This is a genomic window from Rhizobium sp. P1_C7 (assembly GCF_056406295.1).
Genome location: NZ_JBFUAL010000010.1, coordinates 114,669 through 169,937 on the forward strand (window position 1 = coordinate 114,669; position 55,269 = coordinate 169,937).

The following is a 55,269-nucleotide window of genomic DNA, read 5'->3' on the forward strand; positions in this document are numbered from 1 at the left end:
AGATTGTTGGAAGCCCTGCAAATCCAGCGCTTCCAGGTACACCGATTTGAAACGAAGACAAGACACTTGAGGGGACAGAAAATGAGCTTGCGCATCAACGATATTGCACCGGACTTCAGCGCCGATACCAGCAAGGGACCGATCCAGTTCCACGAGTGGATCGCAGACAGCTGGGCGGTTCTCTTCTCGCATCCGAAGAATTTCACGCCGGTCTGCACGACTGAACTTGGGGCGATGGCCGGCCTCGAAGCCGAGTTTACCAAACGCGGCGCCAAGGTGATCGGCATCTCGGTCGACCCCGTGGAAAGCCACGATAAATGGAAAAGCGACATCAAAATTGCGACGGGATTTGATGTCGAATACCCGCTGATTGGCGACAAGGAGCTCAAGGTCGCCAAGCTTTATGACATGCTGCCCGCTGGCGTAGGCGACAGCTCGGAAGGGCGTACGCCCGCCGACAACGCCACTGTGCGTTCGGTCTTTGTCATCGGACCGGACAAGAAGATCAAGCTGATTCTAACCTATCCAATGACGACAGGCCGCAATTTCAGCGAAATCCTGCGTGCCATCGACTCGATCCAGCTGACGGCCAAGCATCAGGTTGCAACGCCTGCAAACTGGCAGCAGGGCGATGACGTCATCATCACTGCCGCCGTGTCCAACGAGGATGCCCTTGAGCGCTTCGGGTCCTTCGATACGGTGTTGCCTTACTTGAGGAAGACAAAACAGCCCGCGGCATGAATTTGGCCAAGCACAGCCTTTTCGTGCTGCTGCGGCGCCTCAACTCAGTTGATCTTGCTTTTTACCCAAGTCTCAATGTGATCGGCCGCAACCGCTTATTGAGGCCTGGGGTCCGGCAAGCATGAATATGCTGGTCCGTTCTCGCGCCCGCCAGATAGTCGAGCCCCGAGACACATGGAGAAGGCTCTTCATATCTGGCGCCGCAAGGGGGCGGTTGGAGGCTACATCGTCCGAATACGAGCGATCACTGGCACATTCGCGATTTCCGTCGTGAACCTGGCGGGCAGTTGCAAAAAGACCCTCCGTCTTTGCGCCGACTAGTCCCGCAAAAACATATCCTGAAGCGCCAGTCGTGTTGGTCGCTCGATGGAGGCTTTGCGGATACGTGGGCCATCGGCGAAGAATTCCGCTGTCGGAAGCTGGATGGGCGTGGGCTCTCCGAGAGCGAGCACCGACTGGGCATTGCGCTCAACGAAATCCATGTCGTGGCAGATGAGGACGATGGACTTTCCCCCAGCACGTTCGGCAGCGATGATCGCTTCGAGGCGCTCGGTCCATATTCGATCCAGTCCGCGCTGCGGTTCGTCGAGAAGCAGGATGCAAGGGCGCATCGCCAGGACGGAGGCCAATGCTGCGAACCGCCGTTCCGCGGCTGAAAGGTCCAGCGGGTGATCTGCCATTCGGTGCGTCAAGAAGGTACGCGCCAAGGCTTCGGCGACACGGTTCTCGGTCGCTGGAGCCGAAAGCTTCAGTTGTTGCGGCCCAAAGGCCACCTCGTCTCTCACCCGTGCCGCAAACAGCTGCTGCTCCGGTGCCTGAAACAGCGTTCTCACCAGCGCGGCGATCTCGTGGACCTTCAGTCCATCGGTCGGTTTTCCCTGTACGAGAATGTGCCCACTCTGCGGCTTCAGCAGGCCGTTGAGAAGCCCGACCAGAGTGCTTTTGCCGGCGCCATTTCGCCCGACGACGGCGAGCACATGTCCGCCAGGAACATCGGCGACGATGCTGGAGAACAATGGCGTTTGCGACGAGTAGGCAAAAGAAAGACCGTCCAGCTTCAGCATGCGTTTGTCCTCGTCAGCAAGTCTGCTGCTTCGGCAAGGGACAGCGGCAGATCGCCGACAAGCAGCTCCGCGCATGGGAGAGGGCTGCGGCGTTGCTGTTCGCTGACATACCGAGCGACGGCGGGAAGACCGAGGGTTTCGATCGCCCTGGCGTGTAGGAGGACCGCGCGTGCGCCGCCGTCTGCAACGATGCTGCCCTCGTGCAGCAACAGAAACCGGTCTGCCAGCTCAAGGGCCGTATCCGGACTGGTATCAAGCACCACCACCGTGACGGCCACCGGCAGGTTCCGCAGAACAGCGATTGTCTGCATGCGGGATTCCGGATCGAGGTTCGTGAAGGGCTCATCGAGGATAAGAAGTGCGGGATCGAGGGCAAGTGCTGCCGCAATCACCAGCCGCTGTTGCTCTCCACCCGACAGCGTAAAGGGATCTCGGTCGGCAAGATGGGTCAGCCGGCAGGTTTCCATGGCAAGGTCGCGGCGTTTGACGATGTCCGACACCGGCAGGCCCAGGTTTTCCGGGCCGAAGGCAATCTCATCCGAGACGGAGAACGCGCGGCCAGAGAGATGCTGGGTAGGGAACTGCCCCACGAGCTGGACGATCGCAGCCCGCTCAGACAGGGCGTAGTCGCGCCAGGGACGCCCGCGCCAACGAACCGTGCCGGTCGACGCCTGTTCCCCTTCTGTCATCCAGGCCGCGAGCCATCGGGCGAGGGTGGATTTCCCCGAGCCGTTCCCGCCGAGGATGGCCACGCGTTCGCCGGCCTCGATGCGAAGCCCCACGCCATTCAAGACCCGGGTTGCCCCATAAGCAAAATGAAGGTCGCAAATCTCGATCATCGCCAGAACAGGTATCCGACTTCAGCCACCCAGACCGCCGCAAGGCCAAGACGCAGCGCCCTTTGGAAAACCGTATCGGTCGGCGCATTGACGACCGTACGATAGGGCAGGGCACGGAAACCCCGCGCCGTCAGGAGATGTGAGCGCTCCTGTGCATCGGAAAGAGCGGAGGTCAGCAGCGGCACCAGGAGAATACGCAGCGTCCCAATCCGTGCCCTCATGGAGCCCCCGATCGCCAGGCCCCGTGTCTGCTGGGCATCACGGATGGTGCTTGCTCGCGCGGCGAACTGGTCGATAAGGAGCAATGGGCTTGCAAGCAGAAAGGAGAGTGCGGGTGGCCAGCGGGCTGCGTCGAACGCATTCAGAAGCCTGGCGGGGGGCGTCGTGGTCACGAACAGTAGCGATGCCGCCAGCATCAGCGATATGCGGCCCCCGATGACGGCGGCGTGATTGAAACCGATCAGGCTATAGGACAGCCAATCCGTGAGCTTGTGAACGTCGGGGCGAGCCAGGATGAGCCCATGGAATACGAACACGGCAAATGTGAAAGGCAAAGACAGGGTGAGATAGCGACCAAGCACGGTCCCTCCGATCCCGAATGCAAAGGCCGCAATCAGCAGCACTGCGCTGGAAAGCCAGAGCGCTGGCCAAGGCAGCAGGAAGGCGGTCGTGACGACAGCAAGAACACCGCTCAGCTTTGTGAAGGGATTTGCCCGGTGAAGAAGGCTCTTCCCCGGGCTGTGAAGCGATGCGGCCTGCATCAGGCCGCCGCCCTGCTGAATCTCAGGTAATCATAGCCAGCCGTGAGGCGTGCAGGCAGCTGGCGAACCAGTCCCCAGATGAGGAGGGCGGAAAGCACCTTGTCGGCAACGTTCGACCCGAAGATCGTCAGGGCAACCGAACTGAACAAGGTCTGGCCGACGCTGGAAAGGTAGGCGATGAAGAAATCGGAGCCGGCGCCTGTGACGCCGCCGAAGATATAGATCTGAATCGGCACGGCAATCAGCGTCAATGCGGCGGCGATGACCACGCCGGAAATCACTGCCTGCCACGCGGTCCTGAACCATCCTGCCCGTGCAAGCAGTCCGGCGACAAGGCCGATGACCAGAGCGACCGGGGCGAAGGCAGCCGCGACCGGGGCGAAGATCAGTCCGATGATCAGGTTTGTCAGGACGCCCGTGACTGCGGCGGCGATCGGCCCGGCAAGAACGGCAACCAGGATGGTGCCGATTGAATCCAGGAAAATCGGCAGGCGCAACAGGTCGTTGATCTGGCCGCCGACGATATTGATGACGATCGCCACGGCGATCAATGCCAGGATCCTGGTGTCGAAATAGGTTTTTACGGCTGTGGTCATGTTTTCGTCCCCCAATGTGAAAACGCGCCCGGCATGAACATTCCGGCCGGTCTAGCGTTCGATGCTCAAAAAATCAGCTCGCCCGACGTTCTTCGACGATCAGTTCTTCCCATCCCGATTGCGGGCAGAGTTCGCGCCGGAACTGAAGATCCGGGAATTCCGCAAGGATGATTTCGGCCGTGGTGTAGACCGCCGATCCGACGCCGAAATGCGCGCCGATGGTCTTTCCCGTGCGGTCGGAGAGAGAGATGTGCAGATGCTCTCCCTTCTCGTCGATCGTGCCGACGAGTGAAACAATCTCGAAGTGGTCGCTCACTTCCGCCCACACGCCAGTGTTGGCATATCGCAACAGTGCCGTATTCAGGCTTCCGACCACCGAAACGATGGAGACCGCCTTTAATCTGTTGGCGTTGACGAACGCCCGAAGTTCCTTGACTACGTCCTGTCCGGGCTTCAGCCGGATGGCATAAAAGCGTGCGCCGCTGGCCGGCGCCTTGTCATAGTCACTCATGTCCCACCTTCGATTGGCAAAACCGATGTGGCTTTGCCTCACGAGCGAGAATTAAGAAAAATCTATTAAATTGATAGAAAAAATATACTATGATAGGACGACGGCGGAGAAAATCTGAGCGATGCTTTGTGCATGACGTCGGCCATCGCGCCTGATGGAACCATGTCGACAACGGCCCCGTGTCGAATACGACGCGCCTGGCCTATGGCGCGAGGTTCCGGATCGTCTCTGCCAGAAGAATTGGATCCGACGGACACTTCCCCGCCAGATCCGCTTTCCCTCCTGTCCCGATCGAGATCGCAGTAGCTTTCAACGAAACGTCCCGCCGACATATTGGTCCACGGTCGCGCCTCCAATCGGTGTTTGGTCCCGTGCCAATCGTGAGCCCGTTCCATCCTGTTGGGGGCAACCCACACGTTTCAGCCATCATCTTGGACAATGGCCGGGGGAGATCGCGCCGCGATTACCTCATGTTTGGCGATCTGCGGCACCCGGCTGCCAAGGCAGCCGTTGTTAACGCGGGCGCCAGCCCTATTTCTCAAACTTTACTCGCACATAGTCTGGAACGTTACATGCTAGCTGAAGCGACCATCGAGATCCCGCCGGATGACCGCTACCGGATCCTCGTCGACGGGATCACGGATTATGCGATCTACATGCTGGACCCACAAGGCCATGTCAGCAGCTGGAACGCCGGCGCAGAGCGGTTCAAGGGCTATAACGAGCACGAGATTTTAGGTTCGCATTTGTCAACCTTCTATGTCGAGGAAGACCGCGAACGAGGATTGCCCCGCCGGGCCCTTGATATCGCACAGACGGAAGGCCGTTTCGAGAACGAGGGCTGGCGCGTCCGCAAGGATGGTAGCCGCTTCTGGGCGCACGTTGTCATCGATGCGATCAAGGACCGCGAGGGCAGGCTATTGGGCTTTGCGAAGATCACCCGCGACCTGACAGAACGCAAAAAGGCGCAAGACGAGCTCCGGCGCAGCGAGGAGCAGTTCCGATTGCTGGTGCAGGGGGTGACGGATTATGCGATCTACATGCTCGACCTGGAAGGCAATGTCTCGAGCTGGAATCTCGGCGCACAGCGCATCAAGGGATACGCTCCGGAAGAGATCATCGGACAGCACTTCTCGAGGTTCTATACGGAGGAGGATCGGGCGGAAGGACTTCCGGCGACCGCGCTCAACATCGCTGCGGAAGAGGGTCGCTTCGAGCGCGAGGGATGGCGTCTCAGAAAGGACGGCACGCGCTTCTGGGCAAGCGTCATCATCGATCCGATCCGCGCGGACGACGGCACGCTCATCGGATTCGCCAAGGTCACACGCGACGTCAGCGAGAAGCGAGCCGCGCAGGAGGCGCTCCTCCAGGCGCAGAAAATGGAGGCCCTCGGTCAACTCACCGGCGGCATGGCCCACGACTTCAACAATCTTCTCATGGTCGTGCTCGCAAGCCTGGACGTGGCGCGCAAGCGCGCGCTCAAGGGGATGGACGTCATCGACTTGATTGACAATGCCATCCAGGGCGCCCAGCGCGGTGCTGCGCTCACCCAACGCCTCCTTGCCTTCGCCCGCCGTCAGGAGTTGTCGTTCGAGACGGTCGACGTCACCGACCTCGTCCGTGGAATGGCGGACCTGTTGCAGCGGGCGATTGGTCCTGAAATTCCGATTCAGACGCAGTTTCCAATTTCGCTGTCGAAGGTGAAGTCGGATCCGAACCAGCTCGAGAGCGCTCTGCTCAATCTTTGTGTCAACGCGCGTGATGCAATGCCCGAAGGCGGGGCCATCACGATCGCCGCCGCCCACCGATCCGTACCGAAGTCGTCATCGCGGGACGACCTCCTTGCGGGCGAGTACGTATGCCTCTCCGTGATGGACGAGGGCGAAGGTATGGACGAGAAGACACTTGCGAGCGCTGTGGAGCCGTTTTTCACCACGAAGGGCATCGGTAAAGGAACCGGCCTTGGTCTTCCCATGGTCCAGGGGCTGATGGCGCAGTCCGGGGGAAAGCTTGTTCTGAAGTCCCGAAAGGGTGAGGGAACGACCGCCGAACTCTGGTTGCCGGTGGTTGATGCAGAAACCCAGACCGCAACGGAAACGAAAAAAGAGGAGCCGGCCCCCTCTTCGGACCGGCCCCTGACAGTTCTCGCGGTTGATGATGACGCGCTCGTGCTGATGAATACGGTACTCATGCTGGAGGATCTCGGTCACCAAACCGCGCAGGCCCAGACCGGGAAGGAAGCTCTGGCACTCCTCGAGAGCGGGTTCGTACCCGACATCGTGGTAACCGATCACGCCATGCCTGGCATGACCGGATCGGAGCTTGCAACGACAATCAAGGAGGCATTCCCTGACATCCCGGTGATCCTCGCGACCGGCTATGCGGAACTACCCGCAGGAGCTGATCCCGGCACCCTGCGCTTGCCGAAGCCTTTTACACAGGCTCAACTGACGGCTGCGCTGAAACAGGCGGGCCCGAAGCTATGACCACGGCACGAAGGGACGCGTGTCGCCAACGTTCGAGAAAGCGGTCTTGCGGCCCCACTTGGGAAATCAACATGCTGAGCTTGGTTCCGGCAGAATCTACGTCAGAATGTCACTGGTATGATGATGGGATCGTCATTGACGTGCAAGCATGGAACGAATGCTGGCGATGACGACTGTTGCGGATGCGGCGCCGGGATCGATATGGCCGATCGATCTTACGCCCAGTCGCGAGGAACGACCTTTTGTTGCGACCATATCTTTCGTGGCATCTCGTCCAGCTTCGGCAGCGTTAAGCGCGGCTGAGAGGCATTGCTCAAGCGATGCTCCCTCGGCCCTGGCGTTCTGGCACGCATTGGCAGCCGGTACCCAGGCGTCGACCATCGTCTTTTCGCCGATCTCTGCCTTGCCGCGGTCTTGTATGCCTTTGGCAAGCGCCACGAAGGCGCCGACCATGTCCTCGTCGTTTAGCGTGGCCTTTCCCTTCACCACGGCGCCCGCTCGCATCAAAGCGGTTGCATAGAGAGGTCCCGAGGATGCGCCCACTGCGTTCAGGAAAGCCTTTGCCGCTGTGTTGAATATCGCCGTAGGATCGGCTGTGGACAGATCCAGCTCCCCGGCGGCCCTGGCCGCAGCGACAAAACCAAGCTCCATCGCAATCCCATGGTCAGCGTCACCGATGATGCCGTCAAGGCGACAGAAGTACTCTTTCTCGGCCGTCATTGCCGTTGCAATATTCGTCAGCAGCCGCTGCAGATCGCTCACCGTAATCTGGCTCATTTGTGTGCCTCGCCAGCCCGGAACATTGCGCAATCGCAGGGATGGTCGATCAGATCCTGCAATTCGTCATCGAGATGCATCAGCGTGATCGATGCTCCCGCCATCTCGAGCGATGTGCAATAGTGTCCAACCAGCGACGAATGGATAACGATGCCCGCTTCGTCGAGCCTCGTCTTCAATCGACGCATGAGGATGTACAGCTCCATCAACGGCGTCGATCCGAGCGAATTTACGAGGACCGAAACGCGCTCGCCTCGCCCAGGTTTCGCATCGGTGAGGATGGTGTCCAGCAATTCGTCCGCCACCTGATCGGCAGGTTTGAGAAGACTGCGCGCAACGCCAGGTTCGCCATGGATGCCCATACCGACTTCCATCTCGTTGTCGGCCATTTCAAAATTCTGCCGCAGCGTCTGTGGCAGTGAGCAGGGCGACAGCGCGACGCCCATGGTGAACGTCCGATCGTTCGCCTTGCGGGCGACGCGCTCAACCTCATCGAGGGAGTACATCCTGTCGCACGCAGCGCCCGCAGCCTTGAAAATAAAGACGTTCCCGGCCACCCCACGCCGCTTCTGTCGCTCGCTTGGCGGTGCGGAGGCAACGTCATCTGTCGTCAACACAGTCCGGACCTCAATGTCGTCCATTGCCAGCATTTCGGCAGCCATGTCAAAATTCATGACGTCGCCGGCGTAGTTGCCATACATGAAGAGAACGCCCGCCCCGCCGTCGACCGCCTTTGCGCAGGCGATGATCGGATCGGGCGGGGGGGATGCAAAGACATTGCCGACAGCAGCGGCATCGGCCAATCCCTTGCCGACGAAACCGAGGAAGCTCGGCTCGTGACCTGAGCCGCCTCCGATTACCAGTCCAACCTTGCCTTTGCGTGGCCCTTCCTTGGCTATGATCGACCGGGATGAACCGTCGACAGCATAGAGATGGTCTGGATGCGCGGCGAGAATGCCTTCGAGCATCTCGTCCACTGCCGCGTCGCCGTGATTGATGAGCTTTTTGGTTTTCACGCTAGTCCTCCCAGTTTTCGCGCTCCAGAAGGCTACAGCTACGCCGGCGTGATGCAATATCAATCCGCGAGTGCAACCGACCTGACCTCGTAGGGTGACAGAGCAAGCACGCTTCCCGTCGGCCCGTCAGCGCGTCGCAACGATCCAAGATCAACCTGTTGATCGCTCTTCGTCACGTTGACAATCCACAAAATCGCACCGGGTGGCGCGTTCGTCGTGAACGCCAGTACCCGTGAAGGACTTGATGACGAGCATTCCACCCATTCGCAGCCCGCAAGGCCGGCCAGTGTTTTCACGGCCCTGAAAAGCGGGCGTCGGCCACCCTCGGCGATGGGCTCGGACCTGCCTGCCAGAAGGCCGAACTTGCCCGTCAACGCTGACAGGATCAGGCATTCCAACTGCGCATCCAGCACCTTCGCGACATAGGCGAATGCGAAGGCCTCGGCGAAGAGACCATTATGGCGCGGATCGCTATTGGCCATTGGCATGCGCACGCCATTCGGATTGTCCATGGTGCGGCTGCCATAGGGGTTCTGACGCATTGCAATCGTCGACGGTCCGATCCGGTACGGCTTGTCCCCATAGATTGCGCGAACGGAACGGGTGATGAACGGCAGTGCTTCAAGTGTCTGCATCACGCTAAGGTCATCAGCGGCGTGCACGATCGGGTTGGTGCAATGGCTGACGAAGCTGAGCGGCTCCGATGGTACGCGCTTGCGATTGAGTTCGGTGAAATAGCTGAGCATACCTCCACCGAGCCGGATGTCCGGAAAGGCGGCTTGGGCAGCGGCGTAGACTTCGCTGAGTGGAGGACATTCAGGCCATTTGCTTCCGGGCGGCGTTGATTGCCGGTCGATGGAAGGCGAGATGATGATCGCATCGGGCTTGAATCCGGCGTCACGCATTTCGCCTGCAATCTCGCCGATCTCGATGTTCACGGGTCGTTTGCATGGTAGGGCAATTTCAAGGGATGATGTGCCCGAATGAAGTTTTGCGACGGCTGCAAATCGCGTGAACGCGTCTGCATCGTGCCCCGCTGCGGGGTCGAAATGGAAGAGCAATTCCTGCGGTCCGATTTCGGCAAGCGTCCTGGCCTCGCGGAGTGCAGCCTTGGATTCTTCGGCGGTCACGATAACCCCGATCGATGGCATTCGGCCGCGCCGTTCGCCCCTTGCGAGCACGACGGTGCGCCGTTCCACCTCTACCGAGGCGGGCGTCAAGATCGCCCGCTCGTCGGCGATGTCGAGGACGATACGCTGGAGAACCGGCTCGCCCGCAGGTATCCGATAAGGCCATGGCAGTGCGAGAGGGCGGACATAGGTCTTGTAGGACGCGTCCGACCAGTTCCGCTGATCCTCCATCTCAAAGACATCACCTTCCATCCCACACCTGGCGGTTACACCCGGCATCACGGTATGGGTGATGGCGCGCATGTCCTTGAACGGCTGCCACGGATCGATCAGAGCAGGAAACCGCGTCTCCTCTTGCCGCCCGTCGGAATGCTCGACCGAGACGGGCATTCCAGCGACGCCAACGATCGGATGGAGAATGCAAAAGCCGCAGCGGTTGGTCTCAAACCCGCTGGTGGATATGGCTTTCGCGTCGAAGATCAGGGGCGCATTGGCCTGCGCGCAGATATGCACGCTGACCGCAAGGTTCGTGCCATCATGCCCTTGGCAATGCGCGACATAGCGGACGGAAAAAGCGTTCTCCCATTGATCGATTGTCATGTCGGCAATGCGTGGGGCGTAGGTTCCCCAGTCGCGGTCGCGGACCAGATAGGAGACAGCCCGAAGCACCTCGACCCCGTCATAGGCAATCGAACGCAGATTGCCGTTGCTCAGATCGGCGGTCAGTCTGCCGGCTGTGAGGCGTACCGGCTGCGGCTCGACCTCTTCTGTCCCATAGATCAGGAACGTGTCGGCCCCGCTCATCGCAGCATCGTTCCAATGTCAACCGTCTGGCCGCTGGCGGCGCTGTCATAGGCCGCTTCGACAAGAGCAAAGGTCTTGAGGTTGTCCGCACCTGACGTCGATGTCTCACCGCCGGCGACGAGACGGTCTGCCCAATGCTGCTGGATGACAAATACGCTCTCCTGAATGTTGTGCCAGGGACGCGATGCCCAGGAGAGGAGCTTCGGCGAAACATCCGACACATCGGTGCCAGTCTGGCTGCTGACTTCGAGGCGGTAACCCTGCAAGAGCCGTATGCTGCCTGCGGTTCCATCCAGCTCGATCAGCGTTTCAGGGAAGGGTTCCGTCGAGAGCTTCGATGCGTAGCTGACGTCCACGATCGAGGTCGCACCGTCTTCATGATCGAGGAGCATGGTCGCGACATCCTCACCCTTGATCGACGGGTTGACGCGCCTTGTGCGTGCGCTCAGCCGGGTGACATCGCCCAGTATGTATCGTGCGATATCGAGCGTGTGGATGCCGAGATCTTCGATGATGAAGCGTTCGCCCTCGGCGAGATAGGGCTGGCCGGAGAAGACATCGTAGCCGGACCGGAATGAGAAGCGACCCCAGAATGGCTCGCCGATCACACCGTCTTCCAGCACTTTCTTCACCGCCTGTATCGGGGTCTGCCAGCGGAAGTTTTCGTGCACCATCAACGGGACACCGGCCTCGGCGCAAATCTTGACCATTGCCTTGGCATCATCAAGCGACTTTGCGAACGGCTTCTGGCAGATGGCGGGTACCTTGTGGCCCGCGGCCATCTCCACCAGTACGCGATGGCTCTGTACAGTGGTGGCGATATCCACAAAATCGAAGCCGCCATCGGCAAACATTCGGGCCGCATCGCTATAGCGACGCTCGATGCCGAACTGGTCGCCGACGATCTTCAGCCGCTGCGGGTCGCGGTCGCAGATTGCAATGATTCCGGCACCGGCCACATCCCGCCACGCATGCATCTGGTTGACTGCAAAGAAGCCGCAGCCGATGAGTGCGCCATTCAGTTCGGTCATTCCTAACCTGCCTTTGCCATTTGCATGAGGGTCACGCGCTGCTGAAGCCGGCGCTGTGCCTGATCGACGACCACCGCGATGATGATCACCAGCCCCTTGATGACCATCTGCCAGAAGGATGAAACGCCCATCATGACCAAGCCATCCGAAAGAATGCCGATGACGAAGGCACCGATGATCGTGCCGCCGATCGTTCCGCGTCCGCCGGACATCGATGTCCCGCCAAGCACGGCTGCGGCAATTGCGTTCAACTCGAAGCTCTCGCCGGTAGCCGGATGAGAGGCCATGAGTTCGGACGATATCACCAACCCTACGATCGCCGCACAAAGCCCTGAGAACATGTAGACGAAGATCTTGACGACATCCACGCGGATGCCGGACATGCGTGCCGCACGCTCGTTGCCGCCAACGGCAAAGATATGCCGTCCGATCGGCGTCGAACGTGCAACATAAGCGGCGATCAACGCAAGCACGATCAGGATCCAGATCGAAACGGGCAGGCCCAACATCCGTCCCGCGCCGAAGACGTCGAAGCCGGTCGTCGCATATTCGGGCCGTCCGACGAGATTGGGGAAGGTCTGGCCATCGGACGACAGGAGGGCGAGACCTCTTGCGATGTAGAGCGTGCCGAGCGTTGCGATGAATGGCGCGACGTTGAGCTTGGTGATCAAAAGCCCGTTGATCAGGCCGATCGCCAGACCAACGGCCAGAGTGATCAGCACGATCTCGTAGATGTTGAAGAAGATCGTGTAGCCGATCGGCAATTCAACGCCGTTCAAAATGAGAGCGCCGGCGACCATGCCGCACAGCCCGACGATCGAGCCAACCGAGAGGTCGATGCCCCCGGTGATAATGACGAATGTCATGCCCATCGCCAGGAAGGCGTTGAGAGCCACATGCTTCGACATCAGGATCATGTTTGCCGTCGACGTGAAGTTCGGTGCAAAGATCGCAAAGAAAATGATCACGGCAAAGAGCGCGATGAACGTTCTAAGCTTCATCAGCGTCAGCAGGATCGAGCCATTCGAACGCCTGGCCCCGAAAGTGGAAGAAGTGTCCGCAGTCATGAAGCGAGCTTTCCTGTTTGTCCGTGGCCCTTGGCTGATGCTGCGATGATGGCTTCTTCCGTCGCTTCGTTCTTGTCGAAGATTGCGACCAGCTTGCCGTTGCTGAGGACGGCGATGCGGTCGGAAAGTGCCATGACCTCTTCAAGGTCGGAGGTTGAAAATAGTATCGCAAGGCCGTTGCCGGCCAGTCTGCGCATGGTGCGAAACACGTCCGCCTTGGCACCGACGTCGATGCCGCGGCTTGGTTCGTCCATCAGGAGAACCTTGGGGTTCGTCATCAAGGCCTTGCCGATGACAACCTTCTGCTGGTTGCCGCCAGACATCGACGTGACTTCGAAATCGGGATTGGGAGCCTTGATCGAGAGGTCGCGGATCATGTCGCCAATGGCCAGTTTCTCGGCGCTGGCCTTGATGTGGAATATCCGGGTGAAGCGCTGCAGGCTTGCAAGCGTCAGATTGCTCGCGATCGACAACACCTGCACCAGGCCCTCGCGCTGGCGATCCTCCGGTATCAGGGCGAGCCCACGCCGGATCCGCCGGGTGGTGTCGCGTTCGCGAACCTCCGAGCCGTCGATGAAGACTTTCCCTGTCGAATGCGGGTGCCTGCCAATGACGCACTCGAAGAACTCGCTTCGGCCGGCACCCATCAATCCGTAGATGCCAAGAATCTCGCCGGATCGAACCGAGAGCGAGACATGGTCAACGGCTAGTCCGCCGGTTCGCCTCGGCAGGCTTATCGCTTCGGCGCGAAAGGCCTCGGCACCGAGTGAGTGATCAACGGCTCTGGCGAAATCCTTGGCGTCGGAGCCGATCATCGAGCGCACGATCCATTTGGTATCGATGTCGCGAACCATCGCCTGGCCGGTGATCTGGCCGTCGCGCAATACCGTGATGTAATCGCCGATCCGCATCAGCTCTTCCAGGCGATGCGAGATATAAACGATTGCGACGCCCTGTGCCTTCAATTCGGCAATGACTTTGAAGAGGATTTCGACCTCGGAGGCCGACAATGCGGACGTCGGCTCGTCCATGATCAGGATGCGTGCATTCAGCGACATCGCCTTGGCGATCTCAACCAGCTGCTGCTGGCCGATCGGCAGATCCTCGACCATGGTCTCGGCATTGATGCCTGCATCGAGCCGTTGGAGAAACGCGTTTGCCTTTTCAATCTGTGCCTTGTGGTCAATGCCGCGGATGCCGCGGGTAATCTCGCGCGTGGTAAAGATGTTCTCGGCCACGGTCATGTTGGCAAACAGGTTCAGCTCCTGAAAGATCATCCCTATGCCATGGGCCTGGGCATCGGCCGGACTGTCGAAAAAGACCGGTTCACCATCAAGGACGATGCGGCCGATCGTTGGCCGTTCAACGCCTGCGATGATCTTCATCAGCGTCGACTTGCCGGCACCGTTCTCGCCGACCAGCACGTTGACCGCGCCGCGCCGCAACTCAAGGTTTGCGCGCTTGACGGCGACAATGCCCGAATAGACCTTCGACACGTCGTCGAGGCGTAGGATGACGTCCTGTTGGATCGGCTCGCTCATTGCCCCACCGCCAGTTCGGATGGCGTGATCACGGGCAACTGTCCAGAGGCGGGCAGCGGAAACGCACCCGTTACCGTAACGGTCTTGCCAGTCAGCGCATCCCGCGGCAAGGGTGCCAGAAGGACGGCGTTGACCTTGTCGTTGAATGCCTTGCCGAACTTCGCCCATTCGATCTGGTTTTTGAACTCGTTGAAATTGACAAATTCGAGCGTGTCCCGCAGGGCCGTGCCGCGGATCGCCGGACCGATCTGTACCTTGGCATCGGCTTTCCCGTCGCCATCTGCATCAACATCGATCACTGCTGCGCGCGATGCGGTGTCGGCCGCGACAACCTTCCCGTTCAGCTTGACCGCATAGGTCCATGGCGCGCTACTTTGCTTGCGGGGGTTGCCATATTTCGCGCCCGCCTGGTCGGGGCTTGAAGCCGCCAGTGCCACGACGTCCTGGAGGTCTCCGGCACGCTTGTCCAAATAGGGAATGGCCTGCGACTGCCAGATGACATCGACTTTTGCTGCAGGATCGAACGCGCTCTTGGCCGTTTCCGCTGCCTTTTCCTCCGCCGTCGGCGTCTTTATGATTTTGCAGCCCGGCAATGCAACCGCAAGCAATGCGATCACGACCGCGCTTCTGACCCTCGCCATCCAAGAAACTCCGTGGGGTAGGACAAAAAAAGCGAAGAGCGCCATTGGCGCCCTTCGCCATAGGTTTGAGCCGTCCTTAGTTCGTGACAGCGAAGGTTTCGAGCCCGCCCGCGTTGTCTGCGTTGATGAGAACGCAATCCATCAGCTGCTTTTCTTCCTTCGGCGCTGTCTTGGTCTTGATGTAGGCGTCGGCCTGTTCGACAGCCATCTGAGCCTGCGCGTAGGCGGGCTGCAGCACGGTTGCCTTGATGCCGCCTGACTTGATGGAGTCTCGGACGTCGTTGGAGCCGTCGAAGCCCACGACGATCACATCCTTGCGGCCGGCGGCCTGCAGTGCCGCGATTGCGCCCATGGCCATCGTATCATTGCCCGAAATTACGCCTTTGATGTCAGGATTGGCCTGCAGGATGGTTTCCATCTTTGCGTAGGCTTCCGTCTGGCTCCAGTTGGCGGACTGTTTGGCGACGCTCTTCAGGTCCGGATAGTCGTCGATGACGTCGTGGTAGCCCTGCGAGCGGATGCCGGCATTGGTGTCGGATTCCTTGCCGACGAGTTCGACATAGTTGCCCTTTTCGCCCATCAGCTTGACGAATTCCTGCGCGCCGAGCTGGGCACCCTGGTAGTTGTTGGAAACGATCTGCGCAACCGCGACGCCGGTCGCATTGATCTCACGATCGATGAGGAATGACGGAATGCCGGCGTCCTTGGCCTTCTTCACCGCAGCCACCGTCGCGTCGGCGCCGGCGTTGTCGAGGATGATGGCCTTGGCACCGCGACCGATGGCGGTATCGATCATCTGAGACTGCTTGTTGGCATCATCGTCGTGGGTCATGACGAGCGCTTCGTAACCCAGTTCCTTCGCCTTGGCTTCGGCGCCGACGGCTTCAGCCTTGAAGAAGGGGTTGTCGTGTGCTGGCGTGATAATGGCGATCAGATCCGCCGAAAAGGCGGGCATTGCAGTCCCCAGTGCAAGTGCGCTGACGAAGGCAGCGACAGTCAGTCTACGTGTCAGTCTCATGGTTTCCTCCCAATATGAAACAGGCCCTGTTCCCAGCAGGGCAGCGAAAGGGAGGGGTTGCGCCCTCCCGGGATCGGTATCAGGTGATGCGCCGGATGCTGTCGGCAATCTCCTGTGGTTCGAAGACCTTCTTCCAGTCATCCTTCATCAATGCGGGGATGCCGAACTCGATGGCCTTGTTGCAGGCATCGGAAAACACGCCGTCGACTTCCTTGAAGATGACCGCGCCGAGAACGTTCATGTGACCCAGCAGGAAGTCGCGAGCAGCTTCCGCCGGCACGCCGCGTGCAACGCATTCGTCCATGGCCTGGCGCATGACGACGAGCAGCGATGCGCAGACCGTCTCGGACAGGCCTGGCTCGAGCATAGCCATCTGCTCAACGGTAACCCGATGCGAGCGCATGACGGGTGCCCAGATGACCTTTGCGATTTCCTCGCCGAGCGCATAAGCGTCTTCCGGTCCCTGCATCAATGCCGAAACGATGTGTTGCTTGGCAAAGAGCCCGCCAAAATGGTCCTTCTTTGCCGACATTTCCGTCTCGTCGTTGAAGATCGGCGGGTGGCATGGATGTGTGACGAAGTAGGTGAGGTCGGCACGCTTGGGCAGGTGATTGGCAAAGGGAGCGGCAGCATCGAGGGCCACGACGATCGTGCCGGGCTTCAGCTGGTCAACGATGCTGGAAGCAACCTTGCCGATCGCCGTATCTGGCACGGCCAGTATGACCACCTCAGCGCCATCAAGGGCGTCGGCTGTCGGCACACAGTCCAGTCCAAGATCGTTCTTTAGTCGCGCCTTGCCGGCGTCGCTGACCTCCACATGGCGCACGTCGAACCGGGAACCCATGAGGTTTTTTGCCAGCCGGTAGCCCATTTTGCCGCCGGCGCCAAAGAGAGCAATTGAAGTCATGTTTCCTCACCTCGAAAGTTTTATGAATTCCTAGCGGAACTGGTATGATGAGTCAATCACCATATCACTTTGATCTACTTGTGCGCGTCCAGCCGGTCGATTGCATCGACGTTGCCGACAGAGGGGCCGTTCGGGTCGAAGTTCGACGTCAGCCAGACATCCACGATAGCCTTGGCAAGTTCGGGTCCGATGACGCGCGCACCCATGGTGATGATCTGGGCGTTGTTGGATTTTGCTGCCCGCTCGGCGGAGTAGGTGTCGTGCGTGAGGGCTGCTCTTATACCCGGAACCTTGTTGGCCGAGATGCAGACCCCGATGCCGGTACCACAAAACAGGATGCCGCGGTCATTTTCGCCATCAAGGATCGTCTGTGCGAGTTTCTGTGACAGATCGGCGTAGAATCCGGACTGACTGAGGTCATGAACCTCGAGTTCTGCCTTGCCTGCGAGGTGGATGGCGATGACATCCAGCAACGGCTTGCCAGCGCTGTCCGCTCCAATTGCGATTTTCATGTCATGGGTCCTTTCAGTCCGTCAATTTGCGGGAAGGGATGAGGTTGATGTTCGAGTTCCAATCGCCGAGGCAACGCGTCTCAGGATGTCGAGGTAGCCGTCCACGGCCCATGCCGAGCGACCAATAAACAGCCCGTCAATGTGCGGTTGAGCGATCAATTCTTCGCAATTCTGCGGATTGACGCTGCCGCCATAGACAACAGGAACTGGGCGTCCGAGCGCATTCGTGGCGACCTCGGCGATTCTCGCATGCCTGGCGTCGGCATAATCGGCGGAGGCCGGGATCCCGTTCACGCCGATCGCCCAGACGGGTTCGTAGGCGAGCAGGATGGTTGCGTCTTTTCCGGCGTCGGAAACACGAGCCAATGCGCCCTCGACCTGCCGCTCTAGCACGGCGTCCGCATCGCCGGCATTGCGCTCGGCCAGCGTCTCTCCAATGCAGACTAGCGGGATCAATCCGTGCCTGACGGCGGCCTCGACCTTGAGGCCAACCGTCTCGTCGGTTTCGCCAAAATGCTGACGCCGTTCGGAATGGCCAAGCTCGACAATGTCCAGGTTGCAATCATTCAGCATCGCGGGTGAGACCTCACCCGTCCAGGCGCCGGAGACATCCCAATGCATGTTCTGTGCCCCGACCTTCACCGACGTTCCGGCAAGCGTCTTCTTCACTTCACGGACGGTGGTGAAGGACGGAATGACGAAGCGCTGAATTGCCGGATGGCGGTCATCATCTGCGGCGGCCAGACGTTCTGCGAAGTGAAGAGCCTCGCTCAAAACCTTGTTCATCTTGAAGCTGGTACCGACCCAGTAAGTCATGTCTATGCTCTTCTTCCATCGCGGATCTGCGAAAAATAGTCGTCGCTACCGACCTGGCCGCCCTTCAGTGCCACCTGCAATCCATTGGTTGGGGCGTGGCTTCCATGAGCAGTGCAGAGCGGAGAACCTGGTGTTTGGGGCAGGGGAAGCAGGGTTGTCAGCGCGTCGATGTGCAACTCCTTCAGCGCGTGGCTGGACGTGTCCCCACCGGCGACGATCGCACGGCTGAGGTTTTCGTTCTCCACGAGACGCCTGAGAATGATCCCAAGAGCGGATCCCAACCTATGGCGTGCTCCCGGTATCCGATCGATGTCGATCCCGCGGTCTTCTCCCGGCCCGAGCGCGGTGTGCAGAACGACGCTACGGCCCGCCTTTAGCCGTTTGACACCTTCGGTGACCGCGGCATCGATCGACCGATCGCGGTTCTCACCGACCAGTTCCAGGGGATCGATGCCGATGCCGTCGAAACCCTTGGCCGTTGCGTCGCGGATCTGGCGTTCGGTCGTCGGGGAGACGCTTCCCGAGACGACCGCAAGCCGCTCGACTTTGCCCGGCGAGTGAAATTCCGGCTGCTCGCCCAGTAGGCCCTCGGTCTTCCACGCTTGAAGCAGCGCGTATTCGACACCAGAAGAGCCAGCTGTAAACAGCCCGTTCGTGCGCTTGGCCCGCCAAAGCTGCCGGCCAGCAGCCGCTTGGGACTGAGCGCTGTCGACGTCGATCAGCATGATGCCGGACGTGTCGGCTGCGATCTTGTCGACGCGCTGATCCGCATCGACTGCGGTGATGGTGGCGAGGTCTGCAAGTGCAACGGGCAGCACTGTCTGTTTCGCCAGATGCACGGCAAGATCGGCTTCGCCCATCGGCGTCACCGGGTGGCGGCTCATCACAGGATGACGATCAATGCGATAGACACGACCCTGATAGGCTGCGAAAAGATGCCCGAAGGCTGTGTAGCGCTTCAATTGCGGCGCACCGACGATGACTGGAACGCTCGGTTGATCAAATATGGTCCTCCCGATCTCGATCGCCCTGCCGATATTGCCGATTGCAGGGCTGGAATCGAAGGTCGAGCAGACCTTGTAGTGGCAAATGTCGGCACCGCGCGTCTTCAGCCATTCGAAGATTGCGGGCAGATGCTCGTCCATCCAGTCAGGCGTTTCACTCCGGCTGGTCCCGGCAATGCCGAACGCACGGTAATCTTTGAAACGCTCGGCCGTAGCGACCGTGGGCATTCCAAGAAACAGGACGGTGGCTACACCGCTGGAGGCGAGGGCCTCCATGACGTCGGCCGAGCCGGTAAAGTCATCGCCGAAGTAGCTGAGCAGAGGCTTTGTCATGGCGTCAGGCAGCCTTGCCATCGCCAAACTTCGCAATTGAAGCGGCAAGCTCAGGATGATCCTTGGCGTATTCGTCGAGCGGTATGTCGGCTACGGCCGCCTGCCAGGCCTGCTGCACGGCGCGCACGCCGGCAGCAGGGCCGTCTGGATGGCTGACGATGCCGCCGCCACAGAGATAGAGTAGGTCGGTCGTGCGGCCGGTGCGCTGATATGTTTCGGCTGCCTGGCCACCCCATTGCCCGGAGCCGGCAACGGGCAGGCAATCGACCTCGTCAAACAACCGCGTGCTGACTGCCTTGAATGACTCGACGAAGCTTTCGTCAGGCTCCCAGTACTTCACGCGAATGCCGTTGATCTGGAACTGGTCGACGCCCAGGAGGCGCCAGAACTGCTGGTAAACCTTGAAATCCAGGCCTGCCCCTGGATCACGGGTCAGGACGTCCCATCCGTTCCGGTGGGCATGCAACACCAGGCCGGACCGTTTCCTGAGGAAACTCATGCCACCAAAGCCGATCGAGTTGATATTGATGACGGCGCAATTCCCCCCCGCTTTGAGGACGAGATCATGGTTGCGCATCATCTCATCGGGGTCGGCATGGGAGATGCCGAACGCATACATCACCTTTTTCCCGGTTCTCTGCTCATGATCGAGGATCAGAGGCATGATTGCCTCGACGCGCTCCTTGAGCGGCGAATAGGCGGGGCTCATCAGCTTCTCGTCGTCCTTGATGAAGTCCACACCGGACTGAATGAGTTCGCCGACCAGGGCCGCGGTCTCCTTCGGGCGCAGGCCAAGGGCGGGCTTGACGATCGTGCCGATGATCGGCCGATCGTCGACACCGGTCAGGCGGCGGGTGCCGGGACGTCCGAATTGCGGGCCAGGGTGCGCTGATCGAAAGGCCTCCGGCAGCTTCATGTCCACGATGCGGATGCCGGTCATGCCCTTGATCGAAAACACGCCGCCGATCGCAATCGTCATCAATGCCGACAGGTCGGTCCCGATCGCATCGAGGGGAAAGGCGATGTCAACGTCAGCGCGGCGAAGTGGACCATGTCCGCGAGCGACCTCTGGCCAGGTCGGGTGATCCGCATCGGGCAGATGTCTAATGTCAAGGACGCGTGCGGCAACGCGGGCCTTCAGCTCTTCGGTTTCGCCGGGAACGGCAACGAAGGTGCCGGTCGATTGGTCGCTGGCGATCTTGGCCGCCATGGCCTCGACGCTGACAGGGGTTTCAATGCGGTAGGTCAGCGTAATCATCATTTCGAACCCGTTGTTCCTCCTGCCAAGCCCCAATCTTTGTCATGGCATCAACTTGTGATCTGGTATAATGAGTATTCCATTTTCTGCAACGGAAAAATTTTGAAGCCGACAGCTATTCGAAATGTCGGACTTTCTTGCAGGCGTCCGAAGATGCATAAGAGGATGGGAACATTTTGAGCCAGCGAGAGACCATGAGCCAGCCCATCGAACAGATCGTCCGTCGAAAGTTGTCCGATGAGGTCTTTGACCGGCTGGAGCGGATGATAACGTCGGGCGAACTTCAGCCGGGAGATGAGATGCCTTCCGAACGCGTTCTCATGGAAAGGTTTGGTGTGGGGCGGCCTGCCATCCGTGAGGCAATGCAATCGCTTGCGAACATGGGATTGGTCAGCATTTCCCATGGTGAACGCGCGAAGGTACTGAGATTGACCGCCAAGTCGATTTTGCGGCAGGTCGATCTGACAGCAAAGATCATGCTGTCACAGTCAGCCGATTCCCTCGAGCACCTCAAAAGCTCGCGTATATTCTTCGAGCGCGGAATGGCGCGTGAAGCTGCCGCCAAAACAACGGCAGCTGACATCCGCGACCTCAGAGAGATCCTGGAGCATCAGCGCAGGGCCCTCGGCAATGCCGAGGAGTTTATCGCTGCCGATATGCAGTTTCATACGCGCATTGCCCAGATATCAGGCAATCCGATTTTCGTCGCGGTAAGCGAAGCCATGCTCGCGTGGCTGAAGGCGTACCATACCGAAATGCTCATTTGGACAGGCAAGGAAAAGTTCACTCTTGTTGAACACGAGGAAATTCTCGAGCGGTTGGCGGCGAACGATGCCAACGGCGCGGAAGCGGCCGTCCTCAAACACCTCGAGCGATCAAGCGCCCTTTACACAAGTCGCGATTAGGCTGCGCGCCGGGCGACAGAGAGACCTGGCCAGCTTTTGCCGGATGCGATCTCGACGAGGGCTCATCCTGCGCACGGGAAGGGTGGATCGACCGGCACGCACTGCGCCGAAAACGGGGCAATGCAATGCTTCATTCCCTGGAACCCCCGTCTCCGGTGCCTCGGATGGCCATAAGCAGGGCAACCGCTGGGTTTTAGGTCAGCGACCGCGCTAACGCCCTGCCAATGCCTGTTTCGCGATCTTCTTGAAACGGTCCTGTAGCGGCTGATGGAGGCCCTGCCGAGCCATCCTTCCGGCGAACGGCCGGATCACAACGTGCTGGCTGTGAGCATTGCGGCAAACAACATCAAGGCTGCCGACCCGCATCTCCTTGCGAGCAGCGGCAACTGTTGTTGGTCTCCGGGAATGAGCCGGCCCAGCACCAGCCATACGGACGACGTGGCAGCGGCCGCGACCAGGAACGCGACGATTGCGTCAGGCGCGAAAGAGCTTCGAGACGGAAGCATGGTAAGCCCGACGATGAGGCCTTTTGGATTGAGGAGGGTTGTCAGAAACAGTTGGCCGAAGCCTGGTCCTGACGATTGTGCGGGGCCAATCAAGCCCCAAAGCCGCAGCGCCAGGTACAGTACCCATGTCGCCGATATCAATTTGACAACCTGGAAGACAACCGGGTGATGGTGAAGGTAGGGCGCTGCAAACGCAGAAACTGGTACAATGACAGACAAGTAGGCTGCGAGAACGGCCGCCAGAGGGGCGCCTATCCCAGCCGGCCCCAAACCTTTCGACGCCATCGCCAACATTGCGTTCGTGGGGCCAGGCAAGATCAGAAGCGCAAAAACGCTGATTGCGAACTCGACAAGGTCCATCGTAAATTCCCTCAAGCCTAGGCCCGCTTTTTGCATTGTTTGAAACGGTCGTGTTTGACCTAGGTCATTTGGCTCAGGAACTTTTTGCCCGGTCGTCCATTTCCATGCATTCGCCCGGAGGTGCAGCAATGCCTCGCTTGATCTGGTTTATCCTCACCCGTTTCATCACAGGTTTCGCACTTGGCTGCGTCACAGGTCTGCTGATCTGGCAGATCCGGATTGGCGCGATGGGCTACCGAATGGTCTTTCCGGATTCGTTCATAGCACAGGGCCTGTTCATTTATCTTTTTGCCAGCACCATCGGCCTTGGCTACATGGCGACCGCTCTGTGGATCGAGAACTCCGAGTGAACTGCACTACTGCGGGCCTAACGTCGCGATACGAGGATCTCATCGTCCTTGTAGTTCGAAACGGCAATACCGTGCCGCCGCCTCCAGCGCCTCACGTCCTCCGCGGTTACTTCCAGCGGCCCGACTGGATCCTTCGTGGAAAGCTTCTCGCGCGCAATCGCACGGAAGACTTCGATGCTTTCAAGAAATCGGCTAGCCGTTGCGCGAGGCGGAGAGGCAACGTTGAGGATACCTCTGCGTGTCACCGTAACGGCGCACGGCGATCGGTCACCCGCGTGCATGAGGAAGGATCCCGTTCGACCACGCGGATCGAACTCGATCATCCCGGTGCCTTCTGTTGCACATTCACTCATCGGCAGAGCGGTGGCCATGCCGCGGCGCCGTCGGTCCGATGGATGGGTTCTTGACAGGCGAGACGGTCCATGGATTTGCGTGGCGGAGAAATGCCTCCAATGTCGCCTGCGGTTCCCCGCCCATTGACCCGCCCGTGCTTATGAATTCGAGGACGTCGAGGCGCCTTTTCTGGTTTCTCTCCTCCGTCACGACTTCGCACCCGTTGCAGGCAATTCGAATTCTCTGGCAGCCTGCCGCACGTTGGATCGATTGAACGAGAAAGCTCTCAAAAGCTGGGAACCAAGCCGCGCCTGCTCGGCCAAGTCGTCGAAGATCATCGCAGCCTCATCGATTTCGCCGCGGTCAGTCGCTGGGCCGAACTGATCGAGCTCCTTCAGAAGTTCCATCAGCGTGGTGACCTTGGTGCGCTGTCGCATTGCGGACAGGAAGAGTTCGCCGACAACCGCCGCGCGCTCCTTCGGGGCGAGATTCAACAACACCTCGCCGACGACGGAAGAGCAGCCGCAGTCGAGGTCCGGTCTCTTGGCGAAGGCCTTGATCTGGCGGAGCGCCGAACGCGCACGCGCGTCGGCGGACGTGCAGACCGTTTCATGTCCTGTATTCATTGACCCAATCCTTCAGCGTTTCTGAGCCTTGCAATCCACTGTGCACCAACCTGACCATGGTGAAAGCCGTTGGAGAGCGGCACGTCCGGGTAGACATCCCTGAGCAGCGATGCCGCTTCAGTGGGACAGATCGATCCATCCAATAATTCGCGATACAATTTAGATACGGCCGTCATGTCGCAGGACTGGGGAGAAAGCCTCAGCGAGCGCACTCCCATCGACCGCGTTTCGTCAGGATCGTCGAGAAGCGCCTGGCAGGTATGAGAGACCGTCTGCACGCCGTTAAGCGCAAGAAATGGCTGCCCCGACAACGTATTTACTGGAAGGCCGTCAGGGTCGTCCTGGCAAATGAACTGGCAGTTGTCCTTGGTCCGTCCCTTCGAACGAGCGTGTGCGCAGCGAGCAGAGATCGCGAGGGGAATTCGGCCGAAAGCAAACAACTCGAATTCCACCTCAGGGCATGACTTTGCGATGTCGGTGACCGACGTCGATGGCAGTTCCGGTGGTAGGCAGATCGCGGTCGCACCGTTTCGTGCCAAGACCCTGGCCGTGGCGCCGTTGTACACATTTACGAACGGCCCTACGGCGTGCGGACGGTTCTTCAGCACTTGCAGCGCGGAAAGGTCGTTTGCTTCCACAAGACGGGCGTCATCGTCGGCGAGCGTTCGCTGGTAGTTCGACTCTCGATCCAGTGTCACAAGGGCCAAGGTAGAAAGCCTGACCTCTTTGCCAGCAGCTTCTAGCCGATCGATGACGACAGCGAGTTCCGGCTCCATGAAATGCAGCCGCTTCGAGCAGACGGTTTCCCCGATAACGACCACGTCGACTGGCGCCTCGTCTGCGATCCGAAAGTAGAAATCGCGCCAACGTTCGGTGGTCCAGAGGTAGAGCAAGGGCCCAAGCGTGAGTTTTAAAGAAGACTTTATCACATCATCTCCAGCGTTTTTCGTAGGCGCCGTGGGTCGTCTGCTGACCTTCGCTCAGCGATTTTAGACGCGCCATAAGGGCGGCGCGCTCGGTGGGCGCTGCGTTCAACGTTGCGCGCAAAGTGGAGACGACTTCGCAGATGTACGCCTTGCCACGCTGACGGCCCTCGACCTTGAGGGCCTTCACGCCCGCGGCACGAAGCTCGTCTAGTTGGTCCATCACGTCCAGCGAGACCGGGTCTTCGAACGCATAGGTCTTGCTGTCGGCGATCTCGAAGCGTCCCTTGCAAAGGGTCGGGTAGCCGGCAGGCTCGTTCGCCGAGAACATGTTGATCCTGAAGCTGCCAAGGTCCGACATCATCTCGCTGCCGACCTCGCGGTACCTGACGTGGCTCGCAGGCGAACACACGCCGTTCATGTTGGGCGATTTTCCCGTCGCGTAGGAGGATAGCGAGCATCGCCCTTCGGCCATCACGCAAAGACCCCCAAAGACGAACACCTCGAGTTCGCAACTTACACGTCGAGAGATTCGCGCGATATCTGCGATCGTCAGCGTACGCGGCAGCACGACGCGTGCTGCGCCGAAATTCTCCACCAGGTACGAGAGGGCGTCTGGATTGGAAGCGGAGGTCTGGACGGAGATGTGGAGCCGCTGCTGCGGGTGATGCTCGGCGATATGCGCCATCAGTCCAAAGTCCGCAACGATCAATGCATCCGCGCCCGCCTCCGTCGCTTCTCGCGCTCTGCGGTACCAGAGGTCCTCGTTCCCAGCCGTCATAAACGTGTTGAGCGCGACGAACGTCTTGACGCTGCGAGCATGCGCATAAGACACGGCTTGCCGAAGCTCAGACGGATCGAAGTTCAATCCTGGAAAATTGCGGGCGTTCGTTTCGTCGCGGAACCCGCAATAGACGGCGTCGGCGCCGGCATCGACAGCTTCACGGAAGGAGGAAGGGGTCCCCGCAGGGCAGATCAATTCCATGCGACACCATGCGATTCCAGCGCGCGACGCCGTATCGACGAGAGCACGCCAACCATTGAGCGGTTCAAGGGGCCGGACAGCTTGCCGATGGTCTTCACCATATCGATCTCACTGTCGTCGAGAGCGTTACGCAAGGCGAGCACGGCCTCCATATCCCCGCTAACGGCGAGCTTGCGCGCGAAGAAGATCGCATCGCCATCGACGCGTCCCTCCGCCAGCGCAAGCATTAGAAGCAAGGGGCCAGCGATAGTCGCATCGGCCGCCATAGCATTCCCTTTTCGAAAGGTACGAATGGTCCGTTCGCTGGGTCGAATGCAGAATGCAAAAGGGAGATCGGACGGAATGAAGCCGAAGCAGGCTTGTTGGTATTCCCCGAGGCGGTCGAACAGCTTGGGATGGCACTTGAGAACTTGCTGGAAAAGCAAGGATGCGATGCCCGCAGCGACCGGCAACGGTACGATGCGCGCTGTGGCCATCAGACGATGTGGGGCAAGCATTGAGGCCTCTCAGATTGAATAAGGCATCCTAGGTTTTATTGCGCCGCCTCTGTTTGATCTGCAACAAAGACAGCGACTGTTTCCTCATCGATTGCATCGTCAATGCGAAACGATGATCTTCGAACCCAACGACACAGCAATCTTCAGGCTTTCTTGCGGGAGCTCGAACAGCGCCGCCTGCTGGTGACTGTTGACGAGCCGGTCTCCCTCGTTCACGAAATGACGGCCTTGCATCAGAAAGTTCTTAACGAGAACGGCCCGGCACTTGTCTTCAAGTCGCCAATCGACGCGACTGGCCGGCTCTCGCCTGTCCCTGTCGTGGTCAATCTCTTCGGCACAAAGGAACGCATCGAACTCGGCCTCGGTCTCGGGGAGGGTGGGCTACAACGTCTAGCCGACGAACTTGCCGAGATGCAGCACCCGGTTCCGCCGAAGTCGCTCGCGGACGCCTGGAGCAAACTGCCGCTGCTGAAGGCTGCGATCAGTATGCGGCCACGACATCGTCGGACGGCGCCCTGCCAGGAGGTCGTCTACAGGGGAACGGAAATCGATCTCGGACGTCTGCCCGTCCAATGGTGCTGGCCGGGCGAGCCTGCTCCCCTGATCACGTGGCCGCTGGTGATCACACGCAGTCCTGATGATCCGGCCGACGTGAATGTCGGGATCTACCGGATGCAAGTGAGAGATTCGACGTCGCTGATTGTCAGGTGGCTCGCCCACAGAGGCGGTGCCAAGCATTTTCGGGAGTGGCAACGAAAGGGATTGGACATGCCGATCGCCATCGCGATCGGAGCGGATCCGGCGACTTTGCTTGCTGGCGTCATTCCGCTTCCAGAGGGCATGAGCGAGCTGAATTTCGCCGGCCTCCTGCGGGGATCACGCACGGACGTCAGCACGGCATTGACGGTGCCGCTTCATGTGCCGTCGAATGCCGAGATCGTCCTGGAGGGCGTCGTGTCGGCCGAAGATACGGCGCCGGAGGGCCCCTACGGTGATCACACCGGCTACTACAACTCGGTCGAATCCTTTCCCGTCGTGCGGGTGTCAGCGATCACCACCAGGCGATCACCGGTTTATCTCTCGACCTATACCGGCCGCCCGCCTGACGAACCCTCGCGTCTTGGCGAAGCCATGACGGAGTTGTTCGTTCCAATTGCCAGGCGGCAATTCCCGGAGATACGCGATCTTTGGCTTCCGCCTGAGGCCTGTTCCTACCGCGCGGCGGTCGTTTCGATCGACAAACGGTATCCCGGGCAGGCTCGTCGCATCATGATGGGTCTCTGGGCGATGCTTCCTCAGTTCAACTACACGAAACTGATAATCGTCGTCGACGCGGACATTTCCGTGAGGAACTGGGAAGACGTCATCTGGGCCGTTTCCACGCGGTTCGATGCGTCGAGAGATCTGGTCGTCATGGAAAACACCCCGATCGACTATTTGGACTTCGCATCGCCCAAGGCGGGCCTTGGAACGAAGATGGGCATTGACGCCACCAACAAGATGGGAACCGAGACCGACAGGGAATGGGGTCGCGAGCTCCAAATGCCGAGTGAACTGACTGCACGAGCCGAACAACTTTGGGAAAGGATTCGAGATGACGCCGCCAGGTGAACAACTGAACGTGGTACTGGCCGTAACCGGCGCGTCGGGTGCAGCGCTTGGCGTGGCCGTGCTGGACCAACTTGCCGCGCATGACGTGCAGGTGCACCTCGTCGTTTCAGACAGTGGAAAGCGAACTCTCGCACACGAGGTTGGAACTGAAGCTCACGGCAGAATGCTGATCAAGGCTCATCGTCACTACGACAACAGGAACATAGGCGCGGCAATTGCCAGCGGTTCCTTTCCCGTCGCTGGAATGATCGTTGCACCATGCTCGATGAAGAGTCTCGCAGCTATATCGACAGGCTTGTCAGACAGCTTGGTGTCACGCGCTGCCGACGTTCATCTCAAGGAGCGGCGTCGTCTTGTTCTCATGACCCGTGAGACGCCGCTGCATCTGGGACACCTACGAAACATGACGGCCGTGACGGAAATGGGAGCGATCGTAATGCCGCCCGTCCCGGCCTTCTATAACCGACCCCAGTGCGTCGGCGATATTGTTGATCACCTTGCACGTCGGGCGATCGATCTCTTGGGGCTTCCACTTCCCCATCTGTCGCGTGCATGGCAGGGCGAGACCGACTGGAATCAGCCGAAGATCGCAATCGGGTCCGCTCCAAAGAGCAGGGCATGACCCCCGCCAAAGAGCAACCAGACGCTCAATCCGGCCGTGACTGCGGCGGAAATCACCATCGGCATGTCCATCGCTAGAGGCTGACCTTTGAGGAGTGCACCGAGGGGCAGCATGGAGGTCTTGGCAGACAAGGTTTGCCAGCGATCTCCCAGACGCCGCTTCGCGCGCCTCTCGATCATGGGAATGGCCGAGAGAGAGAAAATGGCAAGCCCGCCGAAAAGAAGGGCCGAACGAAGGTCTCCGTTCGCCGCGATATGCCCTAACGCCCAGGACGCGAAGCCCCAAAGGACCGGATGTCTGCAAATTCGGACGACGGCGCCGGGTTGGTCGGACGACTTGATGGCGACCGAAAGGGGGTTCGAGCTCGCGAGACCCGCCAATACCAGAAATCCCCCGAATGGTGCGAGGACGAACGTGACGACGGCGTGCCAGGGCTTTAGATCCCACAACGGTACATAGTCGAGGGAAAGTGCGGAGGAAAAGAGCCACGCGAGGGCGAGGACCGAGGCTGCGGAATAGGCTAGGAAATATGTCGGCCTGCCGACGCGCGCAATGATCCCCGTTCGAACTGACGGGACCGCTGGAATCGAGTGGAGGACCAGGAACACTGCAAAAGCGGAAAAGAATGGGATCATGACGACCTCCTTTGGGAGGCGTCGATAACAGATCTGTGACAATTCTTTCTTGATCAAAATCAAACAGCTCCGAAGTGCTCGCGCGTGGGCGCAAGCTTAGCCGGACATCGCCATTCTTGCTGAGACAGCGATTGCCGGCATCGCTTGCGCCGCCCCATTACCCTCTTTGCGCCAGCGCAAAGATCTAACCCTTTTCCCTGGTTAAAGATGACGGCGTTTGTCATCTTTGAGGGACTTCCGTCATGTTTCGTGCCACCCGTCTTTGCTTGTTCCCAGTCGTTTTTGCGGCGATGCCGCTCGACCTCCATGCCGGCGAATTTCCGATCGGAGCGCCGCAGGTCGCCGGAGGGATGGAGGTTGCCGCGGTCTATCTTCAGCCGATCGAAATGGACCCGCCCGGCATGATGCTTTCGGCGGCTCAATCCGATGTCCATCTGGAGGCGGATATCCATGCGACCGGGGACAATGCCAACGGCTTCGCCGAAGGTGACTGGATGCCGAACCTACATGTCGAATACAAGGTGAAGAACCTTGGCAACGGCGTTGAGCAAAGCGGCGCCCTCGAGGCAATGGTGGCGAGCGACGGTCCGCACTATGGCGACAACGTGAAGCTAGCGGGCGCCGGCCGGTATGCGCTCGAACTCACTGTTCATCCAGGCGGACACGGCATGATGTCGTTCGGCCGCCATGTCGACAAAGAGACCGGCGTTGCCGCATGGCCAGAGGCCTTCACACTGAACTACGAGTTCGTGTTCGCGGGCGTCGGAAAAAAGGGCGGCTACTGATGCACGGCTGCCGATGGTCCATCTGCTTGTCGTTCTTTGCGGCCGCATCGATTGCGGCAGCGCCTGTATTTGCGGAGGAGGAGGATCCCGTTTTCCAGGTGCACTTCAGCAACGGGGTGGTCTCCCCCTCGGTTATCGAGGTGCCAGCGAACAAGCGCTTCAAGCTCGAACTGCACAACGACGGGACGACTCCAATAGAGTTCGAGAGCATTCCACTACGCAAGGAGAAGGTTTTGGCCTCAGGCGCGTCGAGCTTCCTCGTGTTCCGCTCCCTCGACGCGGGCAGCTACGCGTTCTTCGACGACTTCCACCTCGACATGCCGCCGGCGAAGCTGGTGGCACAATGAACGCCAACCTCTTTCTCCAGTCTTTCGAGATTGTCGCGGTGGTCTGGCGCGAGTCCCTGGAGGCGCTGCTGATCGTCGGGACGCTTCTCGTATGGTCGATGCGGGAGGGAGCGGCCTCTCGGCGTACGGCAATCCGCTGGATCGCCGGAGGTATGGTGGCAGGGCTGGGGCTTGCCGTCGCGCTGGCGGTGCTGATGACGAGTGCCGGGGACTATCTGGACGGTGACGGCGCTGACATTCTCCAGCTGGTTTTGGCGGGCATGGCAGCAATCCTCATGCTCCGCATGGTCTTTTGGATGCGCGAAATCGACCGACGGCCCTCTGGTGAGTTTGGCGGCAGGGCGGCAATGCACGCAAGAGCGGGCAACTGGATGAGATTTGCGATGCTTTCGGCGCTCGCAGTTGCCAGGGAAGGCGCAGAGACCGTGGTCTTCCTCTTCGGGCTGCTATCCTCCTCGACAGGTTCGCACGCCGGCATGGTGGCTGCCTCGGGCGCGTTGGGACTTGGACTTGCCGTCATGTGCTTCTGGGCGTTCAAGACCGGCACCGCCGTGGCGTCCAAGAAGGTTCTGTCGCGCGTCAGTCAGATCCTGTTGCTGATCCTCGGAAGCGGTCTGACGATGATGGTCGTCGACAAGTCGATATCGCTCGGGATTCTTTCGCCCATGACAGGGCCGATGTGGGATACGAGCTGGCTGCTCGACGACGCCAGCGGCATTGGTGCGTTTATCGCTGGACTGGCTGGCTACCGATCGCACCCTGAGCTTCTTCCGCTGATAGGTCTTAGCGCATATTGGCTGGTCGCATCGTTGGCATATTTGCCCCCTGGGGATGACAGGGTGCACGCGTGACGACAATGCAGGTGGTGCCGAGAGGATTCGTTGCAGCCTTCGGCGATATGCTGCTACGGCGGCAAGCGCTCATCCGCCGCGCGCAATGGGTGATAATCAGCGCCTATGTCTTCCTTCTCGCAGCGCCGCTGCTCCTGCCGTTGCCGCGGAGCAGCGACTTCATTTGGAACAACCTGTCGCGGTTCGCCCAGTTCGCCTTCTGGGGCGTGTGGTGGCCTTTCGTCGTGTTGGCGACCGCGCTCGTCGGGCGCTTCTGGTGCGGTCTTCTCTGCCCCGAAGGCGCGTTATCCGAGTTCGCCAGCGAGAGGGGCGCTGCGAGGGCCATTCCAGGTTGGATGAAGTGGTCCGGATGGCCGGTCGTATCCTTCATCGCCACCACGGTTTATGGACAGCTTACCAGCATCTACCAGTATCCAAAGCCTGCGGCGCTGCTGCTCGGCGGTTCGACCTTCGTCGCAATGATCGTCGGCGCGCGCTACGGAAAGGCGAAGCGTATCTGGTGCAGGTTTCTTTGCCCGGTTAGCGGAGTGTTCGGCCTCGTTTCAAAGCTCGCTCCGCTTCATTTTCAGGTGGAACTGGAAGCGTGGCGCCGTTCTGCAAGGGCCGACGCGCCAGCCGTAAACTGCGCGCCCCTGGTGCCCATCAAGACGATGCAGGGAGCATCCGCATGCCACATGTGCGGCCGGTGCAGCGGCCATCGTGGTGCCATACGCTTGGCATGGCGTAAGCCCGCGATGGACATCATCTACGGCTCCGGGCGCAGGGCAACCTCCTGGGAGACAATCCTGATCGTGCCGGTGCTTCTTGGCGTGGTGCCGGCCGCACTTCATTGGTCGAGCAGCGCGATCTTCCAGGCTCTCAGGCAGTGGCTCGTCGAACTCTGTGTCGATGCCCAGTGGATCTGGCCGCTTTCCCTGCGGCTTCCCTGGTGGATCCTCACGAACTACCCCTCGGTCAACGACGTCATGACCGTAGCCGACGGTCTTTGCCTCCTGGTGCTGATCTTGCTCGGGTGCTTGTCTGCAACCATTCTTTTCATTGGCCCACTTGCGGCAAGCAGTCTCGTGCTTCGACGGCCCCTCACTATCCTCCACCACTTAGCTCAGGCTTTGATCCCGCTGGCTGCCGCTTCGTTGTTCGCCGGACTGCTTTCACTCACGATAACGCAACTTCACGCAGACGGGGTCGTACTGCCACACGCCGACCAGGCGAGGGCAGCGGCAATCCTGGTGTCGGCCCTGTGGTCGCTCAGGATGTTCTCCAGCATCACTGGGATCTACACCAGGGCGATCGGACGGAGGGTAGCGGCGACGGCGCTGGTATGCATCCCCATCACCCTGTTCTGCATCGCTTGGCTCATAGCCCTTCTGTCGTAGTCTCAAAGACCCGAGCCCTGGAGATCTACGGACATGGCCGGCCATGTCCGCGTCAACAGTTGAGGCGAACGCAAGCTGCTGCTCGATCACGTGATCGACGGTCACCAGTCACCTTCCACGACGCCGCGTCGCGTAAGAACTTCGTTTTCGAGCACGCGCTCGATCACCTCGTCACCCTGATTGAACGATTGGGCAGAGGAGTCGATGCAGACGATATTCTCTCCGGCGTACTTGAAGGACCGCGTCGCAAGATGGGCAAGTGCCCGGGCGGCGTGTTAAGTCCGTGATGACTTCCCCTGTCGTTAGGCTGATGGCCGCGTGACGATGAAGGCTGCGCATAAACTCATCACGGCGGCGACTATCGTGAGCGTCACCACGCCAGGGGCGAGCCAGAACAGGAAGAGGAAATTCGCCGACATGGCAATGATTGCAGCGAGCTTCGCCCTGCGCGGGACCGCTTGCCGTTCCCGCCATGATCGGATGGGACCGCCCAGGGTAGGGTGTGACACCAGCCAGGTCTCGAAGCGTGGCGACGTGCGCGCAAAGATGGCGGCGGACAGAATTAAAAATGGGGTGGTCGGCAGTAGAGGGAGGACGACCCCAGCTACCCCAAGGGCCACTGACGCCCAAGCCAAAGCGATCATCAAGCTGCGCATCAGTGCTCCAAGTTTCTCATCGTCTCTATGGCTCAAAGAGAACTTCTTCTTTGACATGCATCAAAGAAGGTGGTGTCGGTTGTCCAGGAACGAGATGGAGGAGACCTTCATGATTCCTAGGTTTGTAACGGCTTTTTTGAAGTCGTCCGGGCCTCGTTGTCATGGAGCCTGAAGGCGGGCATCGCGAGCACGTCGTGCTACTCCCGATCGCCGTCGGCAAGCTTCAGAAGTCGTGGAGAGTCAGTCACGGTGAGCTTCTGCCGTCCCCCTTCCACGATGCCTTTTGACTCCCAGGCGCTCAGGATACGCGACACCGTGTGAAGCGTCGTCCCGGTCATTTCGGCGATGTCCTGCCTTGAAATCGGAAAGTCGATGCGGATTCCCTCTTCGACGGCGCGTCCTGCCTGTTTTGACAGGCGCAGTACCGCATGGGCCACTCGCTTTTCAACTTCCTCGGTGGACATCTCGCGGATCCTGGTGTGCGCCTCCTCGAGCCGCTGCCCGATCGTTTGCATCGCTGTCGTGGCGAGACGCGGGTTCTGCTCGACGAAACGAGACCACATCTCTGTCGGCCAGCCGATGATAAGGCTTTCGGCTGCGGCCCGCGCCGTGCCCGGATAATCCGGCCGCCGGAGAGCCATGGCAAAACCGAACAGATCACCCGGATGCACCATCCGGACGATAATCTGTTGTCCATCGTGGGTGACTTGGGTGACCTTCAGCCGCCCATGAAGCAACAGGAAGAATGATTTCGCCTGCGCACCTTGCTCGAATACGGCATCGCCCTGGGCGACGCGACGTGGCACGGCATGCTCTAGCATCGAATCAAGGTCAGCGTCCGTCACTCGCTCGAAGAGCGGCAACGACTTCAAAATTGTTCGATCAACCTTCATCGTTGCTCCGATCCTTTGGGCCACTTGCGAATGTGCCAAAGATGCCTGCTGCTGCTTTGCGCGCGAAATATTCGGCGCTCTCAAGGATAGAGTGTCTTCGAACCAAGCGAAAGCCGAGATTATCGGGAGGGCTCCCGACGGAACAACCGCCGCCCTTGGGATTTCGGACAAAGCTGCTCATGGGGGCCCGATGCTTGCCGGACGCGATCATGATGCCGCAGTCCCCACGATCAGGTTCCTCGGCTTTCGACGGACTTCCAATGTCGATGCGCTTGTTGCACGTCGTCGTCCATTCCCAGACATTGCCGGCGAAATCGACGAGCCCCGTTCGGCTGATTCCAAACGACCCTCTCGCCTGTGGCCGCGGGTCGGTCGCGGCGGCACGGCGCGCCTCGCGCTCGTAGTCCGCCAACCATCGCGTCGCGGGATTCTTGTCGTTCATGTCGATGCCAAGCGCGTCGTCGGGAAAGCGGTCGGCCGCAGCATAAGCGAGTTCGAAATCCGTCGGCAGGCGCCACTCCTCTCCCGTGCGCTTCGACAGCCACGTTGCATACTGAACGGCGTCGTCGTAGCTGACGCCGGTCACAGGAACATCTTCTCGCAAGAGGCTGTCTCTTCCCTCCGCGGCCGCGCAGACATCATCGGCCACGCAGCGGTTGTACTCGGCGAGGGTGGTCTGAAACTTCATTATGTCCAGGGGCGTGCTCATCGCAACATCCCGTTTGGGAGCGTCGATTGCAAGGCCGTTTCGAAAATATTCGGTCGCTTCGCGATAAGCAAAGACGCCAGGCGCCACGGTCACGAGCTCGGGCGAGGCGATGGTCGGGATCGGCTTGCTCACCGCAACGAACCCGGATTCCACCGCGACTGCTCCCGAAAGTATCGCAAGCAGGGCTAAAGGGATCGCGATGGATATGTCGGAAACGGCATCAGTCGCAGCGTTGCGAGCCATGGTTCTTACGCACGTGGCGCCTTTCTAATAGTGGTGSGCGGGCCACCTCAGCCCGCGCACCTCCCCCGCCGCCGATCAACTTGCCGATGGCGCTCTGACCGAAGTCATGAGGTCGTCATTCCACTCGCCGGTGACCTTGAAGTGGGCCGCGGCGCCGAGTTCGAACGCCTCGATGAGGTTGTGGTTCACGTAGGCGTAGATGCCCGGCTGGGCGAAGGTGTAGACCGCCGCGCCCGCCGTTCCGCCCGGTATGAACCAGGTTTCCTGATCGATGTCCGGCACGTTCTGGAACTTGCCGGTCGCCCACACGTACTCGCCGTGACCGCCGATAAGGTGCGGACGCGTGTCGCGATTGGCCTGCGAATGAATGATCAGGACAGTTTCGCCGACCTTGGCGGTCATTGCATTCTCGCCGGTCAGCGCGCCGACGGCGCCATTGAAGACGATGTGCGTGGGGGTCAGCGTCTTCATCACGGCGACGGTGTCCTCGTATGCTTCGCCGGGGCTGTCGTACTTCTTGAATTGACCGGTTTCGTCCCGCGGAATGTAGAAATCCTGCTCGCCAACGTAGTAGACCTTGTCGTAGACGATCGGCTTCCCATGGCCATCGGCGAGCCCCTCGCGCGGCAGCACCATGATCGCGCCGTTCATGCCCGAGGTGACGTGCCACGGCACCATTCCGGGAGGTGCGCAGTGGTACACGAAGACGCCTGCCTTCGTCGCCTTGAAGCGAAGAACCGTGCTCTCGCCAGGGTTGACGACGGTCAGGGCGCCGCCGCCAAGTCCGCCGGTCGCAGCATGGAAGTCGATGTTGTGCTGCATGGTATTGGTTTCGGGGTTCACAAGCGTAAGCTCCACATAGTCGTCCTGGTGGACCACCATCAGCGGGCCTGGCACCGAACCGTCGAACGTCATCGCGTTGACCTCGGTCCCTTCCTTGTCGAGCACCATCTTCTTCTCCTGGATGGTGAGCGTGAATTCCTTGATCCTGGGTCCGCCCTTGGCGATCTGATCGTGCGCATGCACGAACGGCGGCTTTATAAGCTCAACCTTCTCGCGAGGGAGCTTCGAAACGTCGACGGCGCTCTTGTGAGCCTTGAGCGCTTCCATCGAATGCGCGTCGTCAGCCTTCGCTGCATTGGTGGCGACGATGATTGGCGTTAGTGCTCCGGCGACAGCAGCGCCAGTCAGCATCGTGCGCCGGGTCATTTGCATGTTACTGGTCATTTCCACTCTCCTGAAGTCGAAGACGGAGCGAACGCCGCCCGGTCGAAGTGGAAAATAGTAGAACCCCGGTGTCACTCTTTGATTTGGCGCAAACTCACAATTTGTGGCAGCGCAAAGTTCAACGGTGCTTCTTTGCGTAATCTCAACGACTGTTGTCTTGAAACCCGGCATTGCTGTGTGATCAAACTGGAGACACTGATCATGCAGAAGACAATGGGAAGGGACGAACGTGTTCCGCGTGGAATGTCGCGTTCCGGGCTTGTCCTCTTTTCCTACGGGTTCCGTCCATTCTTCCTGGCGTCGGCATTGTGGGCGATCGTCAGCATCGATTTATGGGCCGCCTTCCTTTCCTTTGGAATTCCGCTCGCAACCGAGTACGGGACCCTCTACTGGCATGCCCATGAGATGATCTTCGGTTTTGCGCCCGCGATCCTGGCCGGCTTCCTGCTCACGGCAATCCCAAACTGGACCGGCAGACTGCCGATTTCGGGACGCCCTCTTGCGGTACTCTTTTCCGTATGGTGCGCGGGCCGAATAGCCATGCTGGCCAGCACGTCGATCGGGGTGGTCCCAGCCGTCGCAGTCGACTGCCTCTTTCTGCCGGCAATGCTTGTCCTGTGTACACGGGAGGTTGTCGCTGGCAAGAAATGGAAAGACCTGAAAGTGATCGCGGGACTCGTGGTTCTTTCAACCGCAAATGTGATCTTTCATATGGAGGTGATTTCGGGGCAGAACCCCGAGCTGCCCACCCGTCTCGGCCTCGGAGCTTATGTACTGCTGGTGACGATCGTGGGCGGACGAATCCTTCCAAGTTTCACGCGGAACTGGCTGAACCAGTTCGGCCGAACAGAATTTCCGGTTCCCTACAACCGCTACGATGCCGCAACGATCATCGTCGGCGCCATCGCATTGGCCGCATGGGCCATCGCCCCGGAAGCGGTTCTGACCGGCCTTTGCGCAGCTATTGCAGCGGCGATGAACGGGATCAGGCTCTATCGTTGGCGCGGATGGAACGTCTGGCAAGAACCGATCCTTTTCGTGCTCCATGCCGCTTACGCTTTCGTGCCCCTCGGATTCGCTGCCGTGAGCCTGGGCTCAATCGGAATGCCCCAGGTGGCCGTTCTTCACGTATTTGCCATCGGAGCAATCTCTCTCATGATGCTGGCGGTCATGACGAGGGCCACGCGCGGACATACAGGACGGAAAGTAAAGTCGAGCCGATTCACCAACTCTTCCTATATCGTGTTGGGCGCAGTCGCCCTTCTTCGGCCGACCGCCGAGCTGGTGCCGTCGCTCAGCACCGAAATATTGGTCGCGTCAGCGATCGGCTGGACAGTGGCGTTCTGTATGTTCATCCATGAGCACGCGCCGTTCCTGTGCCGGGAAAGGAAACCCTTGGGAGCTAAGGGAAATTGAAACCCGCGCGCGGCTGCAGTACTTTGGTCGCGCGTCCCTCAACCATTCGCTAATACCAATGTCCGACGTCAACTTTTCGTAGATTAATTGGCTCAGCTTCAGCGCGCGTTGCTCCTCGCCGATAGGAACGGCGCTTGCTGCGCGACAAGTCCCGCGCACCCGCAACGCCGCGCCTGCCGCTGGCTGCGGCGCGCAGGCACCAGATGCTGGAGGCAATCCGCTAACCTTTGGTCAGGGCTGCGCGGCGGCAGCCATGACCGCCGGTTGATCCGAACCCCATTGAGATTTCTTCGCATGTGCGAAAGGATGGCGCCATGGCGGACGACACGATGATCGAACTCAGCCGGTACGAACTGCGCGCGGTCACTGGCTTCGCGGTGGCGTGCGCGCGGCCGGCCTTGGCGCTCTTCGAACGGGAACGCCCTGACGATCCGCGCCCACGAGCCGCGATAGACGCGGCGCAGGCCTTCGCGGATGGCGCCGAGCGTACCAAAGCGCTACGTGACAGCGCATGGGCAGCGCAGCGGGCGGCCCAGGAAGCCCGCGATGCAGGCCAGGCTGCCGCGAGCGACGCGGCGCGCGCGGCGCTTGCCGCCGCCGGTGCGGCGTTCCTCCACCCCCTGGCGAAAGCGACTCAGGTCAAGCATATCCTCGGGTCGGCCGCTCATGCCGCTCGAGCGTTCGAACTCTCCGCCGGCAGCGACCCCACCGTCGGAGCTGATTGCATCGCGCAGTCGCGGATCCTTGCTCATTGCGTGGTGGTGGCCGTCCTAAGGCGTTATCCGGGGGCCCCGTCGGGCGGTGGGCGGGTCGGAGAATTGATCCGTCATTTGGACGAGTCTTTGCGATGATCTTGGAAGGGAATGCTGGTCCGCACGAAGCCAAAGTTCACTTTCCGCCCTCCCGCGACCTTCCGAACGTCTGCAAACGGGGCAGGGCCGCGCCACTCTTCCCGAGCCCGTGCGGACGCCCTTGGTCGGGTACCAAGCGTCCGCTTCAATCCGCTGGTTGCACTAAACGCTTTCCGATTTCCGATATCGAACCATTTGAATGGCAAGTTGCTCGGGGGCCGGCCAATCAACAACCACCTTCTTCGATGCGCCGTTTGCAATGGCTCGCGGCGGATAGCGTTGGAGATTGCGCAAGGCCATGGCGGCAAAGACCTTTCTTGGGGAAGCGCGTGTCACTCTGCTCCCGTCGGGTCCACAGCCTGGCGGGAGGTCGATGAAGCGACGAACCTCGTCTCTTCGCTCAGAACGCTGCCATCAGCGCCCACGACTGCGATCCATATCCGGTTGCCGAACCGAACAGTCAGGCGAGACCGTCCGCTGTCTTCGCCCTTACCGACCTCGACCCTACTGCGGACAAGACCCTGGCTCATGTATTTTCGGAGCGTTTCGGGTTCGAGGCCGAAGCACGCGGCCAAGTGCGACGCGTCGACGGTCGGAGAGTCGAGATCAATTTTCACAGTTCCACCTCTCCAACAGATGCTGGATCGATCCGAGTCATAACGGCTCCAGCGAGAACAAGGCCGACATCTCCGGCGACCATGGAGGATCATACACCAGGTCGACAACGACCTCGGTGACGCAGTCGATCTGTTCGATCCGTGTTCTGACGGCATCTACAATGAAGCCAGAGGCCGGACAGAAGCGCGTGGTGGTCGTCATCTTGATCGTCACTACCCCGTTCTCATCAATGTCGACGCCGTATACGAGTCCAAGATCGACTATTCCGGTGCCGACCTCTGGGTCCTCGATCCCACGAAGCGCATCGAGAACGATGTCTTGGGTCAAATCAGGACTGGTCATTGGTCGTATCCAAAGGCGTCGCTCTGATCATGATCCGATAGACTTTTCCTGTATCGTCGAAGTTTCCGATCCATTCGTGTCCACGTTCCTTCAACTCATTGAATAGGAACACCGGCTCGCGGTTCAAGAGGGCGAAGAGTACCTCGCCGCTGCTCATGGTCTCCAGTCGCGACAGAATTCGCTCCATTGGTTCGGGAGGTGCAAGATCAGTCAGGTCAAGGTTCCAAGTGGGATCTGGCCAGATCGCCTCCGTCTCTGGCGCCGCAGTTTCTGGTTCTTCAAGCGCCGCGCGCGGAACAAATTCGATCTCCCAGTCGTCGTCCGCCACGCGTTTGGTAACGTGTTCAAAGCCGCGCTGTTCCAGCTGCCGGATTAGTGGAACCGGTTCAAATGTCGCGTGCAGTCTCACGCCCTCTCCCGGACCGAGGCTTGCGAAGGTGTCCATGATCAGTTGAAAGGGCATCCCACCATCACGCAGGATCTGTCGAACATCGAGTTCACGAAGCTGAACCATTGGCGTTACCTCTTTGTGTTCGCGGCTACAAATAGCGCCGGCTGTTTAAATGGTGCTGTCTTGGTGGCTGCCGCCACGTGTGAGAGCGATCGTGCGAGCGCAAGCTCCAGGGTTAGGGCGGCAGTTGCCACGGTCTGAATTATGACGGCCATTTGAAAGCCCGGATCTGACTTTAAAGCGATCGAAGCCGCCGCCGCAATGACTGCGAAGTAGAACATACCCAACCACCTAGCGGCGCGGCGACCGGCTACAAGATCCCCCAGGCGAGGCGTGGGCCTACGACCCAGGAGAGGACCAAATGCTTCGATCCACGTCAGGAAAGGTACAATCTTCAGAAGCTGCGCGAGGCCCAGACCGGTAAGCCAGCCAAAGACGAACAGGTAGGCAATTGCGGCAAAGGTCTCAGACCCGGCGTGGAGCACAAGGGCGATAGGAAGCATCGGGACCGAGACCCCGAGAAGGACGAATGCGGGTAGCGAGCCCGAAGTGTTGAGTTCCAGCTCTCTACGGTGCCGCGCGCGATATGTTCTGAACAGCTCCGCAAGGTATGCAGCGATCGTGAGTTGAAAGATAGTCGCTGCTGCCAGGAAGACGAGACCTGCGACGCCGGAGTAGAACACGGCGCAGAACAGAGCGATTGCCAGCATAGAGGTCCCCACTAGTCCGGATCGACGGACAACAGCCGATTTTTTCATTTCATCGGAGAGGAGGAACATCGGAAGCAGCTTGTAGCTGACGCCGATCGCGGCGAAGGTCATCCACCCGAACAGCCCAAAGGTTGCGTGGAAAGGCACTGCATTCGTCACGAATTCCACCACGCCGGACGCTCCGACGACACCGGAAATGGTTGCCGCGAACAGGACCCCGAGAGCGGCGGTTATCATGAGACACGCGATGCCGATGAGGACGAGCGGAGATGCCGAATGAACCTTTCTACCGTGCCATAGGACGATGAACAGGACTGCACCGATTGACAGGATGGCGCCTCCGAGCGTCAGCGACGCCAGTATCATCATCGGTCCTGCAGCATCCGATCCGGCATCGATCAAATGGAAGCCGAAGAACAGAAGGCCCAGGCCAACGACGAAGCCCGCCAGGCACGGTGCGTCCAATCGATCGGACGGCAGGCTCAGACCCGTGAGGACAGGTGCGAACTGCAAGAGTGCACCTATCATCAAGAGACCGAGCCAACCTATGGTCATGGAATGCACGACGATAAGCGCATGGGGTTCAGTGACGTCCGACGAAGGCGTCCAGGCCCCGACCGAAAGCAGACCCTCGGCAAGGAGCAAAAAGAATAGCGCCGCGCCGAAATAGGCCATTGTCCAACGCGACAGTGTGGTGCCCACGGGCATCATCGCGCTTCTCCACTTCTAGTGGCTGCCGCAGCAGCAGTCGCAGCCGGAATCCAGCCGGGTGATCTCGACGCGCCAGACCTCGGGACCCTGTTCGAGATACTCCCAGGCAAACTTCCCAGGGAACGACGTCTCAAGCTGGTAGTGCAGCGGGCGGGGCTCGTGGTCGCTTGTGATAAAGAGAGCGCCGCCCGGCGTCAGGGTACCGAGGGTTCCAAAGATGCGGGCGTGACGTTCGGCGTGCGGGAGGATCCGGACATCGATATGCGGTGCTTCGGCGGGGGTCGTTTGCGCGTCGGTCATTTTCGGTTGGTTCCTTTTGCCGCAGGCTTGACAACTGACAGGACCGCGGCTCGTCCACATGTCATGAGCCTACGATAGGCGGCATCGATTGGCCCGACTTTGACGACGAACAAATATCAATGAATTCGCAGCAGGCCCCCGTAATTGATTTAGGACAAGGAACCTCGATCCGATCGCCGCCATAAGACATCATGACCTTTATGAAGGATGCCAAGATGTCAGATTTGGTTGCCAAGTACGGCGACGCGCGCCTTCCGCGCTACACCAGCTACCCAACCGCACCCGCCTTTTCAGGCGCCGTTGGACCTGACGATTACGCCAACGGCCTTGCGACCGCGGCTCAATCCGGGCCTGTCTCCCTCTATCTCCACGTTCCATTCTGCCGCTCAATGTGCTGGTACTGCGGCTGTCACACCACCATAACGAGGCAGGACGCGCCGGTACTGGACTACCTGGAAGTCATGAACCAGGAGATAGAGCTTGTTTCGTTTGCCGCGGGAAATACCCTGCCGGTGAAGAACGTCCATTTCGGGGGTGGCACACCGACCATCATGAAGCCAGAGGAATTCTCTGCACTGATGCGAAAGCTCCGGAGCGCGTTCCAGTTCGAGGACGAGGCGAGCGTGGCAGTCGAAATCGATCCGCGAACGCTATTGCCCGCAATGATCGAGGCGCTGGGAGAAAATGGCGTCAATCGCGCAAGCCTCGGCGTGCAGAGCTTCGATCCAGTCGTCCAGCGGGCGATCAACCGGCTACAGACCTTCGAGCAAACCCAGGCGGCTGTCGCAGGGCTGCGCGCCTACGGCGCGTCGAGCATCAACTTCGACCTGATCTACGGGCTTCCGCACCAGACCGTCGAATCCTGCATATCGACCGTCAAGCTCGCCACGGAATTGAGACCCGAACGATTTGCGGTCTTTGGCTATGCGCACATCCCCGCCTTCAAGAAACACCAACGCCTGATCGACGAGTCTGCGCTTCCCGACGCACGCCAGCGCAACGAGCAAGCAGAGGCGATCGCCGACGAGCTTGTAGCCGTGGGCTACGTCCGAATTGGCCTCGACCACTTCGCTCTTCCTGGTGATCAGCTCGCGATCGCTTCCCACTCCGGCGCACTTCGCAGAAACTTCCAAGGCTATACGACTGACGAGTGCGACACCTTGATTGGCCTCGGCGCCTCGGCGATCGGTCGTTTGCCATCCGGGTACTACCAGAACCATGTGGCGATCGGTCGGTATGCGGAATTGGTCACGTCGGGAGTTCTCCCAACTGCAAAGGGATACGTTCTCACCGACGAAGACAAGCTTCGGGCCAAAGTCATCGAACGTCTTATGTGCGATTTCGAGGTTGACCTGTCAAAACTGAGCGAGGATGCAGGTTACGATGTCCGTTTCCTGCTGGAAAGGAACGAGCGGCTGCTGGACCTCGTGGCCGACGGCGTCGCAACCATCAACGATGGCCGGGTCACGGTGTCCCAGGACTCGCGCTTCATGGTTCGCGCAGTCGCAGCGGCGTTCGACGCCTACTTCGGGTCGTCAGGTAGGACTCATAGCAAGGCCGCGTAAGCGACGACGCCAGGGAACAAAATCCCCGGCGTGCCTGCTTCGGTATCCGGACGCAGGACGCGCGCTCGGCCCTTTGATTGCAGGCCAAGGATCGCGTCTTGGACGTAGTCACTCGCCATGCCCGCCTGGCGCTTCCATCCTGGCGACCCACTTCTGCGGTCGTGCAATCTTCGGGATTTGCGCGTTGGTCTGACGCCCTCATTTCGTCAAATTGCGATAAATCGCCGGAAGTGCGCTAGGAAGCTTGGCAATGTCCGACACGAGGGCGAATCCTGCCCGGCCGAAGATGGCCGGAAGGTAGTCGCCCGCATTGTGATCGACGGTGACGGCGAAGACAGCTTGTCCCCTGCCGCGCGCCTCCATGACCGCCTTTCGGCAATCCTCAAGGGCGAACCTGCCCTCGTAGTGGTCGACGTCGTTCGGCTTTCCATCGGTCAGGATCAACAGCAGGCGTTTTCGTGCACCCTGCTTGTCGAGCTCGTTCGATGTATGACGGATGGCCGCTCCCATGCGGGTGTAGTAGCCCGGCTTCAGATTGGTGATGCGCCTTGCGACGGTTGGCGAAAACCTCTCGCCGAAGCCCTTGACTGTGTCGATGCGGATCCAGTCTCGACGACGGGACGTGAATGTGTTGATTGAAAACTGATCGCCGCAGGCGTCGAGACCGCGTGCGAATACGTCCAGCGCCTGAATCTCCACGTCGAGAACCCGTCTGTTATCGACCCACGAGTCGGTGGACAGCGACACGTCGACCAATATGGACGTTGCCAGCTCGTGTGCGGCGGGGCGGGCGCATTCGTAAATTCGGTCGTCTGGTTGGCCGGTTGCGACCAGATCGACGCGCGCGCGAACGACAGCTTCGACGTCGAGTTCATCGCCATCCAACTGAGCTCTGCGGATTTCTCGCTTCGGCCGCAACGTTTCGAACTGACGCCTGACTTTGCGGACGACTGCCTGATCGGTTGCGATCGACTTCTCTTCTTCTTCCGATGCAACTCCAACGACGACCCGGCAATGGTCCTGCAGGTACTCCCGCTTTCGATAGTTCCATTCTGGGTACGTCAATTCTGCCGTTATCCGCGATGGATCGAACGCTTCTGGTGAAAGATCCAAATCGAAATGGAACCTCGACTTTGGCCGCTCCTTCGTCTCGCTCAGAGTAATGTCGTCAAGTTCTTCGGCGGCACTGCTGTCTTCGTCCTCCCGGTCGTCCGTGGGACGATCGACGTTGACCATTTCCGCCATAGCGAGGATTTTCTCGAAGCGGTTCAAAATGAACGGATCACGCTTCCTGTCGCTGGTGTCTTTCTTTCGTTTGGCCTCATGTGACGATCTATTGGCTTTGCCGCCGTTGCCTTCCGACGGGAGGTCGTCACGATCGGACGGCTCACACTCCCCCTTTCCGGCGAAATCCGGCCAGATCGGAAGAGACAGCATCGGGAGGTAACCTGCAGGTGCTGCATGGATCGCAGGTCGCAAATTATTGGGGAGGGGGTGCTCGAGAGGAAAGGAAAGCGCGGTGCGGACGAACTCCTCGATGCGACGTTCGACGCTTGGAAGCTTGCCGCGTGTGCGGCAGGCGAGCATGGCATGGGTGAGACGCGCGTATCGCTCTCTCATGCCGGGAAAAATCGCGACGACGCGAGCGGAGTTTCTGCGACCTGCTTCAATTCTGGCGATGTCGGCAAGCGCTGGATCACTTGCCGTCGGTTCCGAAGAAAGGGCGACCGCGATGTATGCGGCGAGCCAGAAAAAGAGCTCCCTGTTGAGCGAGCGATCCTCGAACATGTCGATGACTGCCGGAAGGTGAATGGTGGAACCGTCCCACGTCGGGTGGTCGCTCCGCTCCTCGCCGAGGCCGACCACCTGTCGGAGCCGTAGCCGATGTAGGGACGTCTTCTGTCGTGATTTCTGGATCTGCAAGGTCGAGCCGCCGCCGAATGCACGAAAGCAGACAGCGAGTTGAGACTTGATTTCGGCCAGGTGTACGGCATGTGCCGGATGTCTCGGCCAGGAGCTGGTGTCGCCGACAAAGCGGTGCCACGCGCGCCCCACCGTCTCTTCAAGTTCCAGAAATTCGAGCATGATTCACCTATCCAAACGTCGCCTTGGCGATTTCCACCAGGGCGGCTTTAACATCAGGCTCGTCCGTGAGTGGTTCGATGATCGCCGCCCGCACGGCCTCGGCGGTCGGCAATCCTGCATCGATCAGGGTCGCGCAGTAGATGAGCAGGCGTGTGGACACACCCTCTTCGAGATCTTGCCCCTTGAGGACCCGGAGACGACGCGCAAGATCGACGAGTGGCGCCACCTTGCTTTCCTGCAGTCCGCTTTCGAGCGAGATCGTCATGATCTCCCGATCTCGCGGAAGAAAATCGAACTCGATGGATACGAAACGCTGCCTGGTGCTAGGCTTCAGTGCCTTCATCAGGTTCTGGTAGCCTGGGTTGTAGGAGACGACGACCATGAAGCCCGGTTTGGCCTCAAGAAGTTCGCCAGTTCTCTCGAGCGGAAGGATTCGGCGGTCGTCGGTCAACGGATGGAGAACGACGGCCACGTCCTTGCGTGCCTCGACGATTTCATCCAGGTAGCAGACGCCGCCGTTGCGTACAGCGCGAGTCAACGGCCCATCGACCCATACGGTTTCGCCGCCCTTCAGCAGATATCGACCTGTCAGGTCGGCCGCGGTGAGGTCGTCGTGGCAGGATACAGTTGAAACCGGGAGGCCAAGACGGGCGGCCATGTGATGGACGAATCTGGTCTTTCCGCACCCTGTCGGCCCTTTAAGAAGGACCGGGAGTTGTCGTGTCCATGCGCTTTCGAAAAGGGCGCATTCGTTACCTTGGCTGGTGTAGTGCGGGATTTCGGCGCTTGGATCAAGCGCTGATTTGATAGCTATCGTCATGTCGGATCTCCAGGGAGCCCGCCTATTCGGCGGGCTGGGCTATTGCATTGGGGACGCGCACCCGACCGGGGACAAGCACCGACCAGATGAACATGATTGCGCTTATGAACACGAAGATGCCGGAGCCAAGTCTGACCCAGTAGAACATGCTGAGCTGGTCTTGGACGTCCATGTACGATTGGCCGAGCACTCTTTGCAGATGCACCTGGATGATGCCAGCGAAGGTGAGCGCGAAGGTCATGACCGACATGGCGCCGCACATGACCCAGAAACTCGTGATCGAGAGCCACTGGTTGTAAGGAGCGCGGCCCTTGATCTGCGGTATCGCGTAGGCCATCGCGGCGAGGTTCAGCATCACATAGGCGCCGAAGAAGGCGAGGTGGCCGTGCGCCGCGGTAACCTGCGTTCCGTGGGTGTAGTAATTCACCGACGAAAGCGTGTGCAGGAAGCCCCAGACGCCCGCGCCGAAGAAGGCCATGACCGAGCAGCCGATCGACCAGAGGAGCGCGGCCTTATTCTCATGCTTTCTTCCTGCGCGCCATGTCATGACGAAGGTGAAGGCGACCATGGTGAAGAAGGGAGCGACTTCCAGCGTCGAGAAGAGAGAGCCGATCCACTGCCAGTATCCGGGAGCACCGATCCAGTAATAGTGGTGGCCCGTGCCGAGGATGCCAGAGAACAGAGCAAGGCCGATGATGACATAGAGCCACTTTTCGACGACTTCCCGATCGATGCCGTTGAGCTTGATCATCAGGAAGGCAAGAACCGACGCCATGATCAGTTCCCAGACGCCTTCGACCCAAAGATGCACCACGTACCACCAGTACATCTTGTCCAGAGCCAGATTGATCGGGTTGTAGAAGGCGAAGAGGAAGAAGATCGCCACGCCCCAGAGACCGAACAGCAAAATGTTGGTGATCGTCGTCTTTCGTCCCTTCAGCGCGGTCATGGTGACGTTGAAGAGGAACATCAGCGCAACGATGACGATGCCGACCTTGATGGCAAACGGCTGCTCAAGGAATTCGCGCCCCTCGTGAATATGGAAGAGGTAGCCGACAACAGCCACCGCTGCGGCCACGAGGAAGATCCAGAACTGGGCGATAGCGAGTTTCCGGCTGTAGAGTTCCGTCTCGCACTCTTCCGGAAGAAGGAAGTAGGTCGTGCCCATGAAGCCCATGAGCAGCCAGACGATGAGTGCGTTCGTATGGATCATACGAACGATGTTGAACGGCAGCTCGACGGACAGGGTGTTCGGTAGGACGTAGATCGTGCCGGCCAACACGCCGAACAGGAGTTGCGCCATGAAAAGGCCGAGTGTTCCGTAGAAATAGAGCATGGCGACGCTTTGAGTCTTGTATTTCATTGGTTAATCCTCTCGCCCCTCAGCCGGCTTGGTTTGGCGGCCAATTCTGCGTCTTCATCTTGCTGACCCATTCGAGGAAGTCCGCGAGATCGTCCACTTCTTGGTCGGTCAGGTTGAATTGAGGCATCTGCCTCCGGCCCTCGATCCCGGAAGGCTGCGCGGCCATCCAGGCATGCAGCGCGTCGCGCCCACTGGAGGGATCCTTGTCTCCTCCCCAGCGAATCCACACGTTGGAGAGTTCGGGGGCGAAGTAGGCGCCTTCGCCGTCCAGCGTATGGCAGTTGATACAGGAGTTTTTCTCCCAGATGTGTTTGCCTCTCGCCACGCCTTCCGTAAGCGTGGTCTCGTCGGTGGAAACGGTTCGAATATAGTAATGGCTGTGGGCTGTGAGGCCCACGAAGATCGCGAAGAAGAAAGCCGACCCGCCGTAGAACACGTTTCGGGCCGCGGTTTTTGTTAGGCGTTCAGCCATCGATTGTCCTTTCGTGTCAGTGGCGGATACGCCGTGACGTCGGAACCGAGCCACTGGCCCGGGATGTTCTAGATGGCCGAAATCGCCAAACGGCTCTTTGTCAATTCGCAAAGACAGCCGAAGATACGAAGACCTTCATCAAGGCGATCAGAAGCACGGCGGCCGCCCAGGCGATCAATGCCGGTCTCGTTCGTGAGCGCTTCAGTCGAAGTCCGAGGAAGTCGAGGGCGACAAGACGCACTTTCAAAAGGGCGAGCGCCGCGGCCACGACCGTCACGGCCGGCTTCGCAGATGTGTTGGGAAGGAGCACGCAAACCGCGAAGATGCTGAAGGTCAGGATCAACAGGTAGAACAGCGCGCGTTGCGGATTGGCCGTGAGCTGTCTTGTCTTGTTCATAGCAAATAGACCACTGGAAACATCACAAGCCAAACAATGTCGATCACGTGCCAGAGTGTCGTGATCAGGTGCACGTTCTGGGGCGACGGGAATTTGGCCACGAGCAGGAGCACGAGCGATCCAAAGGCGACATGAGCCAGATGAAAGCCAGTGAGAAGGATGTAGAGCTGGGCGAAGGCGTCAGTTGAAACAAGCGAGGCTCCCTCCAGCCGGTATTCGTAGATCTTCAAGCCGAAGAACACGAAGCCTCCAAACGACGAAGCCAGCAGCCCCAGTCGCTGTCGAAGTCCGCTCGAGTTTGCCGCCACCGCGGCAGACCAGCCGCTCACCAGCAGGACAGACGTGTTGATAACCGGAAGGATTGGATGGAGCCTGGCCTTGCCGGCTGAAAATTCTCCAGGCTGCAGCCAGGACGCAACGACAAATGCCGTCAGAAGGGCTGCGAATGCAACAAGCTCGCTCCACGCCAGAATCCAGGTGAGCAGGTCGTCGTCGGATGGCTCGACCGCGCGAGTATCTTTTTCTGTCGAAGTGATCGCCGTCATGACCGCGAAACTATTTACGTGGCGGCATCCCGTCTTTGATTGATCGCAAAGAACACCTCGTTCGACCTTCCTATAGTCACGGCGATAGGAGACCCAGATGACGGACGCACAGATAGGACTTTCGATAGCGACCCCAGTGATCGTTGTGTTCGCGATAACGCTCTACCGCATGGGCGTCCTCCAAAGAACCGGCGTCGTGTCCGCCGTCATCGCAGCCATCGCGATTGCTGCCAGCCTGTTCTTGCAAAGGTAGGATATGAAAAATCTGAGACCTGACATTCTTTCGGAGCTTGAGGCCTGCTACGGCCAGCTCATCGCATGGTGCGACCTTCTCGAGGCGATCGCAGACTTTCTGCCCTGCCATGTCGAAGAGAGACTTTGCGAAACAATTACGGTCGGACTCTTACCTCTCCTCGTCACCAGCCATCAACTTGAGGAACGACTGGTTTCTACGGGGCTCGGCCTGATCATGAACGGTGACGCGTTGGCGCAAGCAGACGAACGTCGTCGATCAAGTCGGCTCCTTGACCACGACGCCGCACAGGAGGTCGTCGAAACGCTCGTGTCTCTGCGTGAGGGAACATGTGTGTTTTCCTGGGATGCCGTGGGATATCAACTTCGCTCGTTCTTCGGCTCCATGCGTCGACACATTCGATCCGAGCGTGAGATCATGAACCTGATCAAAAGGGCGATGGCCGATGATGGTGATCGCCAGGAAATCAGCATCGCGCAGACCGAGCCGGCGTGATTGAAAGACGCTGCGCCGGCGAGGCGGGCTATTCCGCCGCGAGGGTCTGGTGGCGGCTTGCTAGCATTGTATTTTGCAGGCCACGTCGATTTCCTCGGGAGTCATGGCTCGTGCCACGTTGCGCATCTGCCCGCTGATGTCGTTTTGTCTTGCGCTCGAGGCGAAGGCAGCGAGTTGTGTCAGTTCGGACTGTCCCCCAGCCCATGGACTGCCGCGGTTGCTCTCGAAGCTTGCCTGACATGATCCGCATGGTGCAATCCCACGGATCGGCGCGCCACTTGCAACGATCCTGGGCGCTGGATTGCTTCCGGGCGGGTGTAAACCGGGAAGCCTCGGCAGGTAGGAACAGGCGGGCCGCGAGGCCCTGCTATCCCGCTCAGTCAGGCGTGCGGGGACAGGGCGTCACCCTGACAAATGTTTTCGAAGTCTCTCAACTGCTTGTAAATAACGCTCGCGTACTGGCGCGAGCGGACGTCTTTGGGCTGAGGGGGCGTCGTGTCCGCGACGACCAGACATCGCCCCGCTCATGATCTTCGCAAGCGTCGACTTGATTGCGCTACCTCAACGAGTTGTGGGTGCACCTCGCTATGGTCGGGCCACTTTCGACCCGCCCGAGAGTGTACGATTCAAAAAGAGCGGTAGTGGAGTCTTCGAAATGGGTTCGTTCAGCGCATGGCATTGGCTGATAGTCCTGGTGGTGGTCCTGTTGTTCTTCGGGAAGGGCAAGATCCCGGAGTTGATGGGCGATCTCGCCCATGGCATTCGTGCGTTCAAAAAGGGCGTCGAAGACGAGAAGGACGACAACGCTCGCGCTTGACCTACGACGGCGCGGCAGGAGTTCTATCTCGCCGTCTCCTGTCGCAAGGCCACAAGGGTCGCAACGAGCTGCCCCGCAAATAGCTGTGCCCGATTTCGGTCTTGTTCATCTCTTGAACGCTCGGCCTCGACCAGGTGGAAGTCCAAAAGAGCCTCCGTCAGTGCCATGGTCGACATGCCCGCGACGTTCGCGGGTCGATCGAAGTCGAGTATGCGGTCCCCCGACATCGCGGCGCGCTCCCATGCCTGCTGTGCGAAAGCAGCCAATTTCTCGGAGCCTGGACGGTCGTTCTGTATCAGCCGTTGAAGAGCGAGCTCGAGCAATCGCTCAAGGCGTGCAATTGAGATGGACCCTGGACCGCTCCTCTGTCTTTGCAAGTGGAAGGCGAGCCGGCGCTCGCGGCGAAGGGTTGAGATGTGCCCCAGCTCCTCTCTCGCCATGCGCTCTGCAGCCTGGCTTATTTCCCCGGTGGGAGCGTGGGCGGAGATGTATGTCCAGAACAGGAACGCACGTTCTTCGTTGCGGACTGCCACGGAGAAGGCTCGGTAGGCGCAGACGAGTTCGGGGTCCGCCAGATCCATCCCTTCCTCGTCAAACACGTCCTCCGAGACGACGGGTACACCTTCGCTTGCGACCTCGGCCTGATCGCGCCAGTCCTCCACGGAGGCGAGGTGTTGACGCTCCTCGGCAGCGAGCCTTTGAAAGACTGACACGAGCTCTGGCTTCTCCGCCCTCATCATCTGCTGCGCCAACGCTTCGTAGCTCTCGATTGCCTCCAGTTCCATCGCCCTCGCCGTGGCGAGCAGCGCGGCAATCGAATTGATCGGCGCTGGCTCTCTTATCAGGTTCGTCATCTTGTCCTCCACTCGGGCACCGTTTCGATGCCAAGGGATATCAGAACGATCAGGTTCGAGTTTGATAAGCATCAAAGAGTGTCTGTTGCCCGGCGACTATTGTCCCGACCTTGACCGCCAACGACGGGACGCGCCGGGACATGCCATCACCTTCAACTTTCCTCACTCGATCGTGGGTCTGGGCACTGTTCGTATCGCTGGCCGCGCTGTTTTTGCCGCTTTCAGCCCACGCAGGCGACCAGCTTTCGAGCTATCTCCAGAAAGTCCAGCCGTCCGAGCTTTTCGTGGGCGCCGACTCCTTCGGCCCGTCACAAGGGGAGCCGCCAATCGCACCGGTTCTTCGAGACGGCGCGCCGCTCGGCTACGCTTACCTTAATTCAGATTTTACGGCGTCGACCGGCTATTCCGGCAAGCCCATCCATATCGTGGTTGGCATCACATCTGCAGGAATTGTCCGCGGAATCAAGCTTGTAGACCACAAGGAGCCGATCGTGCTGATCGGGATTCCGCAAGGTCGGGTGGTCGCGGCGCTCAATTCGATCATCGGCAAGGATCTAGGACGGGTCGCCGCGGGCCTTGACCGCCCGCCCCAGGTCGACATCGTCAGCGGTGCCACGGTGACGGTCCTGGTCATGGGAGACAGCGTCGTTCGCTCGGCGGTCAAACTTATTCGGTCACACCGGCTGGACAATGAGCAAGCCGCCAAAACGCCGGCCATGGTGGACATACGCAGGGTTGATAGTATGAAGTCCGGCGACGAGGACTGGCAGACGCTTGTCGGAGACGGCTCCATCCGGAGCCTGCGTCTGACCGTCGGGGAGGTTTCAGAGGCGTTCCGGGCGGCCAAGCTGGATGCAGCCGCAAACAATCCTGAGACGGCACCTGACACTGAACGGTTCATCGATCTCTACGTCGCCCCAGTCAGCGTTCCAGTCATCGGCAGAAGCCTTCTGGGCGACGCCCTCTACGACCGGCTGCGCAGCCGTTTGAAACCCGACCAATCGGCGATTTTGGTCGCGGGAGACGGAGCCTACTCGTTCAAGGGCTCGGGCTACGTCAGAGGCGGAATTTTCGACAGGATCGAACTTCTTCAAGACGGGCAGGGAGTCCGTTTCCACGATCATGACCATACGCGTATTCCGACGCTCGCGGCCCCTGGCGCGCCGAAGCTGCGCGAAATAGCGCTTTTCCTGGTGCCAAAGGATTTCACCTTCGACGTGACGGCGCCTTTCGAACTTCAGCTACTGGTCCAGCGCACGATGGGCACGCAGAAGGCGGTGCTGCCTTACAACATCGGATACTCGCTGCCGGACATCTATGTGAAGACTGACCGGGTGAACCAGACGGAGCCGTCGGCAACTGCGCCACCGTCTCAGGACGCGCCTGTCGAGGCCGCTGGAAGCGATCTCGACAATGAGCTTTGGATCACGATCTGGCAGGCAGGCAGAACAAAGATCGCCGTTACCCTGGCCGCCGTACTCACATTGACCGGGATCTTCTTCTTCCAGGACTGGCTGGTGCGCAGGCCCAAGCTGTTCGGTTACGTTCGCACGGGATTCCTTCTGTTCACGCTTGTCTGGCTCGGCTGGTACGCGAACGCACAGCTTTCCGTCGTGAACGTCCTCACCTTTGCGAATGCCGTCGTCTCGGGCTTCAACTGGCAGTTCTTCCTGGCCGCACCTCTGATATTTCTGCTTTGGGCAGCGGGGGCGGCCGCACTCCTGTTCTGGGGGAGGGGCCCGTTCTGCGGGTGGCTGTGCCCTTTCGGTGCGTTGCAGGAAATCACCAACTCCCTCGGCAAGAAACTTGGTGTGCCTCAGATCAAGCTTCCATGGGGACTTCATGAGCGCCTCTGGCCTGTGAAGTACATCATTTTCCTCGGGCTGTTCGGTGTCTCGTTCTACTCGATGGCTCTGGCAGAGCAACTCTCCGAGATCGAGCCATTCAAGACGGCGATCATTCTTAAATTCGCACGCCAGTGGCCCTTCGTACTGTTTGCGCTCTCCCTGCTTGTCGCAGGTCTCTTCGTCGAACGTTTCTACTGCAGGTACCTGTGTCCGCTGGGTGCGGCGCTGGCCATACCGGGTCGGATCAGGATGTTCGAATGGCTCAAGCGGTGGCCGGAATGCGGCTCTCCCTGTCAGCGCTGTTCCAAGGAGTGTCCAGTTCAGGCAATCCATCCGGAAGGGCAGATCAACGTCAATGAATGCATCTACTGCATGCATTGCCAGGAACTTTATCAGGACGACCAGCGCTGCCCGCACATGATCCAGGTGCGGCTCAAGCGCGAGAAATTCATGGCGCTTTCGACGCCTGAATCGAGGGGCGAGACACCTGCGAAGAAGCAGAAGGTCGAAGTGACCTACAGGGGCGCCCCTATCAAGAAAACCGAAATCTCGTCGGATCATCCGGCCTGACATGTTCACATTGGAGAAGGCAATGATAAAAGAAGAAAAGCACCCGCTGTTCAATCGGCGGCAACTACTGGGAACCACGGCGTTCGCCGCGGCAGCCGGCGTGACCGGCGTGGGCGGGGCGTTGACGCTTTCGGGCGCCACGGCGACGCCCGCTGGCGCCGAAGGTCTCGATCACGAGGTCAAGCCGGGCGAACTGGACGAATACTATGTCTTCGTATCCGGGGGACAGTCCGGTGAGATCCGCGTCGTCGGCCTTCCATCGATGAGAGAACTGATGCGCATTCCGGTCTACAACCGCTGCAGCGCAACCGGATGGGGCCTCACGAACGAAAGCCGCAAGGTACTGACCGAGGGCCTCCTTCCGCAAACCCGCGAATTCCTCGCCAAGCGCGGTGGCGTCCACCACAATGGCGACCTGCATCACCCCCATCCTTCCTTCACCGACGGGACCTATGATGGACGCTATCTCTTCGCCAACGACAAGGCGAATACCCGTGTCTGCAGAATCCGTCTCGACGTGATGAAGTGCGACAAGATCATCGAACTTCCCAACCAGCACACAGTTCACGGTCTGCGCGTGCAGAAGTACCCGAAGACCGGCTACGTCTTCTGCAACGGTGAGGACCGCGTTCCGATCCCGAACGACGGGAAGGTCCTCGATGACCCGAAGCAGTATCATGCCATCTTCACCGCGGTCGACGGCGAAACGATGAAGGTTGCCTGGCAGATCATGGTGGACGGCAACCTCGACAACGTCGACGCCGATTATCAGGGCAAGTATTGCTTTGCGACGTGCTACAACTCGGAAGAGGGTGTGAACCTTCCGGAGACCATGGCGAAGGACCAGGACTGGGTCGTCGTCTTCAATCTCAAGCGGATCGAGGACGCGGTCGCCAAGGGCGAATTCAAGGAGATCGGCGGCGTTCCAGTTCTCGACGGACGCCATGGCTCGGCATTCACCCGCTACATTCCGGTCTCCAACAGCCCGCACGGAATCAACACCGCGCCGGACGGCATCCACGTGGTCGCAAACGGCAAGCTGTCCCCGACCGTAACCGTCTTCGACGTCCGCAAGTTCGACGACCTGTTTGACGACAAGATCAAGCCGCGCGACACGGTCGTGGCCGAACCTCAACTCGGTTTGGGGCCGCTTCACACCGCATACGACGGCCGGGGCAACGCCTACACGACGCTGTTTATCGACAGCCAGATCTGCAAATGGAACATCGAAGACGCCATTCGGGCCTTCAAGGGGGAGAAGGTCGATCCGATCCGCCAGAAACTCGATGTCCAGTACCAGCCTGGTCACAACCATACTTCGATGGGCCAGACGAAAGATGCGGACGGGAAGTGGCTCATATCGCTGAACAAGTTCTCGAAGGACCGCTATCTGAACGTCGGCCCGCTCAAGCCCGAGAACGATCAGCTTATAGACATCTCCGGCGACAAGATGGTTCTCGTCCACGACAACCCGACTTTTGCCGAGCCCCACGA

The 55,269-nt window shown here is 59.7% G+C and carries 59 protein-coding genes and 1 pseudogene (1 of these 60 cut by a window edge); 18 read left to right on the top strand and 42 right to left on the bottom strand.

The genetic code is table 11. The annotated features are described in order from the left end of the window. The first annotated feature begins 81 nt into the window (after nt 1–81). Nucleotides 82–741, top strand: a complete 660-nt coding sequence (locus AC1D2R_RS17395) for a peroxiredoxin (RefSeq protein ID WP_477968754.1) — start codon at nt 82–84, stop codon at nt 739–741. Nucleotides 742–1,058: 317 nt separating this feature from the next. On the opposite strand, the gene AC1D2R_RS17400 is transcribed toward AC1D2R_RS17395, so the two are convergent. From AC1D2R_RS17400 to AC1D2R_RS17425, 6 genes and pseudogenes are all read right to left on the bottom strand, one after another. Further along, a complete protein-coding gene (locus AC1D2R_RS17400; protein WP_477968756.1) occupies nt 1,059–1,805 on the bottom strand; it encodes an energy-coupling factor ABC transporter ATP-binding protein in 747 nt (248 codons plus the stop codon). Next, nucleotides 1,799–2,644 carry an energy-coupling factor ABC transporter ATP-binding protein gene (locus AC1D2R_RS17405; RefSeq protein WP_477968758.1) on the bottom strand — a complete coding sequence of 282 codons (846 nt, stop codon included), beginning with the start codon at nt 2,642–2,644 and terminating at the stop codon, nt 1,799–1,801. The genes AC1D2R_RS17400 and AC1D2R_RS17405 overlap by 7 nt, the downstream gene beginning before the upstream one ends. Continuing rightward, nucleotides 2,641–3,405, bottom strand: a complete 765-nt coding sequence (locus AC1D2R_RS17410; protein ID WP_477968760.1) for an energy-coupling factor transporter transmembrane component T family protein — start codon at nt 3,403–3,405, stop codon at nt 2,641–2,643. Before AC1D2R_RS17410 ends, AC1D2R_RS17405 begins: the two co-directional genes overlap by 4 nt. Continuing rightward, on the bottom strand, nt 3,405–4,001 hold the full coding sequence (locus AC1D2R_RS17415; protein WP_477968762.1) for a hypothetical protein: 597 nt from the start codon (nt 3,999–4,001) through the stop codon (nt 3,405–3,407). Before AC1D2R_RS17415 ends, AC1D2R_RS17410 begins: the two co-directional genes overlap by 1 nt. A 73-nt stretch (nt 4,002–4,074) precedes the next feature. Further along, nucleotides 4,075–4,512, bottom strand: a complete 438-nt coding sequence (locus AC1D2R_RS17420; protein ID WP_477968764.1) for a PPC domain-containing DNA-binding protein — start codon at nt 4,510–4,512, stop codon at nt 4,075–4,077. A 205-nt stretch (nt 4,513–4,717) separates the two neighbouring features. Next, a pseudogene (locus AC1D2R_RS17425) lies at nt 4,718–4,854 on the bottom strand (IS110 family transposase); the annotation flags it as partial. A gap of 230 nt (nt 4,855–5,084) precedes the next feature. Between AC1D2R_RS17425 and AC1D2R_RS17430 the strand changes: the two are divergent. Beyond that, a complete protein-coding gene (locus AC1D2R_RS17430; protein ID WP_477968766.1) occupies nt 5,085–6,998 on the top strand; it encodes a hybrid sensor histidine kinase/response regulator in 1,914 nt (637 codons plus the stop codon). A gap of 132 nt (nt 6,999–7,130) precedes the next feature. Here AC1D2R_RS17430 and dhaL read toward each other — a convergent pair whose 3' ends face one another. The 13 genes from dhaL to oiaX form a co-directional block, all read right to left on the bottom strand. Then, the gene (gene dhaL, locus AC1D2R_RS17435) at nt 7,131–7,775 is read right to left on the bottom strand and encodes a dihydroxyacetone kinase subunit DhaL (RefSeq protein ID WP_477968768.1); all 645 of its coding nucleotides are present in this window, start codon (nt 7,773–7,775) and stop codon (nt 7,131–7,133) included. Continuing rightward, nucleotides 7,772–8,791 carry a dihydroxyacetone kinase subunit DhaK gene (locus AC1D2R_RS17440; RefSeq protein ID WP_477968770.1) on the bottom strand — a complete coding sequence of 340 codons (1,020 nt, stop codon included), beginning with the start codon at nt 8,789–8,791 and terminating at the stop codon, nt 7,772–7,774. Before AC1D2R_RS17440 ends, dhaL begins: the two co-directional genes overlap by 4 nt. Before the next feature lie 59 nt (nt 8,792–8,850). Further along, nucleotides 8,851–10,725 carry a D-apionate lactonase gene (gene apnL, locus AC1D2R_RS17445; protein ID WP_477968772.1) on the bottom strand — a complete coding sequence of 625 codons (1,875 nt, stop codon included), beginning with the start codon at nt 10,723–10,725 and terminating at the stop codon, nt 8,851–8,853. Beyond that, nucleotides 10,722–11,756, bottom strand: a complete 1,035-nt coding sequence (locus AC1D2R_RS17450; protein ID WP_477968774.1) for a Gfo/Idh/MocA family protein — start codon at nt 11,754–11,756, stop codon at nt 10,722–10,724. The genes apnL and AC1D2R_RS17450 overlap by 4 nt, the downstream gene beginning before the upstream one ends. 2 nt (nt 11,757–11,758) lie before the next feature. Next, nucleotides 11,759–12,823, bottom strand: a complete 1,065-nt coding sequence (locus AC1D2R_RS17455; RefSeq protein ID WP_477968776.1) for an ABC transporter permease — start codon at nt 12,821–12,823, stop codon at nt 11,759–11,761. Then, entirely contained in the window at nt 12,820–14,364 is a 1,545-nt protein-coding gene (locus tag AC1D2R_RS17460; protein ID WP_477968778.1) for a sugar ABC transporter ATP-binding protein, read from the bottom strand. The genes AC1D2R_RS17455 and AC1D2R_RS17460 overlap by 4 nt, the downstream gene beginning before the upstream one ends. Then, complete coding sequence (locus tag AC1D2R_RS17465; protein ID WP_477968780.1) at nt 14,361–15,005, bottom strand: DUF2291 family protein; 645 nt, start codon at nt 15,003–15,005, stop codon at nt 14,361–14,363. Before AC1D2R_RS17465 ends, AC1D2R_RS17460 begins: the two co-directional genes overlap by 4 nt. A gap of 76 nt (nt 15,006–15,081) precedes the next feature. Continuing rightward, nucleotides 15,082–16,023, bottom strand: coding sequence for a substrate-binding domain-containing protein (locus AC1D2R_RS17470; RefSeq protein WP_477968782.1), 942 nt, complete (start codon nt 16,021–16,023; stop codon nt 15,082–15,084). A 79-nt stretch (nt 16,024–16,102) separates the two neighbouring features. Beyond that, entirely contained in the window at nt 16,103–16,930 is an 828-nt protein-coding gene (locus AC1D2R_RS17475; RefSeq protein ID WP_477968784.1) for a phosphogluconate dehydrogenase C-terminal domain-containing protein, read from the bottom strand. Between the two features lie 74 nt (nt 16,931–17,004). After that, nucleotides 17,005–17,442 (bottom strand): D-erythrulose-4-phosphate isomerase, encoded by a 438-nt coding sequence (derI, locus tag AC1D2R_RS17480; RefSeq protein WP_477968786.1) that lies wholly within the window; start codon nt 17,440–17,442, stop codon nt 17,005–17,007. Nucleotides 17,443–17,463: 21 nt separating this feature from the next. Further along, nucleotides 17,464–18,258 (bottom strand): triose-phosphate isomerase, encoded by a 795-nt coding sequence (locus AC1D2R_RS17485; RefSeq protein WP_477968788.1) that lies wholly within the window; start codon nt 18,256–18,258, stop codon nt 17,464–17,466. A gap of 2 nt (nt 18,259–18,260) precedes the next feature. Beyond that, complete coding sequence (locus tag AC1D2R_RS17490) at nt 18,261–19,595, bottom strand: four-carbon acid sugar kinase family protein (RefSeq protein WP_477968790.1); 1,335 nt, start codon at nt 19,593–19,595, stop codon at nt 18,261–18,263. Between the two features lie 4 nt (nt 19,596–19,599). Next, nucleotides 19,600–20,856, bottom strand: coding sequence for a 3-oxo-isoapionate-4-phosphate decarboxylase OiaX (gene oiaX, locus AC1D2R_RS17495; protein WP_477968792.1), 1,257 nt, complete (start codon nt 20,854–20,856; stop codon nt 19,600–19,602). A 191-nt stretch (nt 20,857–21,047) separates the two neighbouring features. Here oiaX and AC1D2R_RS17500 point away from each other — a divergent pair, with 191 nt between their 5' ends. Next, complete coding sequence (locus AC1D2R_RS17500; RefSeq protein ID WP_477968794.1) at nt 21,048–21,758, top strand: transcriptional regulator NanR; 711 nt, start codon at nt 21,048–21,050, stop codon at nt 21,756–21,758. A 308-nt stretch (nt 21,759–22,066) separates the two neighbouring features. Here AC1D2R_RS17500 and AC1D2R_RS17505 read toward each other — a convergent pair whose 3' ends face one another. Next, entirely contained in the window at nt 22,067–22,624 is a 558-nt protein-coding gene (locus AC1D2R_RS17505; protein ID WP_477968796.1) for a threonine transporter RhtB, read from the bottom strand. 128 nt (nt 22,625–22,752) lie between these two features. Between AC1D2R_RS17505 and AC1D2R_RS17510 the strand changes: the two genes are divergently transcribed. Then, the gene (locus AC1D2R_RS17510) at nt 22,753–22,974 is read left to right on the top strand and encodes a hypothetical protein (RefSeq protein ID WP_477968798.1); all 222 of its coding nucleotides are present in this window, start codon (nt 22,753–22,755) and stop codon (nt 22,972–22,974) included. A gap of 17 nt (nt 22,975–22,991) precedes the next feature. On the opposite strand, the gene AC1D2R_RS17515 is transcribed toward AC1D2R_RS17510, so the two are convergent. The 5 genes from AC1D2R_RS17515 to ubiT form a co-directional block, all read right to left on the bottom strand. Then, a complete protein-coding gene (locus tag AC1D2R_RS17515; protein ID WP_477968800.1) occupies nt 22,992–23,345 on the bottom strand; it encodes a hypothetical protein in 354 nt (117 codons plus the stop codon). A gap of 168 nt (nt 23,346–23,513) precedes the next feature. Further along, nucleotides 23,514–23,933, bottom strand: coding sequence for a hypothetical protein (locus tag AC1D2R_RS17520; RefSeq protein ID WP_477968802.1), 420 nt, complete (start codon nt 23,931–23,933; stop codon nt 23,514–23,516). Continuing rightward, the gene (ubiV, locus tag AC1D2R_RS17525) at nt 23,930–24,859 is read right to left on the bottom strand and encodes a ubiquinone anaerobic biosynthesis protein UbiV (protein ID WP_477968974.1); all 930 of its coding nucleotides are present in this window, start codon (nt 24,857–24,859) and stop codon (nt 23,930–23,932) included. Before ubiV ends, AC1D2R_RS17520 begins: the two co-directional genes overlap by 4 nt. A 4-nt stretch (nt 24,860–24,863) precedes the next feature. Further along, nucleotides 24,864–25,841: a ubiquinone anaerobic biosynthesis protein UbiU gene (gene ubiU, locus AC1D2R_RS17530; protein WP_477968804.1), complete on the bottom strand. Its 978-nt coding sequence runs from the start codon at nt 25,839–25,841 to the stop codon at nt 24,864–24,866. Next, complete coding sequence (gene ubiT, locus AC1D2R_RS17535; protein WP_477968806.1) at nt 25,832–26,338, bottom strand: ubiquinone anaerobic biosynthesis accessory factor UbiT; 507 nt, start codon at nt 26,336–26,338, stop codon at nt 25,832–25,834. Before ubiT ends, ubiU begins: the two co-directional genes overlap by 10 nt. A gap of 102 nt (nt 26,339–26,440) precedes the next feature. On the opposite strand from ubiT, the gene AC1D2R_RS17540 reads away from it, so the two are divergent. Together AC1D2R_RS17540 and AC1D2R_RS17545 are read left to right on the top strand one after the other, a co-directional pair. After that, on the top strand, nt 26,441–27,949 hold the full coding sequence (locus AC1D2R_RS17540; protein ID WP_477968808.1) for a UbiD family decarboxylase: 1,509 nt from the start codon (nt 26,441–26,443) through the stop codon (nt 27,947–27,949). Beyond that, entirely contained in the window at nt 27,933–28,571 is a 639-nt protein-coding gene (locus AC1D2R_RS17545) for a UbiX family flavin prenyltransferase (RefSeq protein ID WP_477968810.1), read from the top strand. Before AC1D2R_RS17540 ends, AC1D2R_RS17545 begins: the two co-directional genes overlap by 17 nt. Here AC1D2R_RS17545 and AC1D2R_RS17550 read toward each other — a convergent pair. After that, the gene (locus AC1D2R_RS17550; RefSeq protein ID WP_477968812.1) at nt 28,526–29,206 is read right to left on the bottom strand and encodes an NnrU family protein; all 681 of its coding nucleotides are present in this window, start codon (nt 29,204–29,206) and stop codon (nt 28,526–28,528) included. The genes AC1D2R_RS17545 and AC1D2R_RS17550 overlap by 46 nt on opposite strands. Before the next feature lie 242 nt (nt 29,207–29,448). On the opposite strand from AC1D2R_RS17550, the gene AC1D2R_RS17555 reads away from it, so the two are divergent. From AC1D2R_RS17555 to AC1D2R_RS17570, 4 genes are read left to right on the top strand one after another with little or no spacing between them, the layout of a single operon-like run. Further along, a complete protein-coding gene (locus AC1D2R_RS17555; protein ID WP_477968814.1) occupies nt 29,449–29,991 on the top strand; it encodes an iron transporter in 543 nt (180 codons plus the stop codon). Between the two features lie 26 nt (nt 29,992–30,017). Beyond that, on the top strand, nt 30,018–30,338 hold the full coding sequence (locus AC1D2R_RS17560; RefSeq protein WP_477968816.1) for a cupredoxin domain-containing protein: 321 nt from the start codon (nt 30,018–30,020) through the stop codon (nt 30,336–30,338). Further along, entirely contained in the window at nt 30,335–31,189 is an 855-nt protein-coding gene (locus AC1D2R_RS17565; protein ID WP_477968818.1) for an FTR1 family iron permease, read from the top strand. The genes AC1D2R_RS17560 and AC1D2R_RS17565 overlap by 4 nt, the downstream gene beginning before the upstream one ends. A gap of 5 nt (nt 31,190–31,194) precedes the next feature. Further along, a complete protein-coding gene (locus tag AC1D2R_RS17570) occupies nt 31,195–32,565 on the top strand; it encodes a 4Fe-4S binding protein (protein ID WP_477968976.1) in 1,371 nt (456 codons plus the stop codon). A gap of 302 nt (nt 32,566–32,867) precedes the next feature. Here the strand turns inward: AC1D2R_RS17570 and AC1D2R_RS17575 are convergent, their stop codons facing one another. The 4 genes from AC1D2R_RS17575 to nirK form a co-directional block, all read right to left on the bottom strand. Beyond that, nucleotides 32,868–33,278 carry a YbaN family protein gene (locus tag AC1D2R_RS17575; protein WP_477968819.1) on the bottom strand — a complete coding sequence of 137 codons (411 nt, stop codon included), beginning with the start codon at nt 33,276–33,278 and terminating at the stop codon, nt 32,868–32,870. A gap of 140 nt (nt 33,279–33,418) precedes the next feature. After that, the gene (locus tag AC1D2R_RS17580; RefSeq protein WP_477968821.1) at nt 33,419–34,114 is read right to left on the bottom strand and encodes a Crp/Fnr family transcriptional regulator; all 696 of its coding nucleotides are present in this window, start codon (nt 34,112–34,114) and stop codon (nt 33,419–33,421) included. After that, a complete protein-coding gene (locus AC1D2R_RS17585; protein WP_477968823.1) occupies nt 34,104–35,066 on the bottom strand; it encodes an SUMF1/EgtB/PvdO family nonheme iron enzyme in 963 nt (320 codons plus the stop codon). Before AC1D2R_RS17585 ends, AC1D2R_RS17580 begins: the two co-directional genes overlap by 11 nt. A 75-nt stretch (nt 35,067–35,141) precedes the next feature. Beyond that, nucleotides 35,142–36,293, bottom strand: coding sequence for a copper-containing nitrite reductase (gene nirK / locus AC1D2R_RS17590; RefSeq protein WP_477968825.1), 1,152 nt, complete (start codon nt 36,291–36,293; stop codon nt 35,142–35,144). A gap of 201 nt (nt 36,294–36,494) precedes the next feature. Here nirK and AC1D2R_RS17595 point away from each other — a divergent pair, with 201 nt between their 5' ends. Then, nucleotides 36,495–37,709 carry an NnrS family protein gene (locus AC1D2R_RS17595; RefSeq protein ID WP_477968827.1) on the top strand — a complete coding sequence of 405 codons (1,215 nt, stop codon included), beginning with the start codon at nt 36,495–36,497 and terminating at the stop codon, nt 37,707–37,709. Nucleotides 37,710–38,023: 314 nt separating this feature from the next. Next, nucleotides 38,024–38,560, top strand: a complete 537-nt coding sequence (locus AC1D2R_RS17600) for a putative immunity protein (RefSeq protein ID WP_477968828.1) — start codon at nt 38,024–38,026, stop codon at nt 38,558–38,560. 332 nt (nt 38,561–38,892) lie between these two features. Here AC1D2R_RS17600 and AC1D2R_RS17605 read toward each other — a convergent pair whose 3' ends face one another. The 5 genes from AC1D2R_RS17605 to AC1D2R_RS17625 are packed head-to-tail and all read right to left on the bottom strand — an operon-like array spanning nt 38,893 to nt 41,692. Next, entirely contained in the window at nt 38,893–39,177 is a 285-nt protein-coding gene (locus AC1D2R_RS17605) for a DUF6522 family protein (RefSeq protein WP_477968830.1), read from the bottom strand. Between the two features lie 37 nt (nt 39,178–39,214). Beyond that, a complete protein-coding gene (locus AC1D2R_RS17610) occupies nt 39,215–39,520 on the bottom strand; it encodes a metal-sulfur cluster assembly factor (protein ID WP_477968832.1) in 306 nt (101 codons plus the stop codon). Further along, nucleotides 39,507–40,034, bottom strand: coding sequence for a DUF2249 domain-containing protein (locus tag AC1D2R_RS17615; protein ID WP_477968834.1), 528 nt, complete (start codon nt 40,032–40,034; stop codon nt 39,507–39,509). Before AC1D2R_RS17615 ends, AC1D2R_RS17610 begins: the two co-directional genes overlap by 14 nt. Before the next feature lie 5 nt (nt 40,035–40,039). Next, entirely contained in the window at nt 40,040–41,392 is a 1,353-nt protein-coding gene (locus AC1D2R_RS17620) for a hypothetical protein (RefSeq protein WP_477968836.1), read from the bottom strand. A 15-nt stretch (nt 41,393–41,407) separates the two neighbouring features. Then, the gene (locus AC1D2R_RS17625) at nt 41,408–41,692 is read right to left on the bottom strand and encodes a DUF2249 domain-containing protein (RefSeq protein ID WP_477968838.1); all 285 of its coding nucleotides are present in this window, start codon (nt 41,690–41,692) and stop codon (nt 41,408–41,410) included. Between the two features lie 215 nt (nt 41,693–41,907). Here AC1D2R_RS17625 and hemN point away from each other — a divergent pair, with 215 nt between their 5' ends. Continuing rightward, nucleotides 41,908–43,257, top strand: a complete 1,350-nt coding sequence (gene hemN / locus AC1D2R_RS17630; protein ID WP_477968840.1) for an oxygen-independent coproporphyrinogen III oxidase — start codon at nt 41,908–41,910, stop codon at nt 43,255–43,257. Nucleotides 43,258–43,455: 198 nt separating this feature from the next. On the opposite strand, the gene AC1D2R_RS17635 is transcribed toward hemN, so the two are convergent. From AC1D2R_RS17635 to AC1D2R_RS17660, 6 genes are all read right to left on the bottom strand, one after another. Further along, the gene (locus AC1D2R_RS17635) at nt 43,456–45,342 is read right to left on the bottom strand and encodes a nitric oxide reductase activation protein NorD (protein ID WP_477968842.1); all 1,887 of its coding nucleotides are present in this window, start codon (nt 45,340–45,342) and stop codon (nt 43,456–43,458) included. Nucleotides 45,343–45,349: 7 nt separating this feature from the next. Beyond that, nucleotides 45,350–46,162 carry an AAA family ATPase gene (locus AC1D2R_RS17640; protein ID WP_477968844.1) on the bottom strand — a complete coding sequence of 271 codons (813 nt, stop codon included), beginning with the start codon at nt 46,160–46,162 and terminating at the stop codon, nt 45,350–45,352. A 22-nt stretch (nt 46,163–46,184) separates the two neighbouring features. Then, entirely contained in the window at nt 46,185–47,525 is a 1,341-nt protein-coding gene (locus AC1D2R_RS17645; protein ID WP_477968845.1) for a cbb3-type cytochrome c oxidase subunit I, read from the bottom strand. Nucleotides 47,526–47,544: 19 nt separating this feature from the next. Next, nucleotides 47,545–47,997, bottom strand: coding sequence for a c-type cytochrome (locus AC1D2R_RS17650; protein WP_477968847.1), 453 nt, complete (start codon nt 47,995–47,997; stop codon nt 47,545–47,547). Nucleotides 47,998–48,097: 100 nt separating this feature from the next. After that, nucleotides 48,098–48,394, bottom strand: coding sequence for a cytochrome C oxidase subunit IV family protein (locus tag AC1D2R_RS17655; RefSeq protein ID WP_477968849.1), 297 nt, complete (start codon nt 48,392–48,394; stop codon nt 48,098–48,100). Further along, a complete protein-coding gene (locus tag AC1D2R_RS17660; RefSeq protein WP_477968851.1) occupies nt 48,391–48,939 on the bottom strand; it encodes a cytochrome c oxidase subunit 3 in 549 nt (182 codons plus the stop codon). Before AC1D2R_RS17660 ends, AC1D2R_RS17655 begins: the two co-directional genes overlap by 4 nt. Nucleotides 48,940–49,036: 97 nt before the next feature. On the opposite strand from AC1D2R_RS17660, the gene AC1D2R_RS17665 reads away from it, so the two are divergent. The 3 genes from AC1D2R_RS17665 (at nt 49,037) to AC1D2R_RS17675 (ending at nt 50,504) form a co-directional block, all read left to right on the top strand. Next, a complete protein-coding gene (locus AC1D2R_RS17665; protein WP_196246804.1) occupies nt 49,037–49,192 on the top strand; it encodes a hypothetical protein in 156 nt (51 codons plus the stop codon). A gap of 3 nt (nt 49,193–49,195) precedes the next feature. Then, nucleotides 49,196–49,687: a hypothetical protein gene (locus AC1D2R_RS17670; RefSeq protein ID WP_477968853.1), complete on the top strand. Its 492-nt coding sequence runs from the start codon at nt 49,196–49,198 to the stop codon at nt 49,685–49,687. Nucleotides 49,688–50,342: 655 nt separating this feature from the next. Continuing rightward, complete coding sequence (locus AC1D2R_RS17675) at nt 50,343–50,504, top strand: twin-arginine translocase TatA/TatE family subunit (RefSeq protein WP_477968855.1); 162 nt, start codon at nt 50,343–50,345, stop codon at nt 50,502–50,504. Nucleotides 50,505–50,527: 23 nt separating this feature from the next. On the opposite strand, the gene AC1D2R_RS17680 is transcribed toward AC1D2R_RS17675, so the two are convergent. Further along, on the bottom strand, nt 50,528–51,358 hold the full coding sequence (locus tag AC1D2R_RS17680) for a ferritin-like domain-containing protein (protein WP_477968857.1): 831 nt from the start codon (nt 51,356–51,358) through the stop codon (nt 50,528–50,530). Between the two features lie 140 nt (nt 51,359–51,498). Here AC1D2R_RS17680 and AC1D2R_RS17685 point away from each other — a divergent pair, with 140 nt between their 5' ends. Further along, a complete protein-coding gene (locus AC1D2R_RS17685) occupies nt 51,499–53,775 on the top strand; it encodes a 4Fe-4S binding protein (protein ID WP_477968859.1) in 2,277 nt (758 codons plus the stop codon). A gap of 22 nt (nt 53,776–53,797) precedes the next feature. Continuing rightward, a protein-coding gene (gene nosZ / locus AC1D2R_RS17690; protein ID WP_477968861.1) for a TAT-dependent nitrous-oxide reductase crosses the window boundary here: on the top strand, nt 53,798–55,269 show its 5' portion. The gene runs 439 nt beyond the window's last position; the window shows 1,472 of its 1,911 coding nt (coding positions 1–1,472); it begins with the start codon at nt 53,798–53,800; the stop codon falls past the right edge of the window.

Coding starts and splice junctions, on each gene's coding strand:
- AC1D2R_RS17405 (WP_477968758.1), bottom strand. CDS start 2,644: ATGATCGAGATTTGCGACCTTCATTTTGCTTATGGGGCAACCCGGGTC.
- hemN (WP_477968840.1), top strand. CDS start 41,908: ATGTCAGATTTGGTTGCCAAGTACGGCGACGCGCGCCTTCCGCGCTAC.
- AC1D2R_RS17645 (WP_477968845.1), bottom strand. CDS start 47,525: ATGAAATACAAGACTCAAAGCGTCGCCATGCTCTATTTCTACGGAACA.
- AC1D2R_RS17670 (WP_477968853.1), top strand. CDS start 49,196: ATGAAAAATCTGAGACCTGACATTCTTTCGGAGCTTGAGGCCTGCTAC.
- derI (WP_477968786.1), bottom strand. CDS start 17,442: ATGAAAATCGCAATTGGAGCGGACAGCGCTGGCAAGCCGTTGCTGGAT.
- AC1D2R_RS17575 (WP_477968819.1), bottom strand. CDS start 33,278: ATGTCAAAGAAGAAGTTCTCTTTGAGCCATAGAGACGATGAGAAACTT.
- oiaX (WP_477968792.1), bottom strand. CDS start 20,856: ATGATGATTACGCTGACCTACCGCATTGAAACCCCTGTCAGCGTCGAG.
- AC1D2R_RS17635 (WP_477968842.1), bottom strand. CDS start 45,342: ATGCTCGAATTTCTGGAACTTGAAGAGACGGTGGGGCGCGCGTGGCAC.
- AC1D2R_RS17655 (WP_477968849.1), bottom strand. CDS start 48,394: ATGAACAAGACAAGACAGCTCACGGCCAATCCGCAACGCGCGCTGTTC.
- AC1D2R_RS17610 (WP_477968832.1), bottom strand. CDS start 39,520: ATGACCAGTCCTGATTTGACCCAAGACATCGTTCTCGATGCGCTTCGT.
- AC1D2R_RS17430 (WP_477968766.1), top strand. CDS start 5,085: ATGCTAGCTGAAGCGACCATCGAGATCCCGCCGGATGACCGCTACCGG.
- AC1D2R_RS17545 (WP_477968810.1), top strand. CDS start 27,933: ATGACGCCGCCAGGTGAACAACTGAACGTGGTACTGGCCGTAACCGGC.
- AC1D2R_RS17680 (WP_477968857.1), bottom strand. CDS start 51,358: ATGACGAACCTGATAAGAGAGCCAGCGCCGATCAATTCGATTGCCGCG.
- AC1D2R_RS17470 (WP_477968782.1), bottom strand. CDS start 16,023: ATGAGACTGACACGTAGACTGACTGTCGCTGCCTTCGTCAGCGCACTT.
- ubiT (WP_477968806.1), bottom strand. CDS start 26,338: ATGCTTGCCCCACATCGTCTGATGGCCACAGCGCGCATCGTACCGTTG.
- AC1D2R_RS17540 (WP_477968808.1), top strand. CDS start 26,441: ATGCGAAACGATGATCTTCGAACCCAACGACACAGCAATCTTCAGGCT.
- AC1D2R_RS17685 (WP_477968859.1), top strand. CDS start 51,499: ATGCCATCACCTTCAACTTTCCTCACTCGATCGTGGGTCTGGGCACTG.
- AC1D2R_RS17420 (WP_477968764.1), bottom strand. CDS start 4,512: ATGAGTGACTATGACAAGGCGCCGGCCAGCGGCGCACGCTTTTATGCC.
- AC1D2R_RS17455 (WP_477968776.1), bottom strand. CDS start 12,823: ATGACTGCGGACACTTCTTCCACTTTCGGGGCCAGGCGTTCGAATGGC.
- AC1D2R_RS17585 (WP_477968823.1), bottom strand. CDS start 35,066: ATGGCTCGCAACGCTGCGACTGATGCCGTTTCCGACATATCCATCGCG.
- ubiU (WP_477968804.1), bottom strand. CDS start 25,841: ATGGAATTGATCTGCCCTGCGGGGACCCCTTCCTCCTTCCGTGAAGCT.
- AC1D2R_RS17640 (WP_477968844.1), bottom strand. CDS start 46,162: ATGACGATAGCTATCAAATCAGCGCTTGATCCAAGCGCCGAAATCCCG.
- AC1D2R_RS17615 (WP_477968834.1), bottom strand. CDS start 40,034: ATGGTTCAGCTTCGTGAACTCGATGTTCGACAGATCCTGCGTGATGGT.
- AC1D2R_RS17450 (WP_477968774.1), bottom strand. CDS start 11,756: ATGACCGAACTGAATGGCGCACTCATCGGCTGCGGCTTCTTTGCAGTC.
- AC1D2R_RS17620 (WP_477968836.1), bottom strand. CDS start 41,392: ATGATGCCCGTGGGCACCACACTGTCGCGTTGGACAATGGCCTATTTC.
- AC1D2R_RS17555 (WP_477968814.1), top strand. CDS start 29,449: ATGTTTCGTGCCACCCGTCTTTGCTTGTTCCCAGTCGTTTTTGCGGCG.
- AC1D2R_RS17415 (WP_477968762.1), bottom strand. CDS start 4,001: ATGACCACAGCCGTAAAAACCTATTTCGACACCAGGATCCTGGCATTG.
- AC1D2R_RS17520 (WP_477968802.1), bottom strand. CDS start 23,933: ATGAATACAGGACATGAAACGGTCTGCACGTCCGCCGACGCGCGTGCG.
- dhaL (WP_477968768.1), bottom strand. CDS start 7,775: ATGAGCCAGATTACGGTGAGCGATCTGCAGCGGCTGCTGACGAATATT.
- AC1D2R_RS17460 (WP_477968778.1), bottom strand. CDS start 14,364: ATGAGCGAGCCGATCCAACAGGACGTCATCCTACGCCTCGACGACGTG.
- AC1D2R_RS17650 (WP_477968847.1), bottom strand. CDS start 47,997: ATGGCTGAACGCCTAACAAAAACCGCGGCCCGAAACGTGTTCTACGGC.
- AC1D2R_RS17490 (WP_477968790.1), bottom strand. CDS start 19,595: ATGACAAAGCCTCTGCTCAGCTACTTCGGCGATGACTTTACCGGCTCG.
- AC1D2R_RS17600 (WP_477968828.1), top strand. CDS start 38,024: ATGGCGGACGACACGATGATCGAACTCAGCCGGTACGAACTGCGCGCG.
- AC1D2R_RS17475 (WP_477968784.1), bottom strand. CDS start 16,930: ATGACTTCAATTGCTCTCTTTGGCGCCGGCGGCAAAATGGGCTACCGG.
- AC1D2R_RS17515 (WP_477968800.1), bottom strand. CDS start 23,345: ATGGCCACCGCTCTGCCGATGAGTGAATGTGCAACAGAAGGCACCGGG.
- AC1D2R_RS17410 (WP_477968760.1), bottom strand. CDS start 3,405: ATGCAGGCCGCATCGCTTCACAGCCCGGGGAAGAGCCTTCTTCACCGG.
- AC1D2R_RS17485 (WP_477968788.1), bottom strand. CDS start 18,258: ATGACTTACTGGGTCGGTACCAGCTTCAAGATGAACAAGGTTTTGAGC.
- AC1D2R_RS17665 (WP_196246804.1), top strand. CDS start 49,037: ATGACGGACGCACAGATAGGACTTTCGATAGCGACCCCAGTGATCGTT.
- AC1D2R_RS17500 (WP_477968794.1), top strand. CDS start 21,048: ATGAGCCAGCCCATCGAACAGATCGTCCGTCGAAAGTTGTCCGATGAG.
- AC1D2R_RS17510 (WP_477968798.1), top strand. CDS start 22,753: ATGCCTCGCTTGATCTGGTTTATCCTCACCCGTTTCATCACAGGTTTC.
- AC1D2R_RS17595 (WP_477968827.1), top strand. CDS start 36,495: ATGCAGAAGACAATGGGAAGGGACGAACGTGTTCCGCGTGGAATGTCG.
- AC1D2R_RS17580 (WP_477968821.1), bottom strand. CDS start 34,114: ATGAAGGTTGATCGAACAATTTTGAAGTCGTTGCCGCTCTTCGAGCGA.
- AC1D2R_RS17675 (WP_477968855.1), top strand. CDS start 50,343: ATGGGTTCGTTCAGCGCATGGCATTGGCTGATAGTCCTGGTGGTGGTC.
- nirK (WP_477968825.1), bottom strand. CDS start 36,293: ATGACCAGTAACATGCAAATGACCCGGCGCACGATGCTGACTGGCGCT.
- AC1D2R_RS17465 (WP_477968780.1), bottom strand. CDS start 15,005: ATGGCGAGGGTCAGAAGCGCGGTCGTGATCGCATTGCTTGCGGTTGCA.
- AC1D2R_RS17565 (WP_477968818.1), top strand. CDS start 30,335: ATGAACGCCAACCTCTTTCTCCAGTCTTTCGAGATTGTCGCGGTGGTC.
- AC1D2R_RS17505 (WP_477968796.1), bottom strand. CDS start 22,624: ATGGACCTTGTCGAGTTCGCAATCAGCGTTTTTGCGCTTCTGATCTTG.
- AC1D2R_RS17395 (WP_477968754.1), top strand. CDS start 82: ATGAGCTTGCGCATCAACGATATTGCACCGGACTTCAGCGCCGATACC.
- AC1D2R_RS17550 (WP_477968812.1), bottom strand. CDS start 29,206: ATGATCCCATTCTTTTCCGCTTTTGCAGTGTTCCTGGTCCTCCACTCG.
- AC1D2R_RS17625 (WP_477968838.1), bottom strand. CDS start 41,692: ATGACCGACGCGCAAACGACCCCCGCCGAAGCACCGCATATCGATGTC.
- AC1D2R_RS17570 (WP_477968976.1), top strand. CDS start 31,195: ATGCAGGTGGTGCCGAGAGGATTCGTTGCAGCCTTCGGCGATATGCTG.
- AC1D2R_RS17660 (WP_477968851.1), bottom strand. CDS start 48,939: ATGACGGCGATCACTTCGACAGAAAAAGATACTCGCGCGGTCGAGCCA.
- apnL (WP_477968772.1), bottom strand. CDS start 10,725: ATGAGCGGGGCCGACACGTTCCTGATCTATGGGACAGAAGAGGTCGAG.
- AC1D2R_RS17400 (WP_477968756.1), bottom strand. CDS start 1,805: ATGCTGAAGCTGGACGGTCTTTCTTTTGCCTACTCGTCGCAAACGCCA.